The following is a 56255-nucleotide window of genomic DNA, read 5'->3' on the forward strand; positions in this document are numbered from 1 at the left end:
GATGCTGGTCCAGGGTGCGGTAGCGCTGTGAGTAGTGGGTGAGGACCAGGGTGCGCACGCCCGCGCGGGCGGCGACCCGGCCCGCCTGGCCCGCGGTGAGATGGCCGTATTCGACGGCCAGCTTCTCGTCCTCGTCGATGAAGGTGGATTCGATGACCAGCATGTCGACGTTCTGGGCGAGCTCGTAGACGCCGTCACAGAGGCGGGTGTCCATGACGAAGGCGAAGCTCTGGCCGGGCCGCGCCTCACTGACCTCGTCGAGAGTGATGGTGCGGCCGCCCGATTCGACCTCGCCGCGGCGCTGCAATTCGCCGACCAGCGGACCGGACAGGCCCAGTTCGCGCAGCCGCTCGGGCACGAAGCGGCGGCTGTCGGGTTCGTCGAGGCGGTAACCGAAGGTCTCCACCGGATGCGACAGCCGCGCGGCGCGCAACGTGAAATCGGCTCCGGGCGGCGGCAATTCGCCATTGTCGGTGATCGGATGCGGTTCCAGTTCGACCCTGCGATTGTGCGCCGAGGAATCGATGAGCCGCTCGTAGAAGACCTCCCCCGAGGCCGGGAAGTAGACGTCCACCGGATGCAGCGCGCCGTCGAGGCTGATGCGGCCGAGCACCCCGGGCAGGCCGAAACAGTGGTCGCCGTGGAAGTGGGTGATGCAGATGCGGGTGATCCCGCTGGCGGCCACGCCCGCGAAGCTCATCTGCCGCTGGGTGCCCTCCCCCGGGTCGAACAGCAGCCCCTCCCGATCCCAGCGCAGCAGATAGCCGTTGTGATTGCGCTGCTTGGTCGGGACTTGGCTGGCCGTTCCCAGGATGACCAGTTCGCGCTGTGACACGGCCGCCAGGCTACCGCCCGGGCCGGTGATACTCGCGGTGGCGAGCCGGGCGCGTCGGTGACGAATACCGACAGGGGGTATCCGGGCCCGGCGGGTAAGATGACCGCCGTGGTCGAACAGCAGCTGCGCGGCACCCGGTTCATCCGGGCCTTCGGGCTGCTCGCGCTCATGGCCGGGATCGTGGCCATGCACGCGCTGGTCGTGGGTATGAGCCATGAGGGCTCGGGCCACGCTGCCACCTCCAGTCACTCCGGCATGGTTTTGGCCGGAATCCAAATGGATCCCGGCCAAAAGCACGCCGGGATGACGGATAGGCCGGACCACGACATGTCCGTGCCGGGCTGCGGCGACGACTGCGGCAATGGCCACGCCGGGATGCACGGCTGCCTGTTCGTGCTCACCGGCTTGCTGCTCGCCCTGGGCTTGGCGGTGCTGGCCTGGGTCGGCCTCGGCCGCCACGATGCGACTCCCGCGAAGCTGCGCCGCCCGCGGCAACACCGTGCCCGTCCCCCACCATGGACGGTTCTCTCCTTGGCCGAACTGGCGATTCTGCGGATCTGATGGGCACCCGCATGCCCATTTCACGAATCCCCAGCAATCCTCGAGGAGTACAACCATGTTCAAAACCCGCACCAAACTCGCCCTGATCGCCGCCACCTCCGCCGCCGCCCTGCTGGCCGCGGGCTGTAGCAGCAATGACCACGACATGTCGGACGCGTCGAAGACCTCGACCACGTCCGGCTCGTCCATGCCCGGGATGGATCACAGCGGCATGCCCGGCATGAGCGGTGGCAGCACGACACAGGCCGCCACCCGCAGCGATTTCAATGACGCCGACGTGAGCTTCCTGCAGATGATGTACCCGCATCACGCCCAGGCCGTCGAGATGGCCAAGCTGGTCCCGACACGCTCGCAGAACCAGCAGCTGATCACCCTCGCGCAGGCCGTGGAGCAGGCGCAGTCACCGGAGATGCAGCAGATCACCACGCTGCTCCAGAGTTTCGGCAAGCCCGCCCCCAGCGGCGATATGGGCCACGGGATGCCCGGCATGATGACCACGGATCAGATGACCAAGCTGCAGGGCATGTCCGGCATGGACTTCGACAAGATGTGGATGCAGATGATGATCGAGCATCACAAGGGCGCGATCGACATGGCGAACACCGAGCTGAAGCAGGGCGTCAACGCCGAGTCGAAGACCCTGGCACAGTCCATCGTGACCGCGCAGCAGCAGGAGATCGACCAGATGAACGGCATGCTCGGCCAGAGCTAGAACAACCCCGTCACCCCGGCGCGCTTCTTGGCCGGGATCCACTGCGGCAGCGTGGATTCCGGCCAAAAGCATGCCGGAATGACGGGGTCGAGTACGAGGTCAGCTTCCGATTACCGCATTCATGATCGTGCCCGCACTGGTGGCGGTGGCTCCGCCGATCATGGCTCCGGCCACCATCTTCGGTGATTCGAGCCCGCCACCGCTCCACTTCTCCCACGCGAACCGGCCGCCACCATAGGTAATGGCCGTGACCCCCGACAGCATGGTGAACCAGGTGAAGTAGCGGACCAGCTTCATCAGCTTGTCCGCCACCGGCGGCGTCTCCGGCGTCGGGTTGCCGATCTGCGCGACAACCGTGGTGTAGGCGTCATGCACTGCGAGAAGCATGCTCACGATCGGTTCCTCTCGGGATGCTGAAACGGTGCTGATGGGCGGAACAAGTGGCACAACTCTCACTAGTCAGAGCAATTGAACCGCATTCCACGGGGTGTCATCGCGACGACACACCACCAGCACCGAACTCGAGCAGCCGATCAGCTACCGGTTTTGTCTCCCCGGAGCGCCAGCAGCGAGTGCCGGCGGCCGTAGACGAAGTACACGACCATGCCGATCGCCATCCAGATGACGAACCGCAGCCAGGTCTCCACCGACAGGTTGAACATCAGCCACGCGCACGCGATCACCGACAGGATCGGGATGAACGGCACCAGCGGTACCCGGAATCCGCGCGGCAGATCCGGACGCGACTTGCGCAGCACCACCACGCCGATGGACACCAGCACGAACGCGAACAGCGTGCCGATATTGACCATCTCCTCGAGCGTGCCGAAGTCCACGAACCCGGCCAGCAGCGCGCAGATGACACCGACGATGGCGGTGATGCGCACCGGCGTGCCCTTGGATCCGGTGTGCGCCAGCTGCCGCGGCATCAGCCCGTCGCGGGACATGGCGAACAGCACGCGGGTCTGGCCCAGGAACAGCACCATGACGACGGTGGTCAGACCGGCCAGCGCGCCGATGGAGATGATGTTCTTGGCCCAGGTGACGCCGTGCAGCGCGAAAGCCGTTGCGAGCGTGGCATTGTCGCCCTGCAGGTCCTTGTAGGACACCATGCCGGTGAGCACCAGCGAGACCGCCACGTACAGCACGGTGACGATGGCCAGCGAGCCCAGGATGCCGCGCGGCACATTGCGCTGCGGGTTCTTGGTCTCCTCGGCCGCGGTGGCGACCACGTCGAAGCCGATGAAGGCGAAGAACACGATGGAGGCCGCGGCCAGCAGGCCGTACCAGCCGAAGTGGCTGTTGCCGCCGCCGGTGACCAGCTGGAACAGGGTCTGGTGCAGCTTGCCCGCACCGCTGGAGTCGGCATTGGGCACCGATTCCGGGATGAACGGCTTCAGGTTCGAGGCCTTGAAGTAGGTGGCGCCGACCACGACCACCAGCGCGATGACGGCCAGCTTGATGGCCACCGCCACGGCCGACACCCGCGAGGACAGCTTGGTGCCCAGGGCCAGCAGCACGCCGAGGATGGCGATCAGCACGACCGCGCCCCAGTCGAACTTGACCGATCCGAAGTGCCAGATCGGCTGGCGGCCGCCCATGACCACGCCCAGGTACTGCGACCAGCCCTTGGCCACGACCGAGGTGCCGAGCGCGAATTCCAGGATCAGGTCCCAGCCGATGATCCAGGCCACGACCTCACCGAAGGTGGCGTAGGAGAAGGTGTACGCGCTGCCCGCGACCGGCACGGTCGAGGCGAATTCGGCGTAGCAGAGCGCGGCCAGGCCGCAGGCCACCGCGGCGAACACGAAGGCGAGCGAGACCGCGGGTCCGGCCATGTTGCCCGCGGTACGCGCGGTGAGGGTGAAGATGCCCGCACCGACCACGACCGCGACGCCGAAGACCGTGAGGTCCCAGGAGGTCAGGTCCTTGCGGAGCTTGGCATCGGGATCGTCGGTATCCCGGATCGACTGTTCGACGCTCTTGGTGCGGAACAGTCCGGTCGTGCGCGGGGCAGCGGGATCGGCAGCGCCCCGCTGGGAGTCCGATATCGCCACGGTCTCTCCTATATCTGGCTTTTCGGCAACAATGCAGTTCTCACCGGACAGCCACAGTCCAGCTCCCGGTTGGTGCACTTTCGCTGGTGGCCTGCAGAAAGACTCGCTGGTTCCAGCCCCGTCACTGCGATCGGACCCCGATGGGGGTCCGAGTTATCGGCGTCACAGGGAACCGTATCACCAGCTGGTACGTACCAGTTCAGCAACCGTCTGGACAACGGAAACGCGTCCGCGTGCCGCGGCGACGCCACGCCGGGGACCGGCGGGTCGGATTAGTGTTTCCGTATGGCTTTCGGGGGAGCGTCCGCGGGCGGTGATCGTGGCGCGCTGGATCGGGTGCTGGCGCACGCGCACGGCGTTCGGGTCCGCGAGATGCCCGGGCCCGCACCGGTCCTGCTGGAGGAGCGCGACCCGATTGCCGTGCGGGCGCTGCGCGAGGCACTCGCCGTCGCCGACCTGCCCGGATTCGTGTGCATGTGCTGGGGCGATGTGACCCTGGACTTCTTCGGCGCGCAGGACCGGGCGCTCACGACGGTGACGCTGCACCACGGGTATTCGATCCGCTGGGAGGGCTGGCCGCAGGACGCGCTGCTGGCCGACGGCGTCCGCCCCCTGGAATGGCTTGCCGTGCGCGGAGTCTCGGTTCCGCTGCGCGAATTCCGCGCGGCTGAGCAGCGCCAGGCCGAGAGCGACCGCACCGCACGACTGTGGGTGGCCGAGATCCCCGAGCCCCTCATCCCCTACGCCAGCCTCTTCCTCGATACCTCCACCACCGGCGGCGGCCTCACCGAACCCCAGGTGGCCGAGGTTCGCGCCCTACTCCTGGCGGCCTACCCGAATCCGGTGGATCGAATCCTGCGCCTGTGCGCCTGGTTCGCCGCCGGCACCGGCGCCTACTCCGGCCACCCCACCCACGAACGCATCCCCGCCCAATTCCTCGACCAGGAATCCGCCCCCGACTTCGCCCGCGCCGTCGACCTCGCCGACGACACCGCCACCGCCGGCGCGGTCCGCTACCTGCTCACCTGGGACACCCGAAAACGCCTGCCCCGCCTCCTATCCGCCCTCTCCCCCACCGCCCGCCGCAAGATCATCCTGCACGCGCGCGACGCCGAATCCCGCCGCTGGCTTCAGCGCCGCATCGCCGGGTTGCAGTGAGAATCAGCCCACGGGCTTCGCCGCGATCAGCTCCTCGGCGCAGAATTTTCGCGCCAGATCCTCGTCGCTCAATCCCGAATCTCCGCGTACGCCCTGATCATTGGCCACGCAAATGCTGCTGCCGTCCGCTTTGAAGGTCCGCAAGATGCCCGCGACGACCTTCAGGTGCGGGCCAAGCGGCGAATCGACGAAGTGCCAGAAGTCGGTGTAATGCTCGGCGGCGCCATTTTTCGATTCGGCCGCGATATAGCCGCTGGTGGTCCGGTCCACCCCGAATCCGGACACGTCTCCCGCCCAGTCGAAGTCGGGCTTCGCATCCGTGGCGCGGTACACCGTGAACCGGGCATTCCCGGACATCGCGAGACTCAGCGGCACCACGAGTTGATCGCGGCCGTCATCCGCCAGGTTCCGCAGTGTGGGCTCGGCGGGAGAGGTGATGCCGGAACCGTCGTCCGGCAGCACGTGGATGGTCTGGCGGACCTTGCCGTCGCCGCCGACCACATCGATCGTCAGATCTCTCTTGTCGGTCTTCTTGAAGACGGTGTGCCGCACGATGAAGGTCAGGGCCGCACGATCGCGCGAGATCAACTTGCAGTCCGGTGGGCTGTCCGACCCGGAGGCCTTGACATCGCCGCACAGCGGCAATGCCGCGGCATCCATCGGTGTCGTCGAGGCCGCCGGTGGGGTCGTGGTCATCGTGAGCTGAGCCGGACTGGAGGTAGGTGCCGGTGTCGTCGACGTCTTCGCCGCCGAGCCATGGTCGCCGCAGGCTGCGGTCAGCAGTACACAAATCGATATGGCCGGCATCGGCCAGAGCCTCCCCATGCGATCGAGATTAGCCTGGGAGCATGGTCGAGTTTCCCGAGAGCAACGTGGGGCCGAAGTTCAAGGGCAGGCGGGTCGGGTACTTCCGCGAGACGGCGGGGTATCGGCGGTATGCGGGGGCGTATCGGGACGGGTTCGAGAAGTTGCCGTCGGTGCGTGAAACGATCGATGTGGCAACCAGTTTCGGGACCGTGCGGGCGTATCGGTTCGGGGAGGGGGAGGCGACTCCGCTGGTGCTGCTGCCCGGACGGCAGGCCGCGACGCCGATGTGGGCGGCGAATCTGCCTGGGTTGCTGGCGGTGCGGCCGGTGATCACGCTGGATCTGCTGGGTGAGCCGGGGTTGAGTGTGCAGTCCAAGCCGTTGACCGATGATGCGGATCAGGCGACGTGGCTTTCGGAGGCGTTGGCGGAGTTGGAATCTCGGCCGGTGCATGTGCTGGGGGTGTCGATCGGCGGGTGGTCGGCGGTGAATCTGGCCGTGCGGCATCCGGAGCGGGTGGCATCGCTGATCACGCTGGACGCACCGTTCGTGTTCGGCGGGGTGACCTGGAAGATGATCCTGGTGTCGCTGGGTTCGGTACTGCCGGGAATGCCGGAGAAGTGGCGCAACAAGTTGCTGAGCTGGATCTCCGGCGGGGTGTCCGCGCCCGAGGATCTGCCCGAGGGCAGGCTGATCGCCTCGGGTATGAAGGATTTCGCGGCCTATCTGCCGATGACGAAACAGCCTGCCAAGGACCAGCTTTCGGCGCTCGGCAGGCCGTATCTCGGCATCTTCGCGGGGCGCAGCATCGTGCACAACGCGAAGAAGATGGCCGAGCGGGCGCGAAAACTGGTGCCCGGCGGGCAGTTCGAGGTGTGGCCGGAGGCCTCGCACGCCATCAATGGCGAGTTCCCGGACGAGATCGCGGCGCGGGTCGCGAAATTCCTCGGCGAGGTCGACCCCGGCGACAACTGATCGGCGCGATCAGGGTACGAGCACCGCGCGTCCCCGGATGTGTCCCGCGTCCAGGCGGCGGAAGGCTTCCGGCCCGTCGGCCAGGTCGAAGCGCTCGACCTCCATGTGCAACTTGCCCGCCCGGGCGAGCGCCACGCAGTCGTGCAGGTCACTTCGGGTGCCGCCCAACGACTTTCGCACCGACGCGCCCCACGGCCAGCCGGGTCCGCCGGCCGGTCCGGCGGTGATCTCGGGTGCGCCGCCACCGAGTCCGACCATGCGGTAGGCGCCATTGGGCGCGACGGTCTCACAGGCCAGTTTGGCGGTCGCGTCCACGCCCGCGAAGTCGAAAACGGCGTCCGCGCCGCGCCCGTCGGTGAGGTCGAGGATCTGCTTGGCGGCGTCGGGGCCGGACAGGATGCCGATCTCGGCGCCGCAGTCGGCCGCCAGGTCCAGCTTCTCCTGGGCCTGATCCACCGCGATCACCCGCACCCCGGAGATGGCGTGCAGGATCTGCACGCCCACGTGCCCGAGCCCGCCGATGCCGATGGCGACCGCGGTTCCGCCGGGCCGCAACGCTTCTCGCGCGCCGCGGATCGCGTGGTAGGCGGTGAGGGCGGCGTCGGCGACCGGCGCGGCCTGCAAGAAGTCGAGGTCGCCGATCGGCACGAACGCGCTGGCCGGGATGCGCACGTACTCGGACATGCCGCCTTCCATGGTGAGTCCCGGGCAGGGCGGCATGGCGACGCGTCCGGCCGCGAGGCAGACGTTCTCGTTGCCGCCCACGCATTCGCGGCAGACCCCGCAGGTCCAGAAGAGGAACACGACGCCGCGCTCGCCGACCTCGCGCCCGCTCACATCCGACCCGATGGCCTCGATGGTGCCCGCGATCTCGTGCCCGAGGGTCAGCGGGTCCTCGCGCAGCTGGATGGGGAAGTTGACCAGCGTCAGGTCGGAGTGGCAGACGCCCGCGGCACCGACCTTGACGAGCAGATCGGTAGGGCCGATATCCGGTACCGGAATGTCGTTGATCTGCACCTTTTCCGGGCCGGTCCACTGGAGTGCGCGCATCGTGCTTCCTTATCTCACGCTTGTGATCTGGCGCACACGGTAGCACTCGCTATACACTGCGTCTAGCGAATGACGGAATGTCTACCGATTTCCCTGAAACGCTCACCTCCACCAGAGACACGTGTCTAGGCTGCCGTCCCATGAACACACCGCGGATCGCCATCGTGGGTGCCGGAATCTCCGGGATCTGCATGGGCGTCGCCCTGCAGCAGGCGGGATTCACCGAGTTCACCATTTTCGAGAAGGCCCACGATTACGGCGGTACGTGGCGGGACAACAGCTATCCGGGGCTGGTGTGCGATGTGCCCTCGCGGTACTACCAATTCACTTTCGCCATGAATCCCGAATGGACGCAGCTGTATTCGGCCGGGCCGGAGATCAAGCGGTATCTGGTCGGGGTGGCGCGCGAGCACGGGCTGCAGGCGCGCACGCGCTTCGGCACCGAGGTCACCGGTGCGGAGTTCGACGGGACGGGATGGCGGGTCGGCACCTCGGACGGGCAGACCGAACGCTTCGACTTCGTCATGTGCGCGACGGGATTCCTGCATCACCCGAACCTGCCGGATATCAAGGGCCTGGACGAATTCGGCGGCACCGTCATGCATTCCGCGCGTTGGCGGCACGAGATCGCGTTGGACGGCAAGCGCGTCGGCGTGATCGGAACCGGCTCCACCGGGACACAACTGGTGAGCGCGCTGGCGGGGCGGGTGCCGGAAGTCGTGCTGTTCCAGCGCACTCCGCAGTGGATCCTGCCGACGGTCAATCGCGCGTACTCGCCCGTGGCGAAGACGCTGTACCGGCTGCTGCCCGCGCTGGGTGTGGTGCCGTACTGGTTCAATCGCGCGGCGTTCGCGGTCTTCTCACAGGGGCTGGTGCATCCGGGCCGGGTGCGCCGGTTCATCCAGTGGGTGGTGGAGCGAAACCTGCAGTCCGTCAAGGACCCTGAGCTGCGCCGCAAGCTGACGCCGGATTATCAGGCTATGTGCAAGCGGCTGGTGGTGTCGGATCGCTTCTACAAGGCGGTGCAGCGACCCGACGTGTCGCTGGTGACCGAGGGCATCGACCATATCGAGAAGCGCGGCGTGGTCACCGCGGACGGGCAGCTGCACGAGCTCGACATCCTGGTGTTGGCAACAGGATTCGATTCACAGGCCTTCATGCGCCCGATGGCGATCACCGGCACCGAGGGTCGCACCCTGGACCACGCATGGGCGGAAGGCCCAAGAGCCTTCGAGGGCGTCATGATGCCGGACTTCCCCAACCTGTTCATGCTCGTCGGCCCGCACAGCCCCTTCGCCAACCACCCGCTGACCGCCGTGGCGGAGGCCCAGTCCGCCCGCATCGTCACCTGGCTGAAGCGCTGGCAGGCAGGCGAATTCACAACCATCGCCCCGACCCGCGCCGCCACCGACCGCTACAACGCGCGCATGCGCGCGGCAGCCCCGAGCACGGTCTGGACCACCGGCTGCACCAGCTGGTACCTCGGCAAGGACGGCCTGCCCGCGCTGTGGCCCTGGACCCCCGGCCGCTACGAAAAGCTGATCCGCAGTACCCCCGACCCGGCTGACTACGAGCTAGGGCAGCGCGTCGAGAGCCGAAATTGATGCGCGAGCCTGAGACCATGCGAAGAGCCGAAAGTCGTGCAGGGGGCCAGAGGTGATGCGGACAGCCGACGGGAAGTGGAGGGCCGTGGGTGATCCCGAGAGCCGAATGCGGTGTGGAGCGCTGGGGGTGAGGTCGTGGAAGTAGCGTTCTGGCGCTTCGTCTCTCGTGCGGTCGGCCGCTGGTGGTTCGGCCCGGCGCCCGATTGGTCCCGGGTGCGCGCCCGGGTCGGAGCGGGCACCACCTTTGCCCGCGCGCCCAAGGGGGTCGCCGTCGAGACCAGTCGACTCGGCGGCGTCCCGGTCGAAACCCTCACGCCGCGAAGCGCTCCCGACGATGCCGCGGTGCTCTATCTGCACGGCAGCGGCTATGTCATCGGCATGCCGCGCATGGTGCGGACCCTCACCGGCGCTATCGCGGCGGCCATGGGCACGACCGTGTACGCGCTCGACTATCGGCTGGCTCCCGAGGATCCGTATCCGGCCGCCATCGACGACACGATGGCCGCCTACCGCGCTCTGCTCGCCCAGGGCATTCCGGCCGAACACATTGCGGTGGTGGGCGATTCGGCGGGCGGCGGACTGGCCCTCGACCTTGCCCTGCGGCTGCGCGACAAGCACTGGCCGCAGCCCGCGATCCTGGGGTTGATCTGCCCGGTGCTGGATCTATCGGCGGATTCTTCTGCCTTCCACTGCGATCCGAGCCGCGAACCCCTGCTGAATCCGCCCCTCATGGCCCAGTTCATGGACGCGTATCTGCCCGGTGTGCCCGAGGCCGAACGCCGCGCCCGGTCCCCGCTCTACCGCGATATCACCGGGCTCCCGCCCATCGTCCTGCATTCGGCGGGCGATGATCTGCTGGCCGGGGATGCTCGTCGCTTCGCCGAGTATGCGACGAAATCGGCGGCGCCCCTGCGTCATCGGGAGTATCGCAGGCTGTGGCACGTTTTCCACGCCATGCCGATGGCTGCCGCCCGCGAGGCCGTCGCCGACCTCTCGATCGCCCTGTCCGACGGCATCGACGGGCGACCGCACCGGCCACCGCGCCCGGGCACCGACCGGTTCCGCGCCGGGCGCTGACGGTTCAGACGAAGGCGCGGCTGATCACCGGCACCACGAATTCCTCGAGCATGGCCCGCTCCTCGTCCTCGTCGCGGCCGGGCGCGGCGAGGAACGAGACGATGATGCGGGTCAGCCAGCGCGCCAGGCGGCTGCGTTCCGGATCGGTGAGGGCGGTGGGTGTGAACAGGCCCGCCGCAATGGATTCGATGACATCGGAGTCCTGGCTGATGCGCCCCGCCGCGCCGGATTCGCCGGGGCGGAACCAGGCGATGAGCATGGGGTCGGCGCGAACGGCGGCTATCGACCCGAGCATTGCGGCGACGATCCGCTCGCCGGGATCGGCGATCTCGCCAACCTTCTGGAAGACATCGGCAGCAATGCGGCGGGTCGCGCGGTGGACGAAGGCGAGGCGCACGGCCTGTCGGTTCTCGAAGTACCGGTAGAGCGTCGCGCGGGAACACCCGGCGGCCTTGGCGATGTCGCCCATGCCCACCGCGGTGACCCCGCGCTCGGCGAACAGCCGCGCAGCGGCGTCGAGGATCCGCTCGGCAGCCAGGTCCGCGCGATCCTCAGCCAGCCAGCCCATGGCTCTCCTTCCCATCGAGTGGCACATCCTGGAGCCGAATTCCGGGCAATTGAGACCAATCGCCTCCAGGGTGTGCCTCTCGGCGAATGCTAGGGGGTGGGGTGGAAGGGGACGGAGACGGGCCAGCGGACGTAGTTGCCGTGGGACCACTGCACGGCGTCGAGGTCGACGGTGAAGTCGGGGCAGCGGGAGAGGAGTTCCTCCAGCGCCACGCGGGCCTGCATGCGCGCCGCCGCCGCGCCCAGGCAGTGGTGGTGGCCGTGGCTGAAGGTCATGATGCGCTTGGGGTTGCGGCGGACGTCGAGTTCGGCTGCAGTGGGGCCGAATTCGCGTTCGTCGCGGTTGGCCGAGCCGTAGAGGAGCAGGACCTTGCGGCCGGCGGGGATGGTGACGCCGTGCAGTTCCACGTCGCGGGTGGTGGCGCGGGCCAGGCCCTGGACGGGGGAGGTCATGCGGAGGAATTCCTCGATGGCGTCCGGGATGAGGGCCGGGTTCTCGACCAGCAGGCGGCGCTGGTCGGGGTTGGCGGTGAGCAATTGCACCGCGCCGCCGAGGTTTCCGGTGGTGGTGTCGTTGCCGCCGGTGATCATGGTGAAGGCGAAGCCGAGGATCGCGACGATGCCCTCGTTGTCGCCGTCCGCGCCGAGGCCCGAGGCGAGCAGGTGGGAGATGGTGTCGTCGCCGGGTTCGGCCCGCCGCCGCTCGATGAGTTCGGCGAAGTAGGCGGCCAGTTCGCCGACGGCGGTGAAGCCGTCCTGTCCCCCGGCGGCCAGGCCTGCGCCCTCGACCGCGCCGCCCACGATGCGCTCGGTCCAGCCGTCGAACTTGTCCCAATCCTGTTCCGGGACACCGAGGTAGTGGGCCACGACCATGGTGGGCAGCGGCTTGAACAGGTCCTTGACGATGTCGCCCCCACCGGCGGCGCGCAGGCGTTCGATGCGTTCGACGATGAACTTACGCACCGCGGGCTCGACCGAATTGACCTGGCGCGGTGTGAATCCCGGGGATACCCGGCGGCGGAAGTCGGTGTGCTCGGGCGGGTCCATGAAGACGAACGGCTTGACCGGTCCCAGGATCGCGGACACCAGGTCGGCGTAGTCGACGGTCAACCCGGAGGCCGAGGAGAAGACCTCCGGGTTGCGCGCGGCCGCGTACACGTCCTCGTGGCGGGACAGGACGTAGAAGTCGTCGGATTCGCGACCCTCCGGGATCGACCGGTGGACCGGATCATGGTCGCGCAGTTGGGAATACATGGGGTAGGGATCGCGCCAGGTTGCCCCGGACCGCAGCTCGAATCGCACCGCATGAGACGCCGTTGAACTCATGAACCGACGGTAAGACAAAACTCACCATCTGTCTAGAACTTGTTACAAAACGCGGAATCGGACCGGATGGGCCAGCGAGCGGCCCGCGGCGTCGAGGTGATGCAGGGCGTAGGTTCCGCGTCCGAGTCCGTTCGCGGGGAAGATCACCTCGTCGCGGGTGACGCCGTCGCTCAGGGGCAGGGTGTTCAGGGCCGTGGTCGCCGACACCGTGCGGATGAATCCGCCGGATTCGGGGTAGACCGCCAGGCTGTGCCCGGTCCTCGGGGTCGCGAGGCTGTAGCTGACGACGAGATCGCGGCCCGGCTCGTACATCGAGCGGTCCAGCAGCAGGCGATCGAACGGGGCGGCATCGTCGGCCGTCGTGCCCTCGACTCCGGTTTCGACGAATCCTCGTACCCGGCACAGGAATCCGGCATCGAGATCAACGGTTGCCGTGAGGTCGTACCACCCCGCACCCTCGGCGTCGGTGTCGCAGGGCATGTCCCGCCGCTCGGTCTTGCCCGCACCCACCTCGATGGTCCAGGGGCCATCGCCTCGATAGGCATTCGCGACCACCCGGATCGAAACCGGTTGCGTCCCAGCGTTCTCGAACGACCAGGCGAGCTTGCGCGCGCCCGAGGTCGCGGCGGTCACGGTGACTCGCAGTGCGGCGCAGGGCCCTTGGAGATCCCCGGCGAAACGGCGCTGAAAGCCGTCGGGGCCGTACAGCGTGTAGTCGTAGCGTCCGTTCACGGCCGGAAACTCGTGGGTGACCGTGCCGCCGCCGGTGACATCGAAGCGGGTCGGCGTGTAGTCGGCGACGAAGGCGTTCGGATGCACCCGGCAGTGCGCCGCGCCGGTGCCGCCATTGTCGATGGTGAGCGTGATCGCGCCGGTGCCGTTCGGGGCGCAGCGGGCCTGCAGCTGGTACGGCAGCGGCACCCGTGCCCGGCGGCCGCTCTGCTGCTTGGGCATCCGCTGCACGAACGGAAGCGGTTGCGCCGCACCGGACATCGACTGGTCGGCACGCGCGGCGGTGGCCGGGAGGATGAGGCTGCGTTTCGCACCGAAGTCGAACAGCGAGGACAGGTCGCCGCACATCTGGCGTCGCCACGGGCTGATATTCGGTTCGGCCACACCGGTGACGCGTTCGAGGAACTTCAAAACCGAAGTGTGGTCGAACAATTCGGAGCAGACCGCCTGTTTGCTCCACGGCGAGACGATGATCGCCGGGGTCCGCGCCCCGAGGCCGACATTGTGCTGCCCGAAGTACTCGCCGGCGGTGCCGGGCGGCGGGGTCGGGGCGGGGACGTGGTCGAAATAGCCGTCGTTCTCGTCGTAATTGAGGATGAAGACGGTCTTGTTCCACACGTCCGGATGTTCGGCGAGCGCCTCCAGCACGCCGTGGACCAGGGCCTGGCCATTGCGCGGGCCCATGACCGGGTGCTCGCAGTCGACGTAGGGCGCGACGATCCAGGACACCGTGGGCAGCTTGCCCGTCGCGACATCGGTGCGGAAGGACTCCACCAGCGTGCCCGAGCGGGCCCGCAGCAGCCCTTGCTCAACCAGCGTCCGCTGCCCCGGCGTCAGCTCGTCCATGCCGCGCTTCAGGTCGGCGGCATAGGCGGGCTCCAGGCTCGGATCCCGTTGCAGGTCACTGTAGTACCGGAAGAAGTTCTCGAAGGCGAGCCCGCCGCCGCCATTGGTGTACTTCAGCGCCGAGCGCGCGGCATCGCGGAACGGCAGGAAGAAGTCCAGCGCGTTGTCGGTGTAGTTGTCCCACTCCTGATAGACCCGCCAGCCGATGCCGCGTTCCTGGAGCCGTTCGGCGTAGGTGGTCCAGGGCAGTCCGAAGATGACGTCGTTGACGTAGCGCCCGGCGTCGGGGCTCAAAAGCGCGTCGTAGAGGAACAGATTGCCGCTGCGCGGGGTGACCATCCCGGCCAGCGCCTGGGCCACCGATTGCGGCAGCGCGCTGGTCACGCCGTGCACCAGGCCCAGTACGGCGTCCACGATCCCGGCCACCGGCAGGCTGCGCATCCAGCGCAGCTTCGAATCGTCGGCGAACAGCGAGACCTGCAGTGATTCCGCGTAATTGTCCAGGGCGAGGGGGTTCTGCACGGTGCCGCTGAACAGGTACATGCGATTGGGGTCGGTGGGCCCGTTGACCGAGCAGTGGTAGCCGTCCAGGACGGTGAACGCCTCGGCCAGCTGGTAGTAGAAGGCGAGGCTGTCGCGGTCGTAGCCGACCATGGTGCCCTCGCCCTTGGCGGCGATCCAGGCGTCGTGGCGGCCCGACGCGAAAGCGTCATGGCCGGTGCGGGTTCCGTGATCGGTGCCGTCGATGTTCTGCAGCGTGGTGAGATACGGCAGCACGGTGCGCCCGCCGTCGGGCTGATGGAAGACCGAGCGTCCGGTGGACAGTTGCAGCGCGTTGAGGTCGGCGTAGCCGCGGACCCCGGCCATGCCGCCGTAGTAGTGGTCGAAGGACCGGTTCTCCTGCATGAGGATCACCACGTGCTCGATGCGGTCCCAGCCGCCGGGCGGGGCCGGTTCCGCCCAGGCCTGAACCAGGCTCGGCGGGAGCATCGACATGGCTCCGGCCGCACCACCCAAGTGCGCGGCGTGCTTCAGAAAGCGCCTCCGATCCATGATCTCCCCTACGAGCATAGGAACGGCTATCACCGAGGATCGCCGACCGAGCTTGGGGGTTCGTGGCGGTGAGGGGGATCAGCAATGAAGGGTCAGTTAATCATTGGCTCCGGAAGTCGCGGATCGGTCACGTGGGATTCACTCCTGTTCAGCCGCCGTTGTCCTCGGTGCGTACCAAGACGAATACCAGCTCTGTATCGCCGATGCGGAGCACCGCGCCGTCGGAGAGCAGACCGCTGTCCATGACGCGCTGGCCGTTGATGAAGACGCCGTTGGAGGAGTTCAGATCCTTCACCATCCAGGTGTTGCCGTTGTCGATGACGAGCGCGTGGTGGCGGCTGACCCGGCCGTCGGGCAGCGCGATGTCGTTGTCGGACAGGCGTCCGATGCGGGTGGTGGAGCCGACCACCGGATAGACGTGGCCGAAGCGGTCGCGCAGCAGCGCCTGCGGTTCGTGCCAGCTGCGGTCCACGATGGTGGTGGCGCGGGTGGCGGAGGCCGCGCCGACCGCGCGCACGCTCAGCGGATCCTGGCGCAGGATGCGGGATTCCAGTTCGCGGATGCGGTGGCCGGGATCGATGCCGAGCTCCTCGGCGAGGATGGCGCGCAGGCGGCGGCCCGCCTCGAGGGCATCGGATTGGCGACCGGTCATGTAGAGCGCGGTCATCAGCTGCTCCCAGAGCGATTCGCGCAGTGGATGTTCGCGCACCAGCAGGTTGAGTTCGGCCACCACGTTCTCGGCGCGGCCCTGGGCGATATCGGCCTCGGCGCGAGCTTCGATGACGCCGATGCGTTCGTCGTCGAGGGCCACCGCGTAGGCGTCGGCGAAACCGAGGCCGCGCAGGTCCGACAGCACCGGGCCCCGCCACTGGGCCAGGGCCTCGGACAGGGCGGAGGTGGCGGCGGCGAAGCGGCCCGCGGCCAGGGCGCGCATGCCGTTCTCGCGGCGGGCGCGGAAGCGGAAGACGTCGCAGGCGGCGTCGTCGACCACGATGCGGTAGCCGGTGCCCATGTGCTGCAGCATGTTCCGGGCGTCGATGCCGCCGTCGCGCAGGGGCTTGCGCAGATTGGAGACGATGGCGTGCAGGCTGACCCGGACATCGGGCGGCGGATTGTCCTCCCAGACCGCGCTGGCCAGGGACTCGACCGATACCGGCCGGTTGGCATTGATCGCGAGATAGGCCAGCACCGCGCGCTGCTTGGGCCCGCCCAGCTGCTGCTCCACCCCGTCGATGGTCAGCCGCACCGGCCCGAGCACCCCCACCTGCGCCCGCACCTCACCCATCGCCGACCTCCCGCCCGGCCCCGCTTCTCGCCCGTCACTGTAACTTTCCACGGCCGCCCCGCCCATCGCATCCAACGATTTCCTCCACCGACCAGGTCGGTTCCCGGCCCGAATTCGTTCCACCCGGCCCGGCTGGTGTCGAGAATGCACCGATGCGGGCATCCCGGAAAGAGTGCCTGCACCACCGCATTCGCACCGATTCCGCACGTTTCCGGCGGAGGGTCGCCGGCGCGAACGGCCGAAAGGGCGCCCGGGATGGGCGCCCTTTCGAGGAGTCGTACCGCGCGGTGGCTGTCGTGGTGCGCGGACCCCGTTCATCTCGGGGACCGCGCCCGGTGACATCGGCGGGCGCGCATGGTTTCTCCGTTCGGCGGTGTCAGGCGGTGGGGAGGGTGAAGGCGGCGGTGCGGACCTTGTCGCCGTGCTTGAAATCGAGGAACAGGCGGTAGGTGCCGCGGCCGGGAACCGCGGTGTGGAAGGTGATTTCGGGGCCGGGGGCGGTGACGCCGTCGCCGGGCTCGCCGTTCGGGTGCACGTGGACGTAGGCCAGGTCGCCGGCGCGCAGGATCACCAGGTGGCCGTAGGCCGCGAGGTAGGGCTGCAGGTCGGTGACGAGTTCGCCGTCCTTGCGCACGGTGAGGGTGAGCAGCTGCCCCTCGCCCGCGACCAGATCGCCGTCGAGGCTGACCTCGTAGCCGTCGACGGTGAAGGTGCGGTCGGGCTCCGGCGCGGTCTGCGGCGGGTAGTCACCGGCGATGGCGAAATCCGCGCCGAGGGTGATGGTCTTGCCGAGCGCCTTGGGGGCGATATCGGTGAAGGCGCGGTAGGCGCCCGCCGCGGGGAGGTTCAGCTTGACCGCCCAGGTGCCGTCGGCGTCGCGCTCCGGGTGGACGTGCCAGAAGCCGGTGAGCTCGCGCTGGACCACGATGAGGTGCAGTTCCTTGTCGTGGATGGGGTCGAAGTCGTTGACCGCCAGGCCGTCCGGGCCCAGGACGCGGAAGCGGAATTCGATTTCGCCGGTGGCGACGACCTTCTCGGCCAGCTCGAGGGTGTAGCCGTCCTGGGTGACCTGGAGGCCGCCCGGTACACCGGCGTCGTGGCCGCCGTGTGCGTGGCCACCGTGGGCGGCGTGGGCATCGTGCGCGGCATGTGCCGCATGGGCGCCGTGCGCGGCATGATCGGTGTGGGCCGCGTGCTCACCGTGGGCCGCATGGTTGGCATGAGCAGCATGGTCGGCGTGAGCAGCGTGGTCACCGTGAGCAGCGTGGTTGTGATGTCCGGCGTGGGCCTGGGTGGTCATTTCTGTGTCCTCTCAACTGCTTTCGGTGCCTTACGAATGACGAAGTTAATACCCCCTAGGGGTATATGCAACCCATCGCGAAGTGAGCTGGGTCACTGACGCACGCCCGGGTTCGGATCACCGTGACGGCAACGGTGGCCGCCCGCGCCCGGTTCGACAATCGTCCAACCTATGGCGAGCGACAGCGCACATCGAACGGACCTGTTCGCGTTGGGAATCGAACTCGACGGGGCCGCCCCGGACCCCGCCACCTGGCGAGCCCGGGTCCACGCGGCCGAGAACGCGGGCTTCACCTTCGCGACCATCGGCGATTCCATCGACCCGGGCCCCGAACCCGGCGGCCGGCTGGACGCGAGCGTCCGCGCCGGATTCGTCGCGGCCACCACCAGCACCCTCGGACTGGTCCCGGCCATCGCCGCGACTTACGCTGAGCCCTTCCATGTTTCGTCCCAGCTGGCGAGCCTGGACTACGCCTCGCGCGGGCGGGCCGGATGGCTGGCCGTCGACGATCCGGGCGCGGCGCGGACCTGGGGTGCCACCCCGCGCACCACCGAGGCCGAACTGCGGCGCGAACGGGTCGATTCCATCGAAGTCGCACGGCGACTGTGGGATTCATGGGAAGACGACGCGGTCATCCGCGATTACGCGGCCGGGAAGTTCCTGGATCGGGACAAGCTGCACCACATCGATTTCATCGGCGAGACCTTCTCGGTGAAGGGTCCGGCGATCGTGCCGCGCCCGCCGCAGGGGCAGGTCGTCGTATTCGGTTACGGCACGGGAGATTCCGAGGGCATCGATGTCGCCCTGGTCGGCGGCGCGACGCTGCCGGAGATCCGGGCGGCGGTCGAAAACGCACGGGCAGCGGGTGTTTCGCGAGTCCTGGTCGACCTGGACACGACCGTGGACACGCAGGCCGCGGCCGCCGACCTGGTCGCCCGGCTGACCGAGCTCTCCTCGTTCGCCGACGGCGTGCGCCTGCGTCCGGCCGTCGTCGACGACACCCTCCCGATCCTGGCCCGCTACGTCCTGCCCGCCCTGCTGCGCGCCGGCCTCGCCCATCGCCCGGTCCCGGGTTCGACGCTGCGCGCGAATCTCGGCCTGCCCCGCCCCGTCAACCGCTACGCCAAGGAGCTCGCCCGATGACCGAGGTCCCCTTCCCCGACGCCCAGGTGCATTTCGGCGTCTTCTTCCAGGGCGTCAACCACCACACCGTCTGGTCGGATCCGAGTAGCGGGTCGCAGATCGACTTCGAAACCTTCCGTCACGTCGCCACCACCGCCGAGCGCGGGTTGTTCGACGCGTTCTTCCTGGGCGAGGGCCTGCGGCTGCGCGAGCAGGACGGGCAGTTGCTGGACACCGATATCGCCGGAAGGCCCGACGCCATCACGCAATTGGCGGCGCTGGCCGGGATCACGCGCCGAATCGGGTTGGTGGCCACGCAGAATGCCACCTACAACGAGCCCGCCGATCTGGCGCGGCGGCTGTCGAGTCTGGATGTGCTGTCGGGCGGGCGCGCGGGCTGGAACGTGGTGACCACCGACAACGCCTGGACCGGTGAGAATTTCCGCCGCGGCGGGTTCCTGGATCACTCGCTGCGCTACGAGCGCGCGGCCGGGTTCCTGAGCCTGGCCCGCGAGATCTGGGACGCCTGGTCCGAGACCGCGGTGCGCACGGTCGAACACGACAGCACGCAATTCAAGGTGGCCATCACCCCGACCGTCCCGCGCAGCGCGCAGGGTCACCCGGTGATCTTCCAGGCCGGTGTCTCCCCCGCCGGACGCGATTTCGCGGCCGCGCAGGCGGAAGTCATCTTCTCCCCCTTCGGAACCCATTTCGACCCGGCGCTCGACTTCGCCAACGACATCCGCGCCCGCCTGGTCGCGGCGGGCCGCCCCGCCGATGACATCCGCATCCTCCCCGGCACCCAGATCGTGCTGGCGGACAACGAATCCGAGGTCGAGGAGAAGCGCCGCTGGGTGATCGAACAACAGATCACCGGCGCCACCGCCCTCTCGCTCGCCGGTCAGGTGTGGGGCCGAGACCTGTCCCACCTGGACCCCGACGGCCCGCTCCCCGCGGAAGACCCTGAGCCCTCGGTGATCTCGTCCACCCGCGGCGCCCAACGCGACGGCCAGAACCGAGAGACCATCGTCGCCCAGTGGCGAGAACTCGCCGACTCGAAGCGCCTGACCCTCCGCCAGGTCGCCATCGAGACCACGGCCCGCTTCGGCTTCGCGGGCACCCCGAGCCAGGTCGCCGACGAGCTGACCCGCTGGGTCCGCCAAGGCGCCAGCCACGGCTTCAACATCACCCCATACAAGGTCCCAACCGGTCTCGACGACATCGTCGACCGCCTGATCCCGGAACTCCAGGACCGCGGTTCGTATCGGACGAGCTATTCCGGGAAAACCCTCCGCGAACATCTCGGACTTCGCCCGCCGCTTACTCGGCGCTGACGCCGACTACCCCTACGCCCGCTACGCCTCGAATTTCTGCGGTAACGCCGGAAACCTCTCCGGCAGATCTCCGGTGGCGTAGCGGGCGTAGGTGTTCTCCGGGGTGACGGTGATGATGTCGGCGACGGCTACCAATTCGGCCGGGACGCAGCCTCCTTCGAAGTGGTCGACGCTGGGGACGATGACGGCGTCCAGGGCCAGGCGGGAGACGAGGACGCGGAGCCGGTGGACCGGTCGGTCGGTCCAGGGGCCGAAGACCACCGTCTTGCGCAGGTCGTAGCCCAGGCGGTGGGCCATGATGCGAATCCGGGCCTCATCCCATTGCTGACGTTCGCCGGATATGTCGCTCCGCAACCATCCGATCGCGCCGGGTTCCGATGTCATGGCTATTCCTTGGAGTTTTCACTTGTGGCGACCGTGCCGACTTCAAGGTTGGTCCGCCGACCCGATTTGATCGATGGCGTGCGGTGGGGAAAGTACGGGGCAAATCGGGGTCATGGCGGCGCGGCAAATCCGTGGAAAGCCTATTCTCGGGAGAGGTCCAGCAGAGAGGCCGCATGCCGTGACCGGACGGAACGAGCTGCTCATCGAGGCTCGGCTGCGCCTGGAATCCCCCGGAGCGCCGGGACAATCGATGACTCGCCGGGAGTTGGCGGATGCCGTCAACGACCACGTCTTCCGGGTCACCAGCAAGCGGGGGGCCGTCGATGAACGACACGTCGGCAAGTGGGAGCGAGGCGAAACGACATGGCCCAGAAAGCATTACCGCGCCGCGCTGCGGGCGGTCCTGAATGTGGCGACCGACGCCGAACTCGGCTTCCGGACGCCGCATCGCCCGGTGGATGACGAGGCCGTGAACCGCAAGCAGTTTCTTTCCAGCACCCTGGTGGTGGCCGCCAATGTGGTGCTGAGTAATTCCGCGCCAACCGAATCCGAGCTCATCGACACCATGGCCGGGCCGACCGCCAACTATCGGCGGATGGAATCCTCGGTGCCCTCGGACCGGCTGGCGCCGGTGGTGGACGCGCACCTGAATCTGGTGGCCGGGGTGGTGCGGGACCGGCTGCGGACCTCCGGCGGGTTCCGGGCACTGTCCGAAATCGCCGGGCTGGCAGCGTGGTTGGCGGCCGATCGCGGGGATGACGCGGCGGCGCGGCGGCGGTACGTGGAGGCCATCCGGCATGCCGAGCGGACGCATCATCCGCTGCTGGTGTCCTACATGACGGCCAGCCTGGGGCATTACGCGGTCGAAATGGGCGATGCCAGAGCGGGTTTGACCTTGTTGCGCACGGCCGCCTCGCAGCTGGGTCCCGATGTGCCCGACAGTGCGGGGGCGTGGATGTCCTCGCTGCTGGCGGTCGCGTACGCGGCGACCGGGGATCGGGCCGCGTCGCTGGGGGCCTTGCGGCGCGCCGAGCGGCTGGTGGATCGGCAGCGCGGAGAACCGCAGTGGCCGTGGGTGTTCGTGTTCGACGGGCCCAAGGCGGCCCGGTATCAGGCCAGCGCGCTCACCCGGCTGGGCGACAATCGCGCGGCGCACATCGCCTTCGAGAACGCCGACGCCGCGTTGACCGCGGAGAAGCCGCGCGCGCTGGCCCAGGTCGAGCACGCCCAGGTGCTGGCGCGCTCGGGTGACATCGAGGGCGGATGCTCGCTCGCGGCGGGCGCGCTGCTGGTCGGGATCACCTATCACAGTGAGCGAATCACCCGGCTGGCCAGGGCATTCCGCGCGGACCTGCCCGCGCGTACCGTCGAAGCGAGGGCACTCGACGACGCCCTCGCGACCCTCTACGGACGAGACGATCAATGACGAGCGTCGCCATCACCGGGCACCGCGGGCTGCCCGCGGGCACGCTGGCGCTGGTGGATCGGGCCCTGCGGCTCGAGGTGGCGCTGCGCATTCGACCGGGTGCGTCCGACCTGGTCGGCGTGAGTTGTCTTGCGGACGGCCCGGATTCGCTGTTCGCCCAGGCGGTCCTGGACGCCGGCGGCCGCCTGATCGCGGTCGTCCCCGCGCGCTCGTATCGAGCCAGCCTGCCCACCTCGCACCACCCGATCTACGACCACCTCGTGGCCGCCGCCACCCGCATCATCGAACTCGACCGCGACACCTCCGATCCCGAAGCCCACCAAGCCGGCAGCCTCCGCATGCTCGACGAATCCGATGAGCTCCTGGCGGTCTGGGACGGCCTGCCCGCCCGCGGCTACGGCGGCACGGCCGACGTGGTGGTCACCGCCCGTGAACGCGGTCTGCCGGTGACGGTGATCTGGCCCGAAGGGGCCGAACGGCCTTGACCCGCGCGGGTTCCGGTCGAAGAGTGGGTTGGGTGCGTGGCGATGGCAACGGGTGGTTTCGCGATCTCGACGGGGTGCGGCATTGGGGGCGGTATGGGGCGGCGGGGTTGCTGTTGCGGGCGCCTATGGCCGAATCCTCCTGTTGCGCGGTTCTTTTGCAGCTGCGGGCGCGGGGACGGGCAGGGACGCGGGGGACGTGGACGATTCCGGGTGGGGCGTGTGACAGTCATGAGGGACCGAGCGAGGCGGCGTTGCGGGAGGCGTGGGAGGAGGTCGGGATCGAGCCCGGGCAGGTGGTGATCCGCGGGGAGCGGGTCACGACGCGGGCGCTCGGCGGGTGGATCTTCACGACGGTCGTGGCTGATGCGCGGAGCGAGTTGCCGGTTCGGCTCGACCATGAGACCGAGGCGGCGCGGTGGGTTCCGGAGGAGGACGTCGCGGCGCTGCCGTTGCATCCGGATTTCGCGCGGGCGTGGCCGCTTCTACGGGCTCGGCCGGTGTATCTGGTGCTGGACAACGGGTTTCGGCCGTTGGCGGAGCAGGTGCTGCCGCGGACCGTGGAGGTGGCGGGGCAGGGGTTCGTGTGGCTGCATCGATCGGGGGAACCGACCGGTCGCACCGCAAGGCTCACGGCCAGGCCACTGCCCTTCCATCAGCGGCCGGAGGACGAGCTCCTGCTGCACGCCGACCAGGTTTTCCCTGGTCGGCCGCCTCGCCTTGACCTCGAGTGAGGTTGAGGTATCAGGATGTCCCCATGGGCCGCTCGACGGCCCGCCCCCGCGTCCCGGCCGAGTCCCGTACACCCCTCGGCCGGGACGCGGGGTTTGCTTCTGCCGCACCTCGGGCAATCGACACCCGGGGTCCCGTGCGATCGACACTCGCCGTGCTGCGCCACCGACACTCGCTGCGCGGTGCCGCTCGCCCGCGCCCGGCCGGTCGCGGCGTAGGGTCGATAGCGACCGCTCAGCTATTCCCGTAGCCGCACCGCAGGATTCGCCACTGGGAGAGAGGACACAGCATGTCGAACGGTGAAGCCATCGTCGTCGCCGTGGATGAATCGGCCGGTTCCGCGGCGGCCTGGGCCGCCAACGCCGCCGCCCTCCACCACCTGCCCCTGCACCTGCTGCGTGTCCTCGAGATCAGCCCCGACGAGGGGCTCGGCCTGGGCACCGTCCTCACCACCGAGGACTACACCCGCCTCGAGGAGCACGCCAACTGGCTGCTCGAGGCCGCCGCCGCGGAAGCCGTCAAGGTCTCCCCCGACCTCACCGTCACCACCGAACTCGCCACCGGCTCGGTCATCCCCACCCTGCTCGAGCGCACCCACTCCGCGCGCATGGTGGTCTCCGGCGCCCGCGGCGGCGGCACCCTGCGCCGCGCCCTGCTCGGCTCGGTCAGCTCGGTCCTCGCCCGCCGCTCCCACTGCCCCTTCGTCGTGGTCCGCGACGGCGTCGCACTCCCGCCCGACCTGCCCACCCGCCCCATCCTGGTCGGCGTCGACGGCACCAAGGTCAGCGAGCCCGCCATCCAGGCCGCCCTCGAAGAGGCCGCAGTCCGCGGCGTCGCCGTCATCGCCCTGCACGCCGAGGGCTCCTCCGACGACCCCGAAATGGACGCCCTCGACGACTACGTCCTGGCCGAATCCCTCGCCGGCTGGCAGGAGCGCTACCCCAACGTCCGCATAGACCGCGAAACCACCCACGACACCCCCGAACGCTCCCTACTCGAACTCTCCACCGGCACCCAACTTCTCGTGGTAGGCACCCGAGGCCGAGGCGGCTTCACCTCCAAGGTCTTCGGCTCCACCAGCCAATCCCTCCTCCTCTCGGTCCAAACCCCCATCATGATCGCCCCCACCCCCTAACCCCATTCCCCGAATACCTGCTACCAGCACGACCGTACGGCTCGGTAGTCTGACCCAGACGCCCCCGTAGCCCAATTGGCAGAGGCAGCGGACTTAAAATCCGCCCAGTGTCGGTTCGAACCCGACCGGGGGCACGTACAGCATGGACACTGGCGCTGTCGATCGTCGTCTGTGGCATGTTGGGTGTGGCGGTACCGATTGTCGTTGCCGTGTGGACGATTTCGGGCAGTTGGTCAGCGCGGTCGGCGATGTCCTGTCTACTCGCTGCCGGATTGCTCGCGTGGAACTTGCCACGTGGTGGCGGCCGCCACGCCCGCGCCCACGAGCCAGAACACGACACCGATGCCGCCGGTAAGAGCGAGGTGCCAGCCCTCGGCAATCCCGATCCGCAGATCCTCATGCCACAGGTTGAGCAGCACCGTGCCATAGGCGGCCCCCCACGCGGCGGCGCCGAGGGTCAATATCGCGGCGGAACCCGCCAGTAGACCGCTCAGCACGGGCCCGGCCGACAGCATGTTCGTCCAGGGCCGCCATAACTGGGCGAGCGCCACGAGCACTCCCAAACCAACAGCGGCCCATGATATTTCGAGGGTCGTCGCGCCGATCACCAAGGCGTACAACAATGCACCGGCGCCAGCGGCGAAGATGCCTTGCACCACGCTTTGCAGATACGCGAGCAATCCCGAAGTAACACTCACGATTTCCCCCTTTTGCCGATCTCCCCATCGGTAGCGCATGAGTGTAATCGGGGTGCCGCCGCCCGGGGACAACCCCCGTTTACATGACCGGCGGTGACCGCCAATCGGGCTGACTTCCAGGAGGTTTCGAGCGATACTCGAACCGGGGAGCCGGTCTGGCGCAAGAATGAACACAGGGGGAAATATGATGACGAAACCAGGCGGGCTGGCTGCTGCCGCGATGGCGGCCGCGGCATTGTTGGCAGGGTGTGCGACCGCACAGGACCAGGCACGCTCCACGACCACCCGCACGACTACGACCACGACCACATCGGCGAGCCCGGTGACCACCACGACCACCTCCGCGGCGCCGCTGCTGAACCGCCGCGGCGAGAACGGCGAGGTGGTCCAACAGGACGGGCTCGTCGGTTCGGGAACGCTTCGCATCATCAACGATGACAACAAGGACTTCGCGGTGGTGGTGACCAACGGCGACCCCAAGCGGCCGCAGGCGACGATCTACGTGCAAGCCAACTCCGAGGCGACCCTCAATGGGATCGCCGGCACCTACTTCGTCTACCTGAAGTCCGGCACCGACTGGGACCAGGCCACGCTCAGCTTCACGCGCAACCGCCGCTTCCAGAAATTCGACGAGCCATTCGACGAGTCGTCGGACTGGGAGCTGGGGCTGAAACCGTCGATCACCGGCAATGCCACCACCAGTGACGTGCCCGCATTCTGACGCCGACACGACCATTACGCCCACGCAGTCCACCAGCGGAAGCTGCTCTTCCTGCCATAGGCACGATCGGCGGCGTTTCTTGCGTTTGCTGTGCCAGTGGCCCGGATCGAGGTGCTCGCGCCAGTAGATGCCCCCGTCGCACGACCACCGCACGTTCGGGCCGATCAGCGAGTTCACGGGTGTGGCGAGCGGCGATATCGGTGACAACGGCGTGGTCATAGTCGATCCGGCCGGTGTCCATGCTGTACGTGCCACCCCGGGGGCACGAATGCGGATGGCTGGTTCAGGGCAGACGCTTTGACGATGCGGTGGACGCGATCGGGATCACCGGGTCGCCAGGGTGCACGAGATGCGCTGCAGCGCCGTTGATCCCGGTGGTGCCGGTACCGACACGGTTCATCGCGAGCGAAACTCTGTTGCGGATGCGACACCGCGGACAAGATCATCGGATGAATTGGGCTCCGACCGGGTCGGCTCCGCGATGACAGAGACCGCATCCTTCGCGGCCGGTGGGCAAGCCGGGGCCGGGGTCTCGGCCGGCCCGCCGATCGAACCGGCTCCCAACGCCAACGACGAACGCATGGCGTTGTGGACTTGTCTCGGTGCGGGTTTCGCGACACTTCTCGACGGCGCGGTGGTCGCCTTCACCGCGCCCGCGGTGCAATCGTCACTCGAACTCGCCGACTCCGACATCCAATGGTTCCTGGCGTCGTTCTCGCTGATGTTCGGGCTCGGGCTCGCCCCTGCCGGTCGGCTGGGCGATGCGTACGGGCGGCGCGGGCTCCTCATCGCCGGACTCTCGCTTTTTCTGGCCGGCGGCGTCGCATCGGCAATCGCTTCCGGTGCGTGGTCGGTCATCGGCGGGCGGCTGGTTCAAGGATTCGGCGCCGGGGTCATCAGCGCCCAGGTTCTCGCTGTCATCCAGGACACTTTCACCGGACGATCTCGATTACGCGCACTGGCCGGATACACCTCTGCCGGCGCATGGGCCGCGATCGCCGGGCCCATGCTGGCCGGCGCCGCGCTGTGGGCGTTGCCGACCGAATTCGCCTGGCGGGTAATACTGCTGCTGCCCGCCCCGTTCGCGATCGCGACGATCGTGCTCGGTGCCCGAAGTCTCCCCCGCGTGCCGCGAAGGCGACGCAGGACCGACCTCGATCTGCCGGGTATCACAGTGCTCGGTGGGCTCGTAATCCTCGTGACGATCCCGGTGATCGAACCCGGATTGCCGGCGCCCGCCATTATGGGATTGTTTGCGACGTGCGCGTTACTCGTTGTCGGTCTCGTCCTGTGGGAGCGCGGTTATGCCCGCCGCGGCAGGCTGGCGCTTTTCGCACCCGAGCTGATGCGTTCACGAGGTTTTGTCACCGGAAATGTGGTGGCAGCGTTGTGGTTCGGGTCGGTCTTGGCCTTCGGCACCATCAAGACCATCTATTTCCTCCAGGTGTGTGACATCCCGGCGCTGGCGATCGCCGTGGCGCTGATCCCTTCGGCCCTGGCGCGGATCGCGGCGGCCCGCTGGGGGCAACGGCTTTTCGCGACCCACGGTTCAGCGGTGATCACCTACGGACTCGTGGTGCAGACTGTCGGTCTCATTGCGAGCGCGATCGCGGCTCTGTGCAGCGACGGATGGCCATTGTTCCTGATCATTTCGGCGCTCCAGATCACCTCCGGTCTCTCCGGCGGTGTCGTGGAACCCCCGCTGCGAGCCGTCACCCTGTCCTTCTCGCCACCGTCCCTGCATGGTGTCGCGGCCTCATTCCTGCAACTGACACAACGTCTTTCGGCGACACTCTGCATCGCGCTCGGCACCGGAGTACTTCTCGCGTTCGGGGCGACAGCGTCAGGGCGATCACTGTGCTGGGCGGTATTGCTGTGCGCGGCGTTCTCGGCAGTAGCAATGGCCGTCTCGCTTTCCAGGTTTGATACCCGGGGCTTTCGCTAGCTGTGGCAGCAGACTCGGACGAGGACTGTGTCGTCGGGCAGGGTGTCCAGGTAGTTTTCGATGTCGGGCGGTGGGCTCGGGCGGTCGAATTGGTTCTCGACGGAGGGGTTCTCGGGCGAATCCTTATGGCGGCGAAGGCCGCTCTGCTCGATCCACCAACCGTCCAGGGTGAGGATGTCGGGTTCTGACATGTTGTGAATCGGGACGTTCAGTAGGGATTTCGGGCCGCCTGCGCATTCGCCTCGGGTGGGGAGGAGCGTGATGCCGAATTGGTTGGGGCCGTCGTGGATCAGGCGTGGGTCGTCCTCGTGGCCCGGACGGACGTAGAAGCCGGCTCCGGCTCCGCCATCGTGAATCTGCCATGTGTCACGCATATCTCGCTTCGGGAAGCCTCGGCGCATTCCGAAAGGCGCAAGGGCTTGGGTGATCGCGGATTCCACGTCGTCGATCGCATCCGGTGGCAGGCAGATTGTCACCCAGCGTTGCATCGAACCGCCTCCTTATCGCCGTCCTCGCGACCAAGGTCGCCGTCGGCGCATTGTCGAAGAAGATTGGCCCGCAGCTTATTACGTGACTGCTTGCGCGGGCGGTTGGTCAAGCCATGAGAGCATTGCGGGCGTGAGCGAAGACCTGCGAGCCATTGCCGCGGACAACGAGCGGATCATCGCAGCTGGGGGTTATCAGGCACCGAGCGGACACTATGTGTCGCTCGCGTCGGAGGTGCGGGCCGCTGTTGAGGGCACTCGGATGTACGGGCCCGAGCCGGTTGCGGTGAGCACGCGCAGCGGGGGCGCCGGCGTTATCCGGGTGACCGGGGAGAGCAGTCTCGAGGCGGCACGGCGGATGGTCGACGCCGATTCGGAGGCGGTTGCCGTGTTGAATTTCGCGTCCGCGCGAAATCCTGGCGGGCACTACCTTTTAGGGGCGCGCACTCAAGAAGAGGCTTTGTGCCGGGCGTCGGCGTTGTACACCACGCTGCTGGCGGTGCCGGAATACTACGAATATCACCGCAGCACACCGGATCCCTTCTACAGCGACCGGGTAATCCTGTCTCCCGCCGTGCCCGTCTTCCGAGATGACCTGGGCACTCTGCTCGAAAGCCCCTATGCGGTCGGCTTTCTCACCGCCCCGGCACCTCGGTCCAACGTGATCGCGCAGGAGCAGCCCGGCGAGGTCCATCGAGTGCCCGCGGTACTGGCCACCCGCGCGGAGCGAATTCTCGAAACAGCCGCTGGCTATCGACGTTTGGTGCTGGGCGCGTGGGGCTGTGGCGCTTACGGCAACGATCCTGGCGTGGTGGCCGGTATCTTTCGTGCCCTGCTGGCCGACGGGGGCCGGTTCGACGGGCACTTCGACGAGATCACCTTCGCGATACTGGACCGCACACCCGGCGAGACAACCCTCAGCGCCTTCCGAAAGGCCCTCGGTTAGAGGCGGGTCGCGGTGCGGACGAAGTCGGCGACGGCTTTGCATCTGCTGTGTGGTGGCCAGGCGATGACGGTTGTGACGGGCGGTGCGTCCGGCACGGGGACGGCGGCATGGTCGTCGCGGAGTTGGGTTCCCAGGGACTCGGGCACGACGGCGCAGGCCAGTCCGAGGGCGATCAGTTGGAGTAGTTGGGTGTGGTCGCGGACCTGGGGGCCGGGGCCGTCCCGGTAGCTGCCGTCGGGTCGGGGCCAGCGCGGCAAGGGCAGGTTCGTCAGGGTGCGGACCTCGGCCAGTGACACCTGTGTCCGGGTGGCGAGGGGGTGACCCGCGGGCAGGACGACGACCTGCCCTTCGGTGTGCAGCTCCTCGGTGTCGAGTCCGGATGTCGTGTCGTAGGGCCGGTGGAGCAGGGCGACGTCGGCACTTCCGTTGCGCAGCAGGCTTTCCGGTTGGCCCGGCCCGCACAGCATCACCTCGACCGCGACGGCGCCCGGTTCGGCGGCGTAGGCGTGCAGCAGTTTCGACACCAGTTCGCTGGCGGCTCCAGCCTTGGTGGCCAGCACTATTCCGGGCCGGTCGGCGGCGGCGCGGCGGGTGCGGCGTTCGGCGGCCTCGACCGCTTCCAGCGCGAGCCGGGACTCGCGCAGCAACACCGATCCGGCCTCGGTCAAGGTGATCGCGCGCGAACCGCGGTGCAGCAGTTCGGCTCCGAGCCGCCGTTCCAGCTGCTGGATCGCCCGCGACAGTGGCGGTTGCGCCATCGCGAGCCGTTGCGCCGCCCGCCCGAAGTGCAACTCCTCGGCGACGGCGACGAAATATCGCATCTCCCGCGTCTCCACCGGGTCATGGTATCCGGCGATGACCACGACCGATACCCGTGCGGTATCGCCGCTCACCCGATCGGTCTTGGACGGGACAGGCGAGGCCGCAGCAGGATCGGCGCTGTGAGTGAACAGAAGATTGCGCTGGTGACCGGCGCGAACAAGGGAATCGGATACGAGATCGCCGCGGGCCTGGGCGGGCTCGGCTGGCGAGTCGGGGTGGGTGCGCGGGATCCGCAACGGCTCGACCTCGCGGTGGAGAAGCTGCGCGCGGACGGGGTCGATGCGTTCGGGGTACCGCTCGACGTGACCGACGACGCGAGCGTGGCCGCGGCGGCCGAACTGATCGCCGATCAGGCCGGAGGGCTCGATGTACTGGTCAACAATGCCGCGATCGTCGGCGATCATCCACAGACACCCACCACGGTCGATCCCGCGACCGTGCGAACCGTCGTGGAAACCAACGTGATCGGGGTCATCCGGGTCACCAACGCGATGCTGCCGATGCTGCGCGCCTCGTCCGCACCGCGGATCGTCAATATGTCCAGCAGCGTCGGCTCGCTGACCCTGCAAACCACGCCCGGCCTGCCGAGTTCCGAAATCGGTTCCTACGCCATCACCGCGTACATGGCATCGAAGACGTTTCTCAACGCGGTCACGATCCAATACGTCAAAGAGCTGGGCGACACCAATATTTTGATCAACAACGGTTGCCCGGGTTTCACCTCCACCGACCTCAACGGTTTTCGTGGCGTCCGCACACCGGAACAGGGCGCGGCAATCGCGATTCGCCTCGCGACCCTGCCCGACGACGGACCGACCGGCGGATTCTTCGACGACGCCGGTGCGGTGGCCTGGTGAGCACGACCATGCCAAAAGCAGTCAGGTACAACGAATTCGGCGGAGTCGACGTCCTGCGGATCGAGGAGGTCGACCGCCCCGTCCCCGGGGACGGGCAGGTGCTCGTGCAGGTGAAGGCGGCCGGCATCAACCCCGGCGAGGCGGCATTGCGCAGGGGCGAGATGATGGACATCTTCCCCTCGACCTTCCCCTCCGGGCAGGGCAGCGATCTCGCCGGAGTCATCGCCGAGGTCGGCGCCGGAATCGACCGCTTCTCGGTCGGCGACGAGGTGATCGGGTTCTCCGAGCAGCGGTCCTCCCACGCCGAGCTGGTCCTCGTCGAGGTCGACAACCTCACACCCAAACCGAGGAACGTCCCCTGGGAGGTGGCGGGCAGTCTGTACATCGCCGGCGTAACCGCTTGGGGGGCAGTGCATTCCGTACAGCTCGAAAAGGGCGAGACCGTCGTCATCGCGGGAGCCGCCGGAGGGGTCGGCTCGTTCGCCGTTCAGCTCGCGCGACGTGCCGGAGCCACGGTCATCGGCCTGGCGAGCGAGCACAATCACGAATGGCTGCGCAGCCACGGCGCGATTCCCGTCGCATACGGTGACGACGTGATCGATCGGCTCGAGGCCGCCGCACCGGACGGCATCGATGCCTTCATCGACGCCTACGGCGACGGGTATGTCGAACTGGCCCTCGCCCTCGGCGTCTCGAGCCAGCGGATCGACACCCTCATCGATTTCGCGGCCGCCGCGAAGCACGGGGTCAAGACCGAACCCGGAGCCGACGGCAGGCCGGGCGCCGAGGCGCTCGCCGAATTGGTCGCCCTGATCGCCGACGGACACCTCGAAGTCCCGATCGCGAACATCTACCCGTTGGCGCAGGTCCGCGAGGCCTACACCGAACTCGAACGCCGCCGCACCCACGGAAAAATCGTGCTCGTGCCCTGACCGCGTGTTGCGTGGGGGCGTGGCCGCGGGGTCGATAGGTTTGGCGCCGGATCAGCTCGACTGCTTGGCTCCCTCTCCCTTTCGACGACGAGGTGGAATCGATGCGATGCCGGAGGCTGTGCAGTGTTCGCGCCCTGGTGATGGGCGTGTTTGTCGCCGCGATCGCCGCGGTGCCGGTCGGGGTTGCCGCCGAGCCGGGCGGGATGGGGGTGGTGGTGGAGAGCCATCCGGTGTCCATCCCCAGCATTCCGACCGGGGCGGCGTTCTCGGCGTGGCAGGTGCGGTATGTCAGCCAAACCACCCAGGGCGCTCCTCTGACGACGCTGGCGACGATCCTGCGGCCGGTGAATCGGATCGAGCCGCCGGTACTGCTGGCATATGACGCGATCATCGATGCCCTTGCACCGCAATGCTTTCCGTCGTATCAAATGCAGGCCGGGCTCGGTACGCAGTTGACGACCGGCGTGATGGGGATGGACATGGTCTATCTCGCCGAAGCGCTGCAGCGAGGCTGGACGGTCGTGGTCCCCGACTATCTCGGGCCCGACGGTGAATTCGCGGCCGGTTATGTGGAGGGCCGCACCACTCTCGACGCCATCCGCGCGGCCGAGAACTTCCCGCCCGCAGGGCTTTCCGGTCCCGCGACACCGACGGCGATCTTCGGTTACTCCGGCGGCGCGCGCGGCAGCGAGTTCGCCGCGGAACTCGCCGCCGACTACGCGCCGGAACTCAATCTGCGTGGCGTCGCCGCGGGCGGGGTGACCGTGGACATCGCCTCGACCGCCCGGGCCATCGACGGCACCTTCTCCGGACCGATCGCCGCGGCCGCCGCACTCGGCATCGGGCGCGCCTACCCCGAGCTCAGCATGGAGTCCTACTTCCCCGACGCGGGCTTCCGCAACACGGTCGGCAACTCCTGCCTGCTGCAACTCGAGGCCGCCTACCCGATGATGCGCCTGAGCGACCACACCGTCACCCCGGGCGGCGTCAGCCTGCTCGACATTCCCCAAATCGCGGCTGTCGTAGGCACTTTGCGCGCCGGAACCTACGGCACACCATCGATGCCGCTCTACATCTACCACGCGATGAACGACGAAACCGCGCCCCTCCCCGACACCGACGCGCTCATCGGCGACTACTGCGCCCGCGGCGTGAACGTCACCTATCACCGACTCCCGGGCGTCGAGCACCTCACCGGCAACGTCGCCGGCAGCCCGGCCGCCCTGGAGTGGATCGGCCAGCGCCTCACGGGTGCACCGGCGGGCAGCACCTGCGGCATGCCCGGGCAGGCGATCATCGGATAACCCCGGTACCGGGTCGGGTCAGGACATAAAGATCGCCGACTGGAAGATGTAGACGTCGGAGATGTCGCCGTTGGCGTCGGTCGTCCTGTCGTCGATGAGGTTCAGTTGGATCGAGTGACCGGCGGCGGGGCCGTCGGTGATGCTCCACAGGTTGTTGCCGCCGCCGTTCGCGTTGCTGACGCTGCCGTCGGACCAGTTGAATCGGGCCGAGCCGGGGCCGCCGCCGAAGGGGACTTCGTAGGTCAGCTTCCCGGCGTCGATGCCCGGCAGCAGCGGGCTCTCGCAGATCCACATGTTGACTTCCTGATGCACGTTCTGACCCGCGCTGCCGGTCCCGGGCACCAGCCAGCCGGCCACCTGCCCGCCCTGGTAGCAGCCGCCGTTGCCTGGCGGGGCCGCATTGCCGGATACCGCAACCAATACGGAAACGCTTACACCGCACAATGCGCCGAGCAGAGCCGATCGCTGAACCAACACTGGCCGCACCTCTCGTCGTTGAAAGGAAAGCTGGGTGACACGAGCGCCTCGAACCTCGGGAAATACTAATTGCCTGAAGGTAGCTGTCGGTGTCAGGGCTTAGTGTGCGTGGAGTGCGGGACACAGTGGACGACTCGGTGCTGGTGTGGGCGCGGGGACTGGTCAAGCGGTTCGGGGACAGCGAGGCGGTGCGAGGCATCGATTTCGCGGTGCGCCGGGGCGAGGCGTTCGGGTTGCTGGGGCCGAACGGGGCCGGGAAGTCCTCGACCATGCGGATGATCGCGTGCGTCTCGCCGCGCAGCGGCGGTGAGTTGCGGGTGCTCGGGCTGGATCCGGATGCGGCGGGGCCGCGGGTGCGGGCGCGGCTGGGAGTCGTTCCGCAGCAGGACAATCTGGATACCGAGCTGACCGTGGCGCAGAACCTGCACATCTACGGACGGTATTTCGGGCTGTCGAAGGCGGCGGTGCGGGTCAAGGCCGCGGAGTTGATGGAGTTCGCGCAGTTGAGCGACCGCGCCGACGCGCGGGTCGAGACGCTGTCGGGCGGGATGCAGCGGCGGCTGACGATCGCGCGGTCCCTGGTCAATGATCCCGAGTTGCTGCTGCTGGACGAGCCGACCACCGGACTCGATCCACAGGCCCGGCATGTGTTGTGGGACAAGCTGTTCCGGCTCAAGGCGCAAGGGGCGACGCTCATCCTGACCACGCACTACATGGACGAGGCCGAGCAGTTGTGCGACCGGCTGGTCGTGATGGACGACGGGCGTGTCGTGGCGGAGGGGTCGCCGGCCGAACTCATCGCCCGCTACAGCACCCGCGAGGTCGTCGAGCTGCGCTTCCCCATCGGGCAGCAGGACGCCGCGACCGAGCGGGTGGCGGGCCTGGCCGACCGGGTGGAGACGCTGCCGGATCGAATCCTGCTGTACAGCAACAATGGTGAAGCCACCCTCGAACAGGCGCACGCGCGTGGACTGCGGCCGCTGTCGAGCCTGGTGCGGCGTAGTTCGCTCGAGGATGTGTTCCTGCGGCTCACCGGCCGGACGCTGGTGGACCGATGACGGCCGCGGTGTCGACCGGGCGCGTCGTCGGCGCGTGGCGCGGGGCCTGGCTGCGCGTCGAGGCGTATTGGACGTGGTACCGGCGTTATTGGACGGCCACGCTGTTCTCGACGACGGTGCAGCCGCTGCTATTCCTGATCACCATGGGGCTGGGGTTCGGGTCGCAGGTGCAGTCCGGACCGGCGACCGGCGACGTCTCGTATCTGCGGTACATCGCTCCCGCGATGCTGGTGGCAGGAGCCATGCAGCAGGGCGTCGCCGACTCCGGCTACCCGGTGTTGTCCGGATTCAAATTCAAGCGCGACTTCGTCGCGGCGACCGCGACACCGGTGACACCCGGGCAACTTCTCGGGGGCCATCTCATCTGGGCCGCGATCCAACTGACCCTCGCCGGCACGATATTCGCTTTCCTGGCAACACTTTTCGGCGCCTGGTCTAACGCGGGTGTGATCGCGGTGGTCGGGGTCGGCACCCTCACCGGGCTGGCCTGCGCCGCGCCGATGGCCGCGCTGGCGGCGAAGACCTTCGACGAGGGGTGGCGCTTCGCGCTCATCTTCCGGTTCCTCGTACTGCCCATGACCCTGTTCTCGGGCACCTTCTTCCCCATCACCGCCCTGCCGCTCGTATTGCGTTGGCTGGCTTGGGTTTTCCCGCTCTGGCACGGCACCCAGCTCGCTCGCGCGGTCACCGTCGGCGGGGTCGGAACCTGGGCGGCGCTCGCGCATCTCGCCTACCTGCTGGCGGTGTTCGTCGCGGGATGGCTTGTCGCACACCGGTTCTTCTACCGGCGGCTGGTGTTCTGAGATGCCCGTACTGACCGAACCGGCCCGCCGTGGACTGCTGCTGCGGGTGCTGCCACCCGGCCTCTACAGCGGCCGCTCCGGCGTGATCGTCGAACGCTCCCTGCTGGTCAACCGGCACTCGTGGGTGATGCTGGCCTCCGGCGTGGTCGAACCTCTGGCGTACCTGCTGGCCTTCCAGCTCGGCTTCGGCACGCTCGTCACCCAGGTCACCGGCCCCGGCGGCCATCCAATGGGCTACGCCGCCTTCGTCGCCCCCGCACTGCTGGCCGCCGCCGCCATGAACGGCGCGGTCTTCGAATGCACCTACAACGTCTTCCTGAAACTGCGCTACACCAAGGCCTACGACGCCATGCTCGCCACCCCGATCGGCCCCGCCGACATCGTCCTCGGCGAAATAGGCTGGGCCATCCTCCGCAGCGGCCTCTACTCGATCGCGTTCCTCGCCGTAACCGCCCTACTCGGCCTCTTCACCTCCTGGTGGGCTCTGGCCCTCCTCCCCGCCGCCCTCCTGGTGGCCTTCGCCTTCGCCGGCCTCAGCATGACCCTGGTGACATTCCTCCGCTCCACCGCCCAGTTCGACTACATCAACCTCGCCCTGGTCCCGATGTTCCTCTTCTCCACCACCTTCTTCCCCCTCACCGTGTACCCCCAACCACTGCAATGGCTGATCCGCTGCCTCCCCCTCTACCAGGGCATCGACCTCATGCGAGGCCTAGCCACCGGCACCCTCACCCCCACCATGCTGATCAACCTCGCCTACCTGCTCGCCCTCGGCGGCCTCGGCGTCCACGGCGCGATCCGACGTCTCGCCACCCTGCTGCGTAGCTGACCAGCGCTGGTGTTTCTCGCCGCGGCAATCGCGGGATGGCCAAGCCGTTCGACCTCGCGGTCAATAGGTTCGGAGCCCTCCGCTCTTGGCGTTCAGCAGGTCCATCGCCTCTCGCTGCGGACCGTTTCCGCCGCCGCTCTCATGAGCGGTGGCGTACTGCTTGGCCCAGTCGGCACCGAACTCCTGTGTCATACGCGCGTTCCAGTAGGCATGCCGGGCCGCGTCGCCATGACCCTCATCCTTCGAGTCCGGATTCACGGCGGTGTACTTATTGTTCTTCCCGAACTCTTCGGCCTCGTCCTCGCGGCCACCTGGTACTTCTGGAGAATATCGGCGAGCGTGGCGTCCTCCGGAATACCGGCCAGCGCCTTCTTGACGTCTTCGGATACACCCTCGAGTTTCGTGGCCAGATTGCGCGCGCCGATCTTGTCGGTTTCCTGCACATCCCAGAACGCCTGCTTGAGGCTCGCCCCCAGGGTGAGGCAGGCGGCGGTCTTCCAGGCGACGGAAGCCGGGTTGCCCCAGCGCTTTTTGATGGTTTCCCAGTTCGAGTCGTATGACTTCACATCGCCGGTCTCGTCGTCGTAGAAGAGATTCCACTCCGAGTCTTCGACATCGTCGACAGCCGGGCATCGAACGGCTCGAGCAGACCATCATCGCGCAGTACCGGGCGGCGAGAGCGGACGCGGAAGCGCAGGCGCACAAGGTTTATGAGCAATTTCTCCGGGACGAGAAGAAGGCCGCCGTGCAGGCGCCGCCGCAACCCGAATGGGCCGATCCGGACGATGTGCAGCCGGTCAGGCTTTGGACCGACGCGCGGTAACCGAAGCGAGCCTCGGACCCGACCTGGGGCAAGGTCGCGAGGCTAGTGGCGCTCAGAATGAGCAGTCGGTCGGCCTGCCGGCCCAGCCGCCCTTCAGGAATCGGATCACGGCGCAGAAGATGTCCTCCGACCATGAGCCGACCGGGGCCGCTTGCGGGGCGGCGGCGATCGGTGTGGCGGCCGTCGGCTCCGTGCGGGTTTGCGCGGTAGCGGTGGCCATGGGCGCCAGGAGCCCTGCGGTCACAGCGGTAATGGCGACGAGCTTCTTCATCCGAATCCTCCGTTGTCATCGAAACGCAGCGATCTTGCCTATGAATCCAAGCGTGTTCGCGACACGGATGCCAGGGACTCGAGGCGTCGCGAAGGGGACCACACGCGCCAGCCCCCGGCGGGATCGGGCAGGCCACTCGAGGAGGTCGCTGAAACCCTTACGGCTCCTTATCGGGTTTCGACACGTTGCGAGAGCAACTCGGGTCTAGTGTTGTCGAACTATGGTGACCAGGGATGTCACGGTGACCGTGACGGTGGATGACAGCGAATGGCTCGCCCTGAACGACGCCGCGGAATGCGCCGGGATGAGCGTCGAATCCTATATCGGCTGGGGCGTGCGACTGCTCGCAATGCAGGCCGTTCCGGGCGGTTCCAAGAGACGGGTCAGCGTTTCGCCGCGGAAGGCACAGCGGCGAATCGACGAGCACCCCGACATGACGCAGTCGGAGGAATGGGTCGAGACCTTCGCCGAACGGCTGTCGCACCGCGCCGAGCAGTTCCGGCTGCCCCCTCACGTGGTCGGGTAGCCCGGGTCGGGTGGGGGCGTTATGATCGGGACGATGATGACTCATTCTGATCAAGGATTGGGGGTCTCGTTCGCAACAGGTGAGTGCTGATGCACCAACCGATCGCGAACGGGAGCGAATCCCGAATTTCCCGCTGGCTGCGCGTGCGCGAGTTCGCCGTGCCGCCCGACATGATCGAAACCGCAAGCGCCCGACGGAGTGTCGGGGATTGGGCCGGGGCCTGTGCCGCGGCGGGTTTCGATGTCGACGTCAATCTACGTTCATTGGCTCGTACTCACGGTCCGGAGCTGGTCCGGAGGGTGCGGGACGATCTGCGCCATCTGGCGCCGGATCTGCTGCGCTGGCATATGCCCAGGGTTGCGCCGGACGGGTTACTGCGGCCGGCGTTGACCGTGACGCTGGCCAGATACCATGTCGCTGGATCCGGAAGCCATTGCGGTAGAGCCGATTCCGTGCACCTGGTGGTGCGGACTCCACCGGCTTGGGCCGATGCCGGTCAGCGGATCGTTCTCGCACTGTGGGACGAAGGTCGTCCCGACGCCAGTATCGGCCTGCATCCGCGTCCGCGACCCGACCGACGTTTCCGGTTGGATCTCCATCGTCACCTGTGGGATGCACGGAGGGCCGCCGAGCTCGGGATACGTTCCGGAGCAGCGCTATTCGATCAGTGGACGGCCGAAGCAGCGATACTGCTGCGCGCCGAGGGGCGCTCGGCGGGACCGTTGGCAATCCGGCTCGGAGGTCAGCGTCTGATCGCCGAATTGCGAACGGACCCAGGCCATCAGCCACAATTGCGAATCGTGGAGGGATATCCACCCGGCGAAATATCCGCGCTACCGATCCTTCCGGACGCGGCGACCCGGGTGCTCCCCGATCTGGAATTGCTCCGGGCCGGTGCCATCACGCCCGACCGGCTGCATCCATTGGTCGCGTCGGCCCTCGCATCGGACCGCCCACGCGTCGAACGATCCTGCGACACAGGTCGAGTGGAGCCACACCTGGTGAACTGCCGAGGTGAACGGCACCGAATCGGTCTGCTCGACGGCGTGCTGACGGCGTTGGATCACGACCCGGTCGAGGTCCGTCGCGAGGAACTGCTCGCCGCCCTGACCGGCACGCCACTGCCCTGCCTGCAGGCCATCGACCGGGCGCATCGGCATCCGGATTGTCTCGTCGGGGTCCGGGAACGACTGCGCCACGGCGATATCGCCGGTGCGCTGGCCGTAGTCGAGGGCCTGCTCGGGCCCGGTGCCGCACTGCGCGAGGGCGCGCTGCGGGACGAACTGGAAGCGGCCGCGCGGAAGCGGATCACCTACGGGCTGTTCCGAGCCGGGCTGTTCAACGATGGCCCCGACATCGCCCGGCGTCGCCGTCCCCCACACCAAGCTTCCCCGCACCAGGTTTACCGCGCGCATCCACGCCACGCGTCCACGCGCTGACTTCGCGCGTCCACTCAATTCTTCTCAACCCCAAGGTGATTCATACATGCATGCAAATACGCTCCGCGCTGTCCCTTCGAATCCACCCGCGTCCCAGCTCGACGTGGCCTCGGACCTGCTGAACCTGCTGCGCGAAACCACCACGGAACCGCGCACGAACATCCAACTGGAAGCCCTCACCCTGGCCGTCGCCGCCGACCTCCCGGTCCTGCTGTGGGGCGAACCCGGCATCGGCAAGACCGCCGCCCTGACCCAGCTGGCCGAAACCCTGGAGCTGCCGCTCACCACCGTGATCGCGAGTGTCCATGAGCCATCGGACTTTTCGGGCCTTCCCATCATCGGCGACGATCCCGCGGCAGACGGCGTCCCGATGGCTCCCCCGGACTGGGCCGTCCGTCTGGTGCGCGCCGGTAAGGGCCTGCTGTTCCTGGACGAACTGTCGACCGCGCCGCCCGCGGTGCAGGCGGCCCTGCTGCGCCTGGTCCTGGAGCGGCGGATCGGCACGCTCCAGCTGCCTCCCGACGTCCGCATCGTCGCGGCGGCCAACCCGCGCTCGTCGGCGGCCGACGGGTGGGAGTTGAGCCCGCCGCTCGCCAACCGGTTCGTGCACCTGCAGTGGACTCACGACCACGAGGTGGTCATCCGCGGCCTCGGCGGCACCTGGCCGCGCGCCACCCTGCCCATGCTCGATCCGGTAAAGCTCACGGGTGCAGTCGCTTACGCGCGGCGCGCGGTCTGCGAACTGCTCACGGCCCGGCCCAAACTCGTGCATCAACTCCCCAGCGGCGAGACCCGTCGCGGCGGCGCCTGGCCGTCGCCGCGGAGCTGGGAGATGACGGTGCGGCTGATCGCCTTCGCCACCGCCGCCGGTGCGAACCCGGATGTGCTGTCGCTGCTGATCCGCGGCGCCGTCGGTGACGGACCCGGCTTCGAACTGCTCACCAGCATCGATCGCATGGATCTGCCCGATCCCGAAGTGCTGCTGCGCGATCCGGCCGCGGCCGAGCTGCCCGAACGCGGAGATCTGCGGCAGGCGGTGCTCGACGGTGTGGTGGCCGCGGTCCGCAGGCAACCGGATCGGTCCCGCTGGGACGCGGCGTGGGCGCTGCTGGTCAAGGCCGTCGAGACCGGAGCCCCGGACCTCGTGGTCGTGCCCGCCACCACGCTCGCCACACTGCGACAAGGCAATTGGGAGGTACCGAAGTCGATCGAGCGGCTCGCCGGAATGGTGTCGGTGTCCCGGGGCGCGGATCGGGCCGCGGAGCGCGTCGCCGCGCAGGTGGCGCGATGACCGAGAACCGCATGCCGCTGGATTTCGAGAAACTTTACGCCGCACGCCTTTTGGCCGTCCGGGCCCGGCCGTACCTGGCGACCGCGCTCTACGCATTGCATCTGGTCGAATCGCGAGGGGTGCCGACCATGAGTGTCGATCGCTACTGGCGGTGCTACGCATCGCCGGTCTTCGTGGACCGCACCTCCGTGGAGGACCTCGCTTCGGTTCTGGTGCACGAGGTTTCGCATCTGCTGCGCGATCACCACGGCCGCAGTGACCGATTCGCGCGGGAACACAACCTCACCGGTCCGACCGAACGCCTCCGCATGAATATCGCCGCGGACGCCGAGATCAACGACGACGCATTCGGTGACGGCCTGGTCGAGCCCGAAGGCGCTGTCACACCGGCGGTGCTGGGGTTACGGCCCGGCGAACTCATGGAGGACTACCTGCACCAGTTCCGCCTCACCCACATCTCCGCGGACCTGGCCTGGCTCGACTGCGGCAGCGGCGCCGACGGCCTGGACCGCGAATGGGAACTGGGCCCCGACGGCGCGGACGGACTCACCGAACAGCAGCGCGACGCGGTGATATTCCGAGTGGCACAAGGCATCTCCGGCCGACCGGGCAATGCCCCCGAAGGCTGGCGACGCTGGGCCGAGGAGGCCGTACACCCCACCCAGCCCTGGCGCGAACTACTGGGCGCCGCCATCCGCTCCGCCACCTCCGCCGCCGGCGCGGGCGACGACTACACCTACGGCCGCCCCGCCCGCCGCGCCTGCGCCACCCCAGGCATCGTGCTCCCCAGCCTCCGCCGCACCCCACCCCGAGTCACCATCATCATCGACACCTCCGGCTCGGTCAGCGACACCGAATTGGGCAGCGCCCTACTGGAAACCGCCGCCGTCAGCCGCGCCGTAGGCGGCCGCCGCGACCTCGTCACCGTCCTCTCCTGCGACGCCGCCGCCCGCGTCGCCGTCCCCCTCTGCCAAGCCGGCGGCATCCCCCTCATGGGCGGCGGCGGCACCGACCTGCGCACCGGCTTCACCAAAGCCCTACGCGCTCAACCCCGCCCGGACATCCTGGTAGTCCTGACCGACGGCTTCACCCCCTGGCCCACGACCCGCCCACCCTGCCGCACAGTGGTCGGCCTGTTCCGCCGCGAACGCTCCTGGAGTGAGAACGACCCGGACTACGTCCCCGACAACCCACCCAACTGGGCCCGCGTCGTCCACATCGGAAAGTAGCGAACCCGGCACCATGCGATAAGGCGCGGTTATCGGTGTGCTGCGAAATAGCGCATTGATCGGGTCAGATCCTTTGGTTTGACTGGATCCCGAGCGAAGGAGGAATCATGCGAGTGTTCGTAGCCGGTGCTACCGGCGCCATCGGCCGGGTTCTCGTCGAGCAGTTGGTCGCCGACGGGCATCAGGTGGTCGGAACATCACGACGGGCGGAGGGCATCGCCGAGCTGAAAGCGGCGGGAGCCGAGGGCGTGGTCGTCGACGCGTTCGACGCCGAAGCCGTCACGAGGGCTGTCGCCGCGGCGGCACCGGACGCGGTAATCCATCAGTTGACGTCGTTGAGCGGAGGCACCTCCGCCGACAACGGACGGATCCGGCGCATAGGTACCAGGAACCTGGTCGACGCCGCCGAACAGGCAGGCGTGAAACGCCTTGTGGCGCAATCGATCGCCTGGGCCTACGAGCCCGGCGACACCCCTGCCGACGAGAGCGTGCCGCTGGACCTCAGCGCAGGCGAGCCACGAATCACCACGATAAACGGCATCGTCGCCCTGGAAGAAGCAGTACGCGAACTCGACCAACACGTAGTACTGCGCTACGGCACGCTGTACGGCCCCGGCACCTGGTACCGACGCGGCGGCGTAGCCGAAGCCGTCCTACACGGAGATTCAACCGATCCAGCCGCAAAGTTCCTCGGCGGCCTCCCACCCAACGACGCGGTGACCTCATTCATACACGTAACCGACGCCGCCCGCGCCGCCGTCGCGGCCCTCGAATGGCCCACCGGCACAGTAAATATCGTCGACGACGAACCCACCCCCGCCCGCGAATGGGTACCCGTCCTCGCAGCAGCCCTCGACGCCCCCGCCCCGACCCCGGCCACCGGCCGAGCCCCCTGGGAGCGCGGAGCCACCAACACCCTGGCGCGCTCGCTCGGTTGGGAGCCGCATTTCCCAACCTGGAGAACAGGATTCGGGGTCAAGCAGGAAACGTAGCCCGCAACCAGTCGAGCATGGCGTCGAAGCCGTCCCGGTTGGTCAGGGACAGAGCGATGTTGTGACCGGCGGCGGGCTGGACGTGGGCTTGCAAACCCGCCTGTGGCGTGAAGAACCACCGCTGGGATTCGAGCGCCTGCCGCGCGGTGCAGGGGCTCTGTTCCATTGGGGTGCAGAAAAATACGTCCGCATCACCGACGACCAGCAAGGACGGGACCGAGATCGGGCTGAGCGCTTCGACGAACATGGGCGCGGTAACCGTCGCGACTTCGCCGAGGGTGTCCGTCTGCTTGTACTGTTCGTCGACGGCCAGCAATTCGGGATCGTAGGTGCCCGGGGCGTAGAAGAACGATCTGGCACCTGGTGTGGTTGTCAGATACCACGGAAGTGAATCCGATTGGGGCACACCGTTATCCGGCGTGGCAGCACCATGGCGGGCGAGCAGGTCGAGGCTCTGGGGAATGCCGGGCGGGTTCAGCCAGCCGGTGACGATCAGGCCATCCACGTCCCGATAGACCGCAGCCTCCTGTTCGGCGATGACCGTACCGAGAGAATGCCCGACGGTGACGACGTGCCCCCAGCATTGCTCCAGTTGACCTGCCCGCACCGCCTGCACCACCTGATGAATGACATCCGCGTCGGACATGGCGGTCACGTTCAATGCATCCGGACGCGAACTTCGCCCCGTCCCGAGCCGATCGATGGCGAACGTCGAATACCCTGCCGCGGCGGCATATCGGACGTATGAGTACTTCCCGTCGAATCCCGGCATATCCCAGTAGTGGTGGTCATAGGTAATCCCCGGCACCAGCAGTTGCAACACTGCCGACGGCCCGCCCGCCGGATCACAGACTCGGCCGTACACTCGCTCGGGCCGCCCCGCCAACTGCACCGGCACCTCCACATCCCGGCACACCGCATCGGCTTGCGCGCCACTCTGCCCGGACGCCGACACCATGCCGGCGAGCGCGATCAAGACCGTGAGGCCCATCCGACCCAGCATGCGTCTCACCGAGCCCCCCAATTCTGAAATACCGCTTTGTATTTCAGCAGACTTCACGAGAAATCGCTGCCATTCACGACACCCACGGGCCCAACAGGTACGGCCCGGACCCCAAGAACCGGAAGGGGATCGACTTCGGCGAGCCGAGTTATTGGGGTCCGCCCGCACAGGAGTGGATGCGTCGGTCAGCGGTAGGAGCCGGTGCTGAGGTCGGCTATTGCGGTGGGGGACTTGGGTTGCCAGTTCAGGTGGTCGGAGGCGGCTCGGCCGGTGACCGTTTGGCTGAGGGCGAGGGCGTCGGCGAAGTGGTCGCCGAGGTCGGCTCGGGCCTGGGAGAGGGGGATGATGGTGGTTTTGCCGGTGACGCCGGCGGCGTGGGAGGCGGCGGCGGCCAGGTCGGAGACGGGGACGGCGGGCTGGGTGATGGCGTGCCAGACGGAGCCGGCGGGGGCCGCGTCGATGACCTTGGCGAAGAGGTCGGCGAGGTCATCGACGTGGACCATGGGCCAGACCACCGACGGGTCGGCGATGACCACGGGGGACTCGTGCTTGCGCGCGAGATCCACCAGGAGGGCGGGGATTCCGCCGCCGCGGCCGTAGACGATGCCGGGGCGGACGACGGCGGCGCGGACGCCCTCATCGGCGAGGTCGAGGACCTGCTGTTCGATGGTCGGGCGATAGCCGACGATCGGAATCGGGTTGGTGGGGGTGGTTTCGTCCGCGGCGTCGGTGGCGCCGAGCACCCAGACGCCGCTGGTGTAGACGAACGACTTGCCGGTGCCGCGCAGCGGATCGGTCAGCGCGGTGATGGCGGCGGCGTCGACGGCCTGATCGCCGCTGGGGGTGGCGAGGTTGATGACGGCGTCGATATCGGGGGTGACCGCGGCGGTGAGGGAGGCCGGATCGGTCAGATCGCCGGTGCGGGTCTCGTAGTCACCCGCCGCCTTGCCGGGCCGGGCCAGCACGACAATGTCGTGACCCAGGCTCGAAAACCGCTCGGTGACAGCGGAACCCAGGTACCCACCGGCGCCGATGACCAGTACTCGCATGAAGAACTCCTTCTTTCCTACTACCGACCATCGAATCTACTTGGCGGCGAAGAGCAGTCGATGCGCGTAGCCGGTGTCGAAGTACTCGCGGGCCTCCGCGATGCGCCCGTCCACCACCCGGAAGGCGATCACCACGTCGTTGACGTACGACTCCCCCGCCGCGGTGGTCGCGCGGGTGGTCCACTCGGCGACGGCCCGGTCGCCGTCCGCGAGCACGCCGCGCACCTCCTGACTCATCGGCGCGGTGATGTCGAAGCGCTCCAGCATGGCGGGCAGGAAACCGTGGAAGATCTGATCGGGGCCGACCCAGGTGCCCGAGGTCGGCAGGTCCCCGGCCAACGTCCAGGTGGCGTCGGGGGTGAAGAATTCATTGCGCCGCTCGACCGCCTCGCCGCTCTGCAGCGCGCGGATGTAGTTCTCGATGACGGTGCGGGTCTCGTTCGTGGTGCTCATGACATTCAGTTCACCGGAAATCGGAGGCCGGACCAATGAGCAGCCCGAGCATTCAGCGATAAGGATCGGTTATCGTCCGGGCCCCGGTGAGCCGCGGTGACCCGATTCGTAGGATGTCCCGGTGAGCGCTGGGTGTTTGGGTATCCGGCCCGGTGAGCGGCGGTGACCGTCCTCGAGGCGGCCGAGCTGATAGCTGTCGGGTTCGCGGCCGGATTGGTCAGCGTGCTGGTCAGCCTGGCCTCGCTGGTGTCCTATCCCGCATTGCTCGGCATGGGTTTGATGCCGGTGGCGGCCAATGTCACCAATACCGTGGCACTCATCTTCACCGGAGTCGGGGCGGCGGCCGGATCGCGGCAGGAGCTGGCCGGAACGCGGCGCACGGTGCTGCGGCTCGGTGTGGTCGCGGCGATCGGCGGCGCGATCGGGGCGGTGCTGCTGCTGATCGCGCCCGCTTCGACCTTCCAGTTCGTGGTGCCGTTCCTGATCGGCGGGGCGTCGATATTCCTGCTGGCGCAACCATCGCTGACCAAACGCTGGCAGCACACAAGCGACGCCGGAAAAGCCTGGCGCAACGCCCTTCTCGCCGTACTGCTGTTCGCCGCCGCCGTCTACGCCGGGTATTTCGGTGCGGCGGGCGGGATTCTGATCCTGGCCATCATTTCGGCCAGGTACCCGGAGTGGTCGCCGCAGCGCGCCAATGCGGTCAAGAGCGTCACCTCGATGTGCGCGAACGGCGCGGCCGCAATCGGATTCGCGTTCTACGGTCCGGTGCACTGGATGTTCGTCGCACCGCTCGCCCTGGGCTTCCTGCTCGGTGGACGGGTCGGGCCGGTGGTGGCGCGGCGGCTGCCCAGCAACAGCCTGCGGGTCATCGCCGCCGGATGCGGTATCGCGCTCGCGGTGAAATTCGCGGTGTAGGAACGCGAAAGCGCCCATGGCCTCGAAAAGCCATGGGCGCCTTCAAACCGGAACGTCAGTCCTTGACCAGCTGCACCTCGGGGAAGTCCGCCTCATCCACCGAATCCGGGATCTCGGTAGCCACGGCATCGGCCGGGACCTCGTCCACCGGATCCGGGATCTCGGCGCCGTGATGCCCGGCCGCCGAACGGTTGGGCAGCAGCACCGCCATCACGATCACCACGACCGACAGGGCCGCCGAGACCAGGAACGCCAGCCGCATACCGGACAGCGGAGCCTCGAGCGGGTTTGCCACGGTGCCATTCAGGTGATCGGCCCGCGAGGTCATGACCACCACGACGAGCGCGGTACCGAACGCGGCCGCCACCTGCTGCAGGGTCGCCAGCATGGAGCTGCCGTGCGAGTACAGGTGCATCGGCAGCGCGCCCAGACCCAGGGTGAAGACCGGTGTGAAGGCCGCGGCCAGCGACAGCATCAGCAGCACGTGCAGCGCCACCAGCAGAGCGTACGGCGAGGTCAGGGACAACTGGGTGAAGCCCGCGAGCGCGGCGGTGATGCCGATGGCACCGGGAATCACCAGGACTCGCGCGCCGAACCGGTCGAAGATCTTGCCGACTGTCGGGCCGAGCAGACCCATGGCCAGACCACCGGGCATGACCAGCAGGCCCGTCGCCAGCGGGCTCAGCCCGCGCAGGTTCTGCAGGTACAGCGGCAGCAGGATCATCGAACCCATCATGGCCAGGAACGCGACCGCCATCAGCAGCAGCGACTTGGCGTAGGTGGGGGCCAGCAGCACACGCAGGTCCAGCAGCGGAGTGCTGTTGCGCTGCAGCGAGAGCTGGCGGAACGCGAAGATGGCGATCAGGACCACACCGGCGGCGACGATCAGCGACGGGGTGAGGGCGCTGCCCTCGCCGAACTTGCTCAGGCCGTACACCAGGCTGCCGAAACCGAAGCCCGCGAACACCACGCTGAACCAGTCGATCGAACCCGCCTGCGGCTCACCGACGTTCTCCAGGTTGCGCAGACCGAACACGGTCACCACACCCGCGATCGGCAGCACCAGCACGAACAGCCAACGCCAGGAAGCGATCTGGAGCACCAGGCCGGAGATGACCGGACCCATGGCGGGGGCCACCGAGATGGCCAGGGTGACATTGCCCATGACCCGGCCGCGGTCCTTCTCGTCGACGACCGTCATCAGCGTGGTCATCAGCAGCGGCATCATGACCGCGGTGCCGCCCGCCTGGACCACGCGGCCGATCAGCAGGACGGCGAACGTCGGCGCGATGGCGGCGACGGCGGTGCCGACCAGGAAGGTGCCCATGGCGAGGGTGTAGGCGCGACGGGTGCTGACGCGCTGCAGGAACCAGCCGGTCACCGGGATGACCGCCGCCATGGTGAGCATGAACGCGGTGGAAACCCATTGTGCGGAACGCTCGCTCACATGGAGATCCGTCATGAGCCGCGGAATCGCGTTGATCATGATGGTCTCGTTGAGGATCACCGTGAAGGTCGCGAGCACCAGCAACCGGATGACGGTTGGCGTCCGCTGCTTGGTCGAGCTAGCGGATATGTCGGGCATCGGAAAACCTCCGGTGGTATTCGTGTGATCGAGGGGTAGCGCGGGCCCGATATCGAGTCGGTGACTGTGGCCAACCGGACCTACAGCAGTGCAGACGGATACAGATCACTCAACTCATCGGTCGCGCATCAGTATTCCGGCAGGGTCCGACAAAATTCATCCGATTAACGGACGTTTGGGGCCGTCATGCGGTGTCGAAAATGCGCCGCCACCTGTGCTTATCAGATGCGTCAAGATTGATCAGTGAGTCAGGTCACGTTCCCGGAATCGCGCACGGGTCATGATGGACACCGATGGAAGCGAGAACGACAGTGGCCGACCAGGTTCCGCCGCTCCGGGGTCGGGAGCGGGAACAGCAAGAGCTCGACAGGCTGATCGAGGACGCGCGCGAAGGGCGCAGCGGGGCGCTGGTACTGCGTGGCGAGGCCGGGATCGGCAAGACCGCACTGCTGGACTACGCCGCCGCGCAGGCGGGTGACCTGCGAATACTGCGCGGAACCGGCATCGAGGTAGAGGCCGAACTACCCTTCGCCGGGCTGCAATTGCTATTGCGCCCCGCCCTGGGCCGACTCGCCGATCTGCCGGAACCGCAGCGCGCGGCACTGTCGGGCGCGCTCGGGCTGGGATCCGGCGGCGGCGAACCCATGCTGACCGGTCTCGCGGTGCTCTCGCTGCTCACCGACCACGCCGACGGATCCGGACTGCTGGTCATCGTGGACGACGCGCAATGGCTCGACCGGGCCTCACAGGACGCGCTGCTGTTCGCGGCCCGCCGCCTGTACTCCGAGGGCATCGCCGTGCTGTTCGGCGTCCGCGAGGGCGAGGGCTCCTTCGAAGCGACCGGGCTGCCCGAACAGCGCCTGGCCGGATTGTCACCCGAGGCGTCGGCGGCTCTGCTTCAGGATTCGGCGACCTTGCCCGGCGGGCACACCCTCTCCCCCACCGTGCGCTACCGGCTGCTGGCCGAGGCGCGCGGCAATCCCCTCGCCCTGCGCGAGTTGCCGCTCGCCATGGCCGCCGAACCCACCGCCGATCTCGCCGCCGGCGCGCTGCCGCTGACAGACCGGCTGCGCCTGGCATTTCACGGCCGCATCAGCCGCTTGCCCGAAGCGACCCGAACTCTGCTCACGGTGCTCGCCACCGACGAAACCGGCGACGCCGCCGTGGTTTTGAGCGCAGCGGCCGAGCTCGGCGCGGGAATCGACGACCTCGCCCCCGCCGAGACCGCGGGCCTGCTGGCCAGGACGGACCTCTCGATCGCCTTCCGGCATCCCCTGATTCGCGCGGCGGTGTATCAGCGCACCCCGATGGGGCAGCGATTGGCGGTGCATCGCGCACTGGCCGAGGTCTTGCACACACCCGAGCAGGCGGACCGCCGCGCCTGGCATCGCGCGGCAGCGGCGCTCGGCCCCGACTCCGAGGTGGCGGATGCCCTGGAGCACAGCGCCGTTCGAGCACGTGAGCGCGGCGGGTACAAGGCGGCGGCCGCGGCCTACGATCGTGCGGCCCGGCTCAGTGAGCGGCCGGAGGATCGCACCCGACGGCAGGCGCTGGCCGCGCAGGCGGCATTGGAGGCCGGGGATGTGGGACGGGCCGGGGACCTGGCCCGGCGCACCGCCCGCGCCACAGGTTCGGAAGCATTGCGCGCCAGGCTTTCCCAAGTACATGCGCTGGCCCGATTCTGGCAGGGCGAATTCCCCGAAGCGCACCGGCTGCTGATCGAGGCGGCAACGAGCATCGCGGACACCGAGCCCGAGCAGGCGGCGGGCATGCTGGTGCAGGCCATGCACACCGGCTGGTACCTCGGCGAAGCCGACCTGCGGGAAGTCCTGAAACACCTTGCGGACCTGCGGTTACCGGAGCAGTCGCCGGTGACACCGGTGGTGCGGTTCATCGGCGTACTGTTCGACCGAGGTCCGGGAACACCGCCTGCTCTCACCGAGATACTCGATGAAATCCGCTCTCGGGGCGAGGTTTCCGACCAGATCCTGTCGATCGTGTGCGGCGTCGCCCTCGCGCGCGGACAAGACGGTCCGGCCTTCGATCTGGCCAAATCCTTGGAGGCCAGGTATCGGTCCGCCGGTGCGGCCGGGCGACTGCCGACCGTCCTGTTCTTCGCCGCCGAGGCGGACATCTTCACCGGCCGCCTGCGTGATGCGCGCACCGCCACGCTCGAGGCTCGCGATCTGGCGCGCGATACCGGCCAGCAGCAGTGGGTTCGCCAACTCAGCAGTGTCCTGGCTCATTTGGATGCCTTGCAGGGGAACGAGGACGAGTGCCGGGCGCACGCCGAACTCGGTCTGACCGGGGATACCCCGGGAGCGGTCGCGCCGGGCGCGCCCTGGGCGCATTGGTCACTGGGACTGCTCGAACTCGGCGCGGGTCGTGCCGAGGCCGCACTATCGCGCTTCGAGCGGTTGACGAAATCCCCGTTCAATCACCATATTTGCGCCACCCGCTCGGTCCCCGACCTGGTCGAGGCCACTGTCCGCCTCGGCGAGACGGACCGCGCCGCGGCACCTTTCAGCAACTTCGAAGGCTGGGCGGAGTCGGTGGGTCAGCCGTGGGCGGAGGCACTCGTACTACGCTGCCGCGCACTGCTGGACGATGAGAACGCCGAGACTCTCTATCTTCGCGCCTTGGAGACGCACGATCGCGAGGCCCGCCCCATCGAATTCGCCCGGACCGCATTGCTTTACGGCGAATGGCTCCGCCGTGCGCGCCGAAGGTCCGAGGCCCGCACCCACTTGCACGAGGCCCTCGGGGTCTTCGAACGCCTGGGTCTGGACCCGTGGGCCCGGCGAGCCCGCCACGAACTCACCGCCGCAGGAGCCGCCGAAGCCTCCGGAGCCGATCCGGCCCCGACCCGGACCGCGGCCACCGGACTCACTCCGCAGGAATTGCAGATCGTCCGGCTGGCCGCCCGGGGCCTGTCCAATCGGGATATCGCCGCCCAGCTGTTCCTGAGCCACCGCACCGTCGGCTACCACCTCTACAAGGCGTACCCGAAGCTCGGCGTCACCTCGCGCGGCGAGCTGAAAGGGCTTGCCGCACAACTCCGATAGCCCGACCGCCATGCCGTCACGCCTTGATGAAATCGAGGATGTCGGCATTCACCTGCGTGAAGTGGCTGTGGTACAGGCCGTGTCCGGCATCCGGGTATTTCTTCAGGATGGCGTCAGGGGCGAGTTCGACCGCGCGGCGGCTGCCGAGGTCGATCGGAATCGACTGGTCTGGAATGCCGTGCAGCAGCAGCATCGGCACCGGGCAGGCCGCGACGTCGGCACGGTGGTCGGTCACGAAGATCGCCCGCTGAGTCTCCACCGCCGCGTACGGAGAGCAGCTCATGCTGCGCCGCACCTCGTTCTCCATCATCGCCGGGGTCACCCGGGTACCCATGTGGGTGGCGTAGTAGCCCTGCACCCGGTCGGCCAGCCACTGCGCGCGATCGTGAGCCAGATCATTCAGGGTGGCCTCGATGAGTTCGTCGGGAACGCCGATCGGATTGTCGGCGGTCTGCCGCAGGAACGGAATCGCGGCGCCCAGCATCGCGATTCGCGAGACTCGGTCGGCGCCGTGGCGCGCCAGGTAGCGGACCACCTCACCGCTGCCGCCGGAGTGGGCGACCAGGATCGCGTCCCGCAGGTCCAGATGCTCCATCAGGCCCGCGAGATCGTCTGCGCGAGTGTCGGTGTCATAGCCGGAGGATGGGCGATCGGAGCGGCCGTGGCCGCGGCGGTCCAGCAGGACGCAGCGGTAGCCCTGCTCCAGGAAGAACGGAACCTGGCGCTCCCACATATCGGTGGGCATCGACCAACCGGCGATGAACACGATCGGAGTGCCGGTGCCGTAATCCTCGTAGGCGAGCGTGGTGCCGTCGGTGGGAGTGGTGAAGAACATGGGAAGTCCTTGTATGACAGAGATTTTCGGTGGGCCCGGCGGCCGCCGATGAACTCGGCGGCCGTCGATCGGCTCAGAGGCCGGCGGGTACCTGGTCGAGGAATCCGTAGACGCGCTCGATGCGCCCGTCCTCGGCGACGGCCGCCACGTCGAAGCCGATGACCAGCGGCTCGGCGCCGGGAGCGCCCAGGTGCCAGGTGAATCGGACGATGTGGTGGTTGGTGTCGACCGGTGCGCCGAGGGTGAATTCCAGCCCGGCGAACTGTCCCTGCACCGCCGCGAGGGTGGCGTCGAGGCCGGCGTGGCCGCGCACCGACACCAGCGGATCGGTGTATTCCGCGTCCTCGGTGAAGATCTCGGCCACCAGGGCCGCCCGGGCGCTCGCATCGGTGGTGTTCCACGCGGTCAGGTAGCGCTCGACCAGCTCGTTCATGTCGCTCATTTCGTTCTCCTCGTTGTGCCGAACTTGATGAGAAGAACGTTATTGAGATCGGACGGCCCCGGAATCTGTCGTACTTAAGTACTGACGACTAGTCCGCGTACACGTGACTAGTGCACGCCCTCCATGTGGCGGGTGATCCACGGCGAGATGCCCCAGACGATCACGCCGACCACGATGGCCACCAGTCCGGTGATGCCGAAGTAGGCGAGCTCGTGCGAGGGGTCGTAGTACTTCGAGAGCACACCCGACATCGAGGTGCCGATGGCGACCGAGAAGAAGTACAGCGCCATCATCTGCGAGCGGAAGACCCGCGGCGCCAGCTTGGTCGTGACCGACAGGCCGATCGGCGAGAGCATCAGCTCCGACACCGCGAACGCGCCCAGGATGAAGAACACCAGCAGCGCCGGCACGGAAGCGCCGTGCGAACCCGAGAACAGGGTGAACAGCAGGAATGCCGCGCCCATGCCGATCACGCCGAGGGAGAACTTGCGCGGCGTGCTCGGGGCCCGGCGGCCCAGGCGGGTCCACATGATGGCGAACAGCGGCGACAGCGCGATGATCCAGACCGGCTCCATGGAACCGATCCAGTTCTTCGGCGCCTCCCAGCCGAAGACCGACCAGTTCATGCGCTCGTCGGAGTACACCGCCAGCACCGTGAAGATCTGCTGGAACAGCGACCAGAACACCGCGTTCGCGATGAAGAGCGGAATGTAGGCGCGCACCTTGGTGCGTTCGGAGGCATCGACCTTCGGGCTGGTGAGCATGAGCGCGAAGTAGGCCACCGAGGCCGCCGCCACCACGTAGGTGACCGCGTCGGGCAGGTTCGACAGGGTGACCAGCTTGACGGCCCACGCCAGCGCGATCACCGCGATCACCGCAGCGCCGGCCGCGATGGCCTTCGGAATCGCGTTGGACGGCAAGGGATTCGGGACATCGCGGCCGTGCTCGCCGAGGTTGCGGCGGAACACCACGTACTGGGCCAGGCCGATGGCCATACCGACCGCCGCCGCGCCGAAGCCCCAGTGGAAGCCCACATGCGACTGCAGCAGGCCGGTGATGATCGGACCGGCGAACGCGCCCAGGTTGATGCCCAGGTAGAACAGCGTGAAGCCGCCGTCCGCGCGCGGATCGTCCTTGTCGTAGAGGGTGCCCAGCAGCGAGGAGGCATTCGCCTTCAACCCGCCCGAGCCGAGCGCGACCAGGACCAGACCCACGCCGACACCGGTCAGGCCCGGCAGGATCGCCAGCGCGATGTGTCCCGCCATGACGACGACGCCGCCGTAGAAGACGGTGCGCTCGGGACCGATCAGCCGGTCCGCGACCCACGCGCCGAGGATGGTCGAGAGGTAGACCAGGCCGCCGTACGCGCCGACAATGCCGGTGGCGGTGGCCTTCTCCATGCCCAGCCCGCCGTCGGCGAGCGAGTAGTACAGGTAGTACCCGAGGATCGTGAGCATGCCGTAGAACGAGAACCGTTCCCAGAGCTCGACACCGAACAGATTCGCGATACCGATGGGGTGGCCGAACAGGGTGCGTTCGGCGGCCGGTTTCGCCTCGTGGACTACTTCTGACATACCCCAGACCCTCCCATATTGGGCAATCTGACAGCAACCTCAGGTATTAACCTACGTCACAATTGCCCGGGGAAAGTCCAGGATGAGCGGGGCGGGGGACAAAAGTCCTCAATCTGCTTGAACAGCGCGCTGATCAGGCATTGGCCGCCCGATCAGGCGATGGACAGAGCGATGCCATCCAGGATGTCGTGTTCGCTGATGATCAGCTCGGTAATGCCCGCCCGCCGCGCCAGCTCATCGGCCAGCACTTCGGCAATCACCGCGCCACCGCCGATCACATCCACCCGGCCCGGGTGCATGGGACCGAGCGCGGCCCGCTCGTCGTGGTTCATGCCGATCAGCCGATCGCACACGCCGCGCAGCTCGGCCAGCGGCAGGCGGGTGAGATGCACGCGCTCCGAATCGTATTCGGGCAGATCCAGCGCCACCGCGGCGATGGTGGTCATGGTTCCGGCCACGCCGACCCAGGTGTGCGCGCGCTCCACCGGCACCACGCCGAAGGCCTGCGCGAGTCGTTCCGAGGCGAAGAACCGCGCCGAGGCGACCTCCTCGGGGGTGGGCGGATTCCCGTGCAGGCAGCGCTCGGTGATCCGCACGCAGCCGATGTCGGCCGAGTACGCCGACTGCACGCCGGAGGCGTCGCCCAGCACCACCTCGGTGGAGCCGCCGCCCAGGTCGACCACCACGAAAGGTCCTGCGGCACTGGAGAGTTCGCCGACCGCCCCGGCGAAGGACAGCCGCGCCTCCTCGTCACCGGTGATCACCTCGGCCTGCGATCCGGCCACCACCCGCCCCAGCTCGACGCCGGTCATGGTGAAGAAGTCCTCGCGATTGGACGCGTCGCGTGTGGCGGAGGTCGCGGTCATCCGCACCCGCTCCACCCCGTGCTTCAGCATCAACTCCACGTAATCGTGCAGCGCCACCCGAGTCCGTTCGATCGCTTCGGGATTCAGCGCCCCCGTCGCGTCCACGCCCTGCCCGAGCCGCACGATCCGCATCTCCCGATGCACATCGATCAAACGCGGCTTCCCGTCCGCGTCCCGCGTCACATCCGCGATCAGCAACCGGATGGAATTCGTCCCGCAGTCGACCGCCGCGATCCGCTCATGCCCTTCGGCCGGACCGCCCTCACCGGCCGCCGAGGTACTGGCGAACTCTGCCTTACTCATCGCTGACCCCTGAATTCCTCTGGTGCTGAACGTATCGGCCGATGAACCGGGACTACGAGGCCGAATCGGCGCGGTATTCCTCGGACTTGGGCCAGTCTGCCGGAATCGCGGTGCCGCGCAAACCATGGTCGGCGGCCAGGGCTACGGCCTCGTCGCCGAGGAGATTCAGGCCCGGGCCCTTGGCGAGGGAGTGGGCGATCAGGACGTGCAGGCATTTCACGCGGTCGGGCATGCCGCCGCCGGCGAAATCGGTGCCGAGGTCCTCGATGGCATTGCGCTCGGACAGGTAGCTCTCGTACGCCTTGCGGTAGGAGGCGGCCAATTCCGGGTCGCGGGTGAGGCGTTCGGACATCTCGCGCATGAGGCCGGTGGTCTCGAGGCGGCTGGCCTCGGCGGTCAGGCGCGGGTCCGTCAGGTAGTACAGGGTCGGGAAGGGGGTGCCGTCGGGCAGCTTGGGCGCGGTCTTCACGACCGCGGGCAGGCCGTCGGGGGTGTGGTAAGCGATGGCCAGCACGCCGCGCGGAGTCCGGCCCAGCTGCCCGGCGACGATCGCGAGATCGCGCTCGGTGGGTTCGTTCTCGGCAGTGGTCACCTGGGTTGTCCTTCCTGGACGGGAGCCGGCGGGGGCGGGGTGGTCGCCGCGGGGGCGGCGGCCGGTTGCGGCGACGAAATGCTGTGCCACACCTGGGTGTACCAGGGGTCCGGCGCCCGCTGTTTGGTGGCGGGAGTGGGGATGGCCGGCTGCACCATGTCGGGGAGCTGCACGATGTAGGGCGTCTCGCCCGGCATCACCAGGCGCAGACGGTCCCTGGCCTCGGCCTTGATGTAATTCGGATCCTGTTGCTGCGCACGGCGATCGCGCAGATTCGCGACTTCCTGCTCCAGCACACTGTGCTGGGCGGCCAGCTCCTTGGCGTCGGCGCGCTGGGTGAAATAGGTGCGCAGCGGCACCGCCAGCGTGAGCGCCAGGCCGCACAGGACGGCGGCCAGCAGCACCGCCCGGCCTGTGGACAGGCCCAGGATCTTGTGTTCGTGCCGTTCGACATTCGACTTGGCGGCGGTCCGGCGCTTGGCCGTTCGCTGCCCGGACCCGGATTGAGCCCGGGTCGTCTTCGTCGTCGATTTCTTCTTGGTGGAAGCGGATCGCGACGGGCG

56 protein-coding genes, 1 tRNA gene and 1 pseudogene (1 of these 58 running past the window's edge) are annotated in these 56255 nt (G+C 68.0%); 29 read left to right on the forward strand and 29 right to left on the reverse strand.

Annotation, left to right across the window (positions count from 1 at the left end; all coding sequences use genetic code 11):
- Nucleotides 1–835 (reverse strand): ribonuclease Z (locus ON43_RS28505; protein WP_040812451.1); only part of this gene is annotated, 835 nt, incomplete at its 3' end.
- Nucleotides 836–943: 108 nt separating this feature from the next.
- Here ON43_RS28505 and ON43_RS28510 point away from each other — a divergent pair.
- On the forward strand, nt 944–1396 hold the full coding sequence (locus ON43_RS28510; RefSeq protein WP_157514223.1) for a DUF6153 family protein: 453 nt from the start codon (nt 944–946) through the stop codon (nt 1394–1396).
- Nucleotides 1397–1451: 55 nt separating this feature from the next.
- Nucleotides 1452–2108 carry a DUF305 domain-containing protein gene (locus ON43_RS28515; RefSeq protein WP_040812455.1) on the forward strand — a complete coding sequence of 219 codons (657 nt, stop codon included), beginning with the start codon at nt 1452–1454 and terminating at the stop codon, nt 2106–2108.
- A gap of 99 nt (nt 2109–2207) precedes the next feature.
- Here ON43_RS28515 and ON43_RS28520 read toward each other — a convergent pair whose 3' ends face one another.
- Both ON43_RS28520 and ON43_RS28525 read right to left on the reverse strand, forming a co-directional pair.
- Nucleotides 2208–2495 carry a hypothetical protein gene (locus tag ON43_RS28520; protein WP_172416847.1) on the reverse strand — a complete coding sequence of 96 codons (288 nt, stop codon included), beginning with the start codon at nt 2493–2495 and terminating at the stop codon, nt 2208–2210.
- A gap of 146 nt (nt 2496–2641) precedes the next feature.
- A complete protein-coding gene (locus ON43_RS28525) occupies nt 2642–4165 on the reverse strand; it encodes an amino acid permease (protein WP_083913801.1) in 1524 nt (507 codons plus the stop codon).
- Between the two features lie 285 nt (nt 4166–4450).
- On the opposite strand from ON43_RS28525, the gene ON43_RS28530 reads away from it, so the two are divergent.
- Nucleotides 4451–5323, forward strand: a complete 873-nt coding sequence (locus tag ON43_RS28530; RefSeq protein ID WP_040812456.1) for a hypothetical protein — start codon at nt 4451–4453, stop codon at nt 5321–5323.
- A 3-nt stretch (nt 5324–5326) separates the two neighbouring features.
- Here the strand turns inward: ON43_RS28530 and ON43_RS28535 are convergent, their stop codons facing one another.
- On the reverse strand, nt 5327–6019 hold the full coding sequence (locus tag ON43_RS28535; protein WP_157514224.1) for a hypothetical protein: 693 nt from the start codon (nt 6017–6019) through the stop codon (nt 5327–5329).
- A gap of 152 nt (nt 6020–6171) precedes the next feature.
- Between ON43_RS28535 and ON43_RS28540 the strand changes: the two genes are divergently transcribed.
- Nucleotides 6172–7104, forward strand: coding sequence for an alpha/beta fold hydrolase (locus ON43_RS28540; RefSeq protein ID WP_051179388.1), 933 nt, complete (start codon nt 6172–6174; stop codon nt 7102–7104).
- 9 nt (nt 7105–7113) lie between these two features.
- On the opposite strand, the gene ON43_RS28545 is transcribed toward ON43_RS28540, so the two are convergent.
- Nucleotides 7114–8154 carry an NAD(P)-dependent alcohol dehydrogenase gene (locus ON43_RS28545; RefSeq protein WP_040812460.1) on the reverse strand — a complete coding sequence of 347 codons (1041 nt, stop codon included), beginning with the start codon at nt 8152–8154 and terminating at the stop codon, nt 7114–7116.
- A gap of 140 nt (nt 8155–8294) precedes the next feature.
- On the opposite strand from ON43_RS28545, the gene ON43_RS28550 reads away from it, so the two are divergent.
- The gene (locus tag ON43_RS28550; protein ID WP_040812462.1) at nt 8295–9758 is read left to right on the forward strand and encodes a flavin-containing monooxygenase; all 1464 of its coding nucleotides are present in this window, start codon (nt 8295–8297) and stop codon (nt 9756–9758) included.
- Between the two features lie 135 nt (nt 9759–9893).
- The gene (locus ON43_RS28555) at nt 9894–10835 is read left to right on the forward strand and encodes an alpha/beta hydrolase (protein WP_051179389.1); all 942 of its coding nucleotides are present in this window, start codon (nt 9894–9896) and stop codon (nt 10833–10835) included.
- A 4-nt stretch (nt 10836–10839) separates the two neighbouring features.
- Here the strand turns inward: ON43_RS28555 and ON43_RS28560 are convergent, their stop codons facing one another.
- From ON43_RS28560 to ON43_RS28580, 5 genes are all read right to left on the reverse strand, one after another.
- The gene (locus ON43_RS28560; protein WP_040812464.1) at nt 10840–11403 is read right to left on the reverse strand and encodes a TetR/AcrR family transcriptional regulator; all 564 of its coding nucleotides are present in this window, start codon (nt 11401–11403) and stop codon (nt 10840–10842) included.
- 89 nt (nt 11404–11492) lie between these two features.
- Nucleotides 11493–12728: a cytochrome P450 gene (locus ON43_RS28565; protein WP_040812465.1), complete on the reverse strand. Its 1236-nt coding sequence runs from the start codon at nt 12726–12728 to the stop codon at nt 11493–11495.
- Between the two features lie 42 nt (nt 12729–12770).
- A complete protein-coding gene (locus ON43_RS42865; protein ID WP_051179390.1) occupies nt 12771–15359 on the reverse strand; it encodes an alkaline phosphatase family protein in 2589 nt (862 codons plus the stop codon).
- A gap of 148 nt (nt 15360–15507) precedes the next feature.
- Entirely contained in the window at nt 15508–16644 is a 1137-nt protein-coding gene (locus ON43_RS28575; protein WP_040812467.1) for a BTAD domain-containing putative transcriptional regulator, read from the reverse strand.
- 376 nt (nt 16645–17020) lie between these two features.
- A complete protein-coding gene (locus ON43_RS28580; protein WP_040812469.1) occupies nt 17021–17944 on the reverse strand; it encodes a DUF8832 domain-containing protein in 924 nt (307 codons plus the stop codon).
- Between the two features lie 171 nt (nt 17945–18115).
- Here ON43_RS28580 and ON43_RS28585 point away from each other — a divergent pair, with 171 nt between their 5' ends.
- Together ON43_RS28585 and ON43_RS28590 are read left to right on the forward strand one after the other, a co-directional pair.
- Nucleotides 18116–19087, forward strand: coding sequence for an LLM class flavin-dependent oxidoreductase (locus tag ON43_RS28585; RefSeq protein ID WP_040812471.1), 972 nt, complete (start codon nt 18116–18118; stop codon nt 19085–19087).
- Complete coding sequence (locus ON43_RS28590) at nt 19084–20400, forward strand: NtaA/DmoA family FMN-dependent monooxygenase (protein ID WP_040812472.1); 1317 nt, start codon at nt 19084–19086, stop codon at nt 20398–20400. The genes ON43_RS28585 and ON43_RS28590 overlap by 4 nt, the downstream gene beginning before the upstream one ends.
- Nucleotides 20401–20421: 21 nt before the next feature.
- Here ON43_RS28590 and ON43_RS28595 read toward each other — a convergent pair whose 3' ends face one another.
- On the reverse strand, nt 20422–20784 hold the full coding sequence (locus ON43_RS28595; RefSeq protein WP_051179391.1) for a hypothetical protein: 363 nt from the start codon (nt 20782–20784) through the stop codon (nt 20422–20424).
- Nucleotides 20785–20962: 178 nt separating this feature from the next.
- Here ON43_RS28595 and ON43_RS28600 point away from each other — a divergent pair, with 178 nt between their 5' ends.
- The 5 genes from ON43_RS28600 (at nt 20963) to ON43_RS28620 (ending at nt 24693) form a co-directional block, all read left to right on the forward strand.
- The gene (locus tag ON43_RS28600; protein ID WP_218003388.1) at nt 20963–22210 is read left to right on the forward strand and encodes an NsdA family TPR-like regulatory protein; all 1248 of its coding nucleotides are present in this window, start codon (nt 20963–20965) and stop codon (nt 22208–22210) included.
- On the forward strand, nt 22207–22695 hold the full coding sequence (locus ON43_RS28605) for a hypothetical protein (RefSeq protein ID WP_040812473.1): 489 nt from the start codon (nt 22207–22209) through the stop codon (nt 22693–22695). The genes ON43_RS28600 and ON43_RS28605 overlap by 4 nt, the downstream gene beginning before the upstream one ends.
- Before the next feature lie 125 nt (nt 22696–22820).
- Complete coding sequence (locus ON43_RS28610) at nt 22821–23426, forward strand: NUDIX domain-containing protein (RefSeq protein WP_245568798.1); 606 nt, start codon at nt 22821–22823, stop codon at nt 23424–23426.
- A gap of 287 nt (nt 23427–23713) precedes the next feature.
- A complete protein-coding gene (locus tag ON43_RS28615) occupies nt 23714–24559 on the forward strand; it encodes a universal stress protein (RefSeq protein WP_040812475.1) in 846 nt (281 codons plus the stop codon).
- A 60-nt stretch (nt 24560–24619) separates the two neighbouring features.
- A tRNA-Leu gene (locus ON43_RS28620) sits at nt 24620–24693 on the forward strand.
- Between the two features lie 123 nt (nt 24694–24816).
- Here ON43_RS28620 and ON43_RS45095 read toward each other — a convergent pair.
- On the reverse strand, nt 24817–25587 hold the full coding sequence (locus ON43_RS45095) for a hypothetical protein (RefSeq protein WP_157514225.1): 771 nt from the start codon (nt 25585–25587) through the stop codon (nt 24817–24819).
- Here ON43_RS45095 and ON43_RS28630 point away from each other — a divergent pair.
- Entirely contained in the window at nt 25580–25978 is a 399-nt protein-coding gene (locus ON43_RS28630; protein WP_051179392.1) for a hypothetical protein, read from the forward strand. The genes ON43_RS45095 and ON43_RS28630 overlap by 8 nt on opposite strands.
- 313 nt (nt 25979–26291) lie before the next feature.
- Here the strand turns inward: ON43_RS28630 and ON43_RS47220 are convergent.
- Nucleotides 26292–26366 (reverse strand): annotated as a pseudogene (locus ON43_RS47220) (aspartate 1-decarboxylase); the annotation flags it as partial.
- A gap of 93 nt (nt 26367–26459) precedes the next feature.
- Between ON43_RS47220 and ON43_RS28635 the strand changes: the two are divergent.
- A complete protein-coding gene (locus ON43_RS28635) occupies nt 26460–27923 on the forward strand; it encodes an MFS transporter (RefSeq protein WP_157514226.1) in 1464 nt (487 codons plus the stop codon).
- Here ON43_RS28635 and ON43_RS28640 read toward each other — a convergent pair.
- Entirely contained in the window at nt 27920–28411 is a 492-nt protein-coding gene (locus ON43_RS28640; RefSeq protein ID WP_157514227.1) for a hypothetical protein, read from the reverse strand. The genes ON43_RS28635 and ON43_RS28640 overlap by 4 nt on opposite strands.
- 130 nt (nt 28412–28541) lie before the next feature.
- Here ON43_RS28640 and ON43_RS28645 point away from each other — a divergent pair, with 130 nt between their 5' ends.
- Nucleotides 28542–29354 carry a TIGR02452 family protein gene (locus ON43_RS28645; protein ID WP_040812605.1) on the forward strand — a complete coding sequence of 271 codons (813 nt, stop codon included), beginning with the start codon at nt 28542–28544 and terminating at the stop codon, nt 29352–29354.
- On the opposite strand, the gene ON43_RS28650 is transcribed toward ON43_RS28645, so the two are convergent.
- Nucleotides 29351–30247, reverse strand: a complete 897-nt coding sequence (locus ON43_RS28650; RefSeq protein WP_218003389.1) for a LysR family transcriptional regulator — start codon at nt 30245–30247, stop codon at nt 29351–29353. The genes ON43_RS28645 and ON43_RS28650 overlap by 4 nt on opposite strands.
- A 48-nt stretch (nt 30248–30295) precedes the next feature.
- On the opposite strand from ON43_RS28650, the gene ON43_RS28655 reads away from it, so the two are divergent.
- From ON43_RS28655 to ON43_RS28665, 3 genes are all read left to right on the forward strand, one after another.
- Nucleotides 30296–31033, forward strand: coding sequence for an SDR family oxidoreductase (locus ON43_RS28655; RefSeq protein WP_040812481.1), 738 nt, complete (start codon nt 30296–30298; stop codon nt 31031–31033).
- An 8-nt stretch (nt 31034–31041) separates the two neighbouring features.
- On the forward strand, nt 31042–31965 hold the full coding sequence (locus ON43_RS28660) for an NADP-dependent oxidoreductase (protein ID WP_040812609.1): 924 nt from the start codon (nt 31042–31044) through the stop codon (nt 31963–31965).
- Nucleotides 31966–32066: 101 nt separating this feature from the next.
- Nucleotides 32067–33269, forward strand: coding sequence for a lipase family protein (locus ON43_RS28665; RefSeq protein ID WP_157514228.1), 1203 nt, complete (start codon nt 32067–32069; stop codon nt 33267–33269).
- A gap of 18 nt (nt 33270–33287) precedes the next feature.
- Here the strand turns inward: ON43_RS28665 and ON43_RS28670 are convergent, their stop codons facing one another.
- Nucleotides 33288–33689, reverse strand: coding sequence for a hypothetical protein (locus tag ON43_RS28670; RefSeq protein ID WP_040812486.1), 402 nt, complete (start codon nt 33687–33689; stop codon nt 33288–33290).
- Between the two features lie 170 nt (nt 33690–33859).
- On the opposite strand from ON43_RS28670, the gene ON43_RS28675 reads away from it, so the two are divergent.
- The 3 genes from ON43_RS28675 to ON43_RS28685 are packed head-to-tail and all read left to right on the forward strand — an operon-like array spanning nt 33860 to nt 36436.
- Entirely contained in the window at nt 33860–34804 is a 945-nt protein-coding gene (locus ON43_RS28675; protein ID WP_040812487.1) for an ABC transporter ATP-binding protein, read from the forward strand.
- Nucleotides 34801–35607, forward strand: a complete 807-nt coding sequence (locus ON43_RS28680) for an ABC transporter permease (protein ID WP_040812489.1) — start codon at nt 34801–34803, stop codon at nt 35605–35607. Before ON43_RS28675 ends, ON43_RS28680 begins: the two co-directional genes overlap by 4 nt.
- A gap of 1 nt (nt 35608) precedes the next feature.
- Nucleotides 35609–36436: an ABC transporter permease gene (locus tag ON43_RS28685; RefSeq protein ID WP_040812491.1), complete on the forward strand. Its 828-nt coding sequence runs from the start codon at nt 35609–35611 to the stop codon at nt 36434–36436.
- Nucleotides 36437–36496: 60 nt separating this feature from the next.
- Here the strand turns inward: ON43_RS28685 and ON43_RS46875 are convergent, their stop codons facing one another.
- The 3 genes from ON43_RS46875 to ON43_RS28700 all read right to left on the reverse strand — a co-directional run bounded on the left by ON43_RS46875 (nt 36497) and on the right by ON43_RS28700 (nt 37530).
- Nucleotides 36497–36694 carry a DUF6973 domain-containing protein gene (locus ON43_RS46875; RefSeq protein WP_040812493.1) on the reverse strand — a complete coding sequence of 66 codons (198 nt, stop codon included), beginning with the start codon at nt 36692–36694 and terminating at the stop codon, nt 36497–36499.
- Nucleotides 36691–37002, reverse strand: a complete 312-nt coding sequence (locus ON43_RS28695; protein WP_040812495.1) for a DUF1759 domain-containing protein — start codon at nt 37000–37002, stop codon at nt 36691–36693. The genes ON43_RS46875 and ON43_RS28695 overlap by 4 nt, the downstream gene beginning before the upstream one ends.
- Before the next feature lie 309 nt (nt 37003–37311).
- Nucleotides 37312–37530 carry a hypothetical protein gene (locus ON43_RS28700; RefSeq protein ID WP_040812497.1) on the reverse strand — a complete coding sequence of 73 codons (219 nt, stop codon included), beginning with the start codon at nt 37528–37530 and terminating at the stop codon, nt 37312–37314.
- Between the two features lie 241 nt (nt 37531–37771).
- On the opposite strand from ON43_RS28700, the gene ON43_RS28705 reads away from it, so the two are divergent.
- The 5 genes from ON43_RS28705 (at nt 37772) to ON43_RS28725 (ending at nt 43007) form a co-directional block, all read left to right on the forward strand.
- Nucleotides 37772–38056: a hypothetical protein gene (locus ON43_RS28705; protein ID WP_157514229.1), complete on the forward strand. Its 285-nt coding sequence runs from the start codon at nt 37772–37774 to the stop codon at nt 38054–38056.
- Between the two features lie 800 nt (nt 38057–38856).
- Nucleotides 38857–39495, forward strand: coding sequence for a hypothetical protein (locus ON43_RS47070; RefSeq protein WP_306304987.1), 639 nt, complete (start codon nt 38857–38859; stop codon nt 39493–39495).
- Between the two features lie 46 nt (nt 39496–39541).
- Nucleotides 39542–40786: an AAA family ATPase gene (locus ON43_RS28715; RefSeq protein ID WP_040812508.1), complete on the forward strand. Its 1245-nt coding sequence runs from the start codon at nt 39542–39544 to the stop codon at nt 40784–40786.
- Complete coding sequence (locus ON43_RS28720) at nt 40783–42015, forward strand: vWA domain-containing protein (RefSeq protein ID WP_040812510.1); 1233 nt, start codon at nt 40783–40785, stop codon at nt 42013–42015. Before ON43_RS28715 ends, ON43_RS28720 begins: the two co-directional genes overlap by 4 nt.
- 107 nt (nt 42016–42122) lie before the next feature.
- Entirely contained in the window at nt 42123–43007 is an 885-nt protein-coding gene (locus ON43_RS28725) for an NAD-dependent epimerase/dehydratase family protein (protein ID WP_040812512.1), read from the forward strand.
- Here the strand turns inward: ON43_RS28725 and ON43_RS28730 are convergent.
- From ON43_RS28730 to ON43_RS28740, 3 genes are all read right to left on the reverse strand, one after another.
- Nucleotides 42991–43998, reverse strand: a complete 1008-nt coding sequence (locus tag ON43_RS28730) for an alpha/beta hydrolase (protein WP_051179394.1) — start codon at nt 43996–43998, stop codon at nt 42991–42993. The two genes, ON43_RS28725 and ON43_RS28730, sit on opposite strands and share 17 nt — an antisense overlap.
- Nucleotides 43999–44195: 197 nt before the next feature.
- The gene (locus ON43_RS28735; protein WP_040812514.1) at nt 44196–45059 is read right to left on the reverse strand and encodes an NAD-dependent epimerase/dehydratase family protein; all 864 of its coding nucleotides are present in this window, start codon (nt 45057–45059) and stop codon (nt 44196–44198) included.
- A gap of 36 nt (nt 45060–45095) precedes the next feature.
- On the reverse strand, nt 45096–45512 hold the full coding sequence (locus ON43_RS28740) for a nuclear transport factor 2 family protein (protein ID WP_040812613.1): 417 nt from the start codon (nt 45510–45512) through the stop codon (nt 45096–45098).
- 162 nt (nt 45513–45674) lie between these two features.
- Between ON43_RS28740 and ON43_RS28745 the strand changes: the two genes are divergently transcribed.
- A complete protein-coding gene (locus ON43_RS28745; protein WP_040812516.1) occupies nt 45675–46430 on the forward strand; it encodes a sulfite exporter TauE/SafE family protein in 756 nt (251 codons plus the stop codon).
- 55 nt (nt 46431–46485) lie between these two features.
- Here the strand turns inward: ON43_RS28745 and ON43_RS28750 are convergent, their stop codons facing one another.
- Nucleotides 46486–48015 (reverse strand): MDR family MFS transporter, encoded by a 1530-nt coding sequence (locus tag ON43_RS28750; RefSeq protein ID WP_083913806.1) that lies wholly within the window; start codon nt 48013–48015, stop codon nt 46486–46488.
- Between the two features lie 293 nt (nt 48016–48308).
- On the opposite strand from ON43_RS28750, the gene ON43_RS28755 reads away from it, so the two are divergent.
- The gene (locus ON43_RS28755) at nt 48309–51080 is read left to right on the forward strand and encodes a helix-turn-helix transcriptional regulator (protein WP_051179395.1); all 2772 of its coding nucleotides are present in this window, start codon (nt 48309–48311) and stop codon (nt 51078–51080) included.
- 16 nt (nt 51081–51096) lie between these two features.
- Here ON43_RS28755 and ON43_RS28760 read toward each other — a convergent pair whose 3' ends face one another.
- The 6 genes from ON43_RS28760 to ON43_RS28785 form a co-directional block, all read right to left on the reverse strand.
- The gene (locus ON43_RS28760) at nt 51097–51915 is read right to left on the reverse strand and encodes an alpha/beta fold hydrolase (RefSeq protein WP_040812520.1); all 819 of its coding nucleotides are present in this window, start codon (nt 51913–51915) and stop codon (nt 51097–51099) included.
- A 73-nt stretch (nt 51916–51988) separates the two neighbouring features.
- Nucleotides 51989–52357 carry a nuclear transport factor 2 family protein gene (locus ON43_RS28765; protein ID WP_040812522.1) on the reverse strand — a complete coding sequence of 123 codons (369 nt, stop codon included), beginning with the start codon at nt 52355–52357 and terminating at the stop codon, nt 51989–51991.
- Between the two features lie 107 nt (nt 52358–52464).
- Nucleotides 52465–53931, reverse strand: coding sequence for a peptide MFS transporter (locus tag ON43_RS28770; RefSeq protein ID WP_040812524.1), 1467 nt, complete (start codon nt 53929–53931; stop codon nt 52465–52467).
- Between the two features lie 152 nt (nt 53932–54083).
- Nucleotides 54084–55100, reverse strand: coding sequence for a Ppx/GppA phosphatase family protein (locus tag ON43_RS28775; protein ID WP_083913807.1), 1017 nt, complete (start codon nt 55098–55100; stop codon nt 54084–54086).
- Nucleotides 55101–55152: 52 nt separating this feature from the next.
- On the reverse strand, nt 55153–55692 hold the full coding sequence (locus ON43_RS28780) for a DUF501 domain-containing protein (RefSeq protein WP_040812527.1): 540 nt from the start codon (nt 55690–55692) through the stop codon (nt 55153–55155).
- Nucleotides 55689–56255: the 3' portion of an FtsB family cell division protein gene (locus ON43_RS28785; RefSeq protein WP_040812528.1), read on the reverse strand. 51 nt of this gene lie beyond the right edge of the window; 567 of the gene's 618 nt are visible here — the last part of the coding sequence; its start codon lies beyond the right edge, outside the window — the gene reads right to left on this strand; its stop codon occupies nt 55689–55691. The genes ON43_RS28780 and ON43_RS28785 overlap by 4 nt, the downstream gene beginning before the upstream one ends.

Source organism: Nocardia concava NBRC 100430 (assembly GCF_000308815.1).
Lineage (GTDB): Bacteria > Actinomycetota > Actinomycetes > Mycobacteriales > Mycobacteriaceae > Nocardia > Nocardia concava.

What these genes read in the sequence shown, in the direction of transcription:
- ON43_RS28560 (WP_040812464.1), bottom strand. Translation starts at nt 11,403, where the DNA reads ATGGGCTGGCTGGCTGAGGATCGCGCGGACCTGGCTGCCGAGCGGATC.
- ON43_RS28720 (WP_040812510.1), top strand. Translation starts at nt 40,783, where the DNA reads ATGACCGAGAACCGCATGCCGCTGGATTTCGAGAAACTTTACGCCGCA.
- ON43_RS28565 (WP_040812465.1), bottom strand. Translation starts at nt 12,728, where the DNA reads ATGAGTTCAACGGCGTCTCATGCGGTGCGATTCGAGCTGCGGTCCGGG.
- ON43_RS28760 (WP_040812520.1), bottom strand. Translation starts at nt 51,915, where the DNA reads ATGTTCTTCACCACTCCCACCGACGGCACCACGCTCGCCTACGAGGAT.
- ON43_RS28610 (WP_245568798.1), top strand. Translation starts at nt 22,821, where the DNA reads ATGGCCGAATCCTCCTGTTGCGCGGTTCTTTTGCAGCTGCGGGCGCGG.
- ON43_RS28680 (WP_040812489.1), top strand. Translation starts at nt 34,801, where the DNA reads ATGACGGCCGCGGTGTCGACCGGGCGCGTCGTCGGCGCGTGGCGCGGG.
- ON43_RS28730 (WP_051179394.1), bottom strand. Translation starts at nt 43,998, where the DNA reads ATGGGCCTCACGGTCTTGATCGCGCTCGCCGGCATGGTGTCGGCGTCC.
- ON43_RS28530 (WP_040812456.1), top strand. Translation starts at nt 4,451, where the DNA reads ATGGCTTTCGGGGGAGCGTCCGCGGGCGGTGATCGTGGCGCGCTGGAT.
- ON43_RS28535 (WP_157514224.1), bottom strand. Translation starts at nt 6,019, where the DNA reads ATGACCACGACCCCACCGGCGGCCTCGACGACACCGATGGATGCCGCG.
- ON43_RS28665 (WP_157514228.1), top strand. Translation starts at nt 32,067, where the DNA reads ATGCGATGCCGGAGGCTGTGCAGTGTTCGCGCCCTGGTGATGGGCGTG.
- ON43_RS28770 (WP_040812524.1), bottom strand. Translation starts at nt 53,931, where the DNA reads ATGTCAGAAGTAGTCCACGAGGCGAAACCGGCCGCCGAACGCACCCTG.
- ON43_RS28635 (WP_157514226.1), top strand. Translation starts at nt 26,460, where the DNA reads ATGACAGAGACCGCATCCTTCGCGGCCGGTGGGCAAGCCGGGGCCGGG.
- ON43_RS28660 (WP_040812609.1), top strand. Translation starts at nt 31,042, where the DNA reads ATGCCAAAAGCAGTCAGGTACAACGAATTCGGCGGAGTCGACGTCCTG.
- ON43_RS28685 (WP_040812491.1), top strand. Translation starts at nt 35,609, where the DNA reads ATGCCCGTACTGACCGAACCGGCCCGCCGTGGACTGCTGCTGCGGGTG.
- ON43_RS42865 (WP_051179390.1), bottom strand. Translation starts at nt 15,359, where the DNA reads ATGGATCGGAGGCGCTTTCTGAAGCACGCCGCGCACTTGGGTGGTGCG.
- ON43_RS28775 (WP_083913807.1), bottom strand. Translation starts at nt 55,100, where the DNA reads ATGAGTAAGGCAGAGTTCGCCAGTACCTCGGCGGCCGGTGAGGGCGGT.
- ON43_RS28605 (WP_040812473.1), top strand. Translation starts at nt 22,207, where the DNA reads ATGACGAGCGTCGCCATCACCGGGCACCGCGGGCTGCCCGCGGGCACG.
- ON43_RS28595 (WP_051179391.1), bottom strand. Translation starts at nt 20,784, where the DNA reads ATGACATCGGAACCCGGCGCGATCGGATGGTTGCGGAGCGACATATCC.
- ON43_RS28740 (WP_040812613.1), bottom strand. Translation starts at nt 45,512, where the DNA reads ATGAGCACCACGAACGAGACCCGCACCGTCATCGAGAACTACATCCGC.
- ON43_RS28515 (WP_040812455.1), top strand. Translation starts at nt 1,452, where the DNA reads ATGTTCAAAACCCGCACCAAACTCGCCCTGATCGCCGCCACCTCCGCC.
- ON43_RS28540 (WP_051179388.1), top strand. Translation starts at nt 6,172, where the DNA reads ATGGTCGAGTTTCCCGAGAGCAACGTGGGGCCGAAGTTCAAGGGCAGG.
- ON43_RS28725 (WP_040812512.1), top strand. Translation starts at nt 42,123, where the DNA reads ATGCGAGTGTTCGTAGCCGGTGCTACCGGCGCCATCGGCCGGGTTCTC.
- ON43_RS28765 (WP_040812522.1), bottom strand. Translation starts at nt 52,357, where the DNA reads ATGAGCGACATGAACGAGCTGGTCGAGCGCTACCTGACCGCGTGGAAC.
- ON43_RS28615 (WP_040812475.1), top strand. Translation starts at nt 23,714, where the DNA reads ATGTCGAACGGTGAAGCCATCGTCGTCGCCGTGGATGAATCGGCCGGT.
- ON43_RS28735 (WP_040812514.1), bottom strand. Translation starts at nt 45,059, where the DNA reads ATGCGAGTACTGGTCATCGGCGCCGGTGGGTACCTGGGTTCCGCTGTC.
- ON43_RS28575 (WP_040812467.1), bottom strand. Translation starts at nt 16,644, where the DNA reads ATGGGTGAGGTGCGGGCGCAGGTGGGGGTGCTCGGGCCGGTGCGGCTG.
- ON43_RS28585 (WP_040812471.1), top strand. Translation starts at nt 18,116, where the DNA reads ATGGCGAGCGACAGCGCACATCGAACGGACCTGTTCGCGTTGGGAATC.
- ON43_RS28545 (WP_040812460.1), bottom strand. Translation starts at nt 8,154, where the DNA reads ATGCGCGCACTCCAGTGGACCGGCCCGGAAAAGGTGCAGATCAACGAC.
- ON43_RS28700 (WP_040812497.1), bottom strand. Translation starts at nt 37,530, where the DNA reads ATGAAGAAGCTCGTCGCCATTACCGCTGTGACCGCAGGGCTCCTGGCG.
- ON43_RS28640 (WP_157514227.1), bottom strand. Translation starts at nt 28,411, where the DNA reads ATGCAACGCTGGGTGACAATCTGCCTGCCACCGGATGCGATCGACGAC.
- ON43_RS28755 (WP_051179395.1), top strand. Translation starts at nt 48,309, where the DNA reads ATGGAAGCGAGAACGACAGTGGCCGACCAGGTTCCGCCGCTCCGGGGT.
- ON43_RS28520 (WP_172416847.1), bottom strand. Translation starts at nt 2,495, where the DNA reads ATGCTTCTCGCAGTGCATGACGCCTACACCACGGTTGTCGCGCAGATC.
- ON43_RS28715 (WP_040812508.1), top strand. Translation starts at nt 39,542, where the DNA reads ATGCATGCAAATACGCTCCGCGCTGTCCCTTCGAATCCACCCGCGTCC.
- ON43_RS28590 (WP_040812472.1), top strand. Translation starts at nt 19,084, where the DNA reads ATGACCGAGGTCCCCTTCCCCGACGCCCAGGTGCATTTCGGCGTCTTC.
- ON43_RS28550 (WP_040812462.1), top strand. Translation starts at nt 8,295, where the DNA reads ATGAACACACCGCGGATCGCCATCGTGGGTGCCGGAATCTCCGGGATC.
- ON43_RS28580 (WP_040812469.1), bottom strand. Translation starts at nt 17,944, where the DNA reads ATGACCACCCAGGCCCACGCCGGACATCACAACCACGCTGCTCACGGT.
- ON43_RS28750 (WP_083913806.1), bottom strand. Translation starts at nt 48,015, where the DNA reads ATGCCCGACATATCCGCTAGCTCGACCAAGCAGCGGACGCCAACCGTC.